Origin of the sequence: Azospirillum sp. TSH20, assembly GCF_003115935.1 — a bacterium.
GTDB lineage: Bacteria > Pseudomonadota > Alphaproteobacteria > Azospirillales > Azospirillaceae > Azospirillum.
Genome location: NZ_LGQU01000110.1, coordinates 1 through 55,779 on the forward strand (window position 1 = coordinate 1; position 55,779 = coordinate 55,779).

56 protein-coding genes are annotated in these 55,779 nt (G+C 67.8%); 42 read left to right on the forward strand and 14 right to left on the reverse strand.

Going from position 1 to position 55,779, the window contains the following annotated elements:
• A partial coding sequence (locus TSH20_RS26585) for an MFS transporter (protein ID WP_247874539.1) occupies positions 1–718 on the reverse strand: 718 nt, incomplete at its 3' end.
• 820 nt (positions 719–1,538) lie between these two features.
• Between TSH20_RS26585 and TSH20_RS26590 the strand changes: the two genes are divergently transcribed.
• From TSH20_RS26590 to TSH20_RS26600, 3 genes are read left to right on the forward strand one after another with little or no spacing between them, the layout of a single operon-like run.
• Positions 1,539–1,832 (forward strand): FeoA family protein, encoded by a 294-nt coding sequence (locus TSH20_RS26590; protein WP_109157456.1) that lies wholly within the window; start codon positions 1,539–1,541, stop codon positions 1,830–1,832.
• A gap of 36 nt (positions 1,833–1,868) precedes the next feature.
• Positions 1,869–3,779 (forward strand): ferrous iron transport protein B, encoded by a 1,911-nt coding sequence (gene feoB, locus TSH20_RS26595; RefSeq protein ID WP_109157455.1) that lies wholly within the window; start codon positions 1,869–1,871, stop codon positions 3,777–3,779.
• Positions 3,780–3,782: 3 nt separating this feature from the next.
• Positions 3,783–3,995: a hypothetical protein gene (locus TSH20_RS26600; protein ID WP_109157454.1), complete on the forward strand. Its 213-nt coding sequence runs from the start codon at positions 3,783–3,785 to the stop codon at positions 3,993–3,995.
• 4 nt (positions 3,996–3,999) lie between these two features.
• Here TSH20_RS26600 and mntR read toward each other — a convergent pair whose 3' ends face one another.
• Positions 4,000–4,461 (reverse strand): manganese-binding transcriptional regulator MntR, encoded by a 462-nt coding sequence (gene mntR / locus TSH20_RS26605; protein WP_109157453.1) that lies wholly within the window; start codon positions 4,459–4,461, stop codon positions 4,000–4,002.
• Between the two features lie 113 nt (positions 4,462–4,574).
• On the opposite strand from mntR, the gene TSH20_RS26610 reads away from it, so the two are divergent.
• Both TSH20_RS26610 and TSH20_RS26615 read left to right on the forward strand, forming a co-directional pair.
• Positions 4,575–5,933 carry an Nramp family divalent metal transporter gene (locus tag TSH20_RS26610; protein WP_109157452.1) on the forward strand — a complete coding sequence of 453 codons (1,359 nt, stop codon included), beginning with the start codon at positions 4,575–4,577 and terminating at the stop codon, positions 5,931–5,933.
• Positions 5,934–6,011: 78 nt separating this feature from the next.
• The gene (locus tag TSH20_RS26615) at positions 6,012–6,449 is read left to right on the forward strand and encodes a hypothetical protein (protein ID WP_109157451.1); all 438 of its coding nucleotides are present in this window, start codon (positions 6,012–6,014) and stop codon (positions 6,447–6,449) included.
• A gap of 93 nt (positions 6,450–6,542) precedes the next feature.
• Here the strand turns inward: TSH20_RS26615 and TSH20_RS26620 are convergent, their stop codons facing one another.
• Positions 6,543–7,037 carry a nuclear transport factor 2 family protein gene (locus TSH20_RS26620; protein WP_109157450.1) on the reverse strand — a complete coding sequence of 165 codons (495 nt, stop codon included), beginning with the start codon at positions 7,035–7,037 and terminating at the stop codon, positions 6,543–6,545.
• Between the two features lie 266 nt (positions 7,038–7,303).
• Between TSH20_RS26620 and TSH20_RS26625 the strand changes: the two genes are divergently transcribed.
• Positions 7,304–7,681, forward strand: a complete 378-nt coding sequence (locus TSH20_RS26625; protein WP_109157449.1) for a hypothetical protein — start codon at positions 7,304–7,306, stop codon at positions 7,679–7,681.
• A 43-nt stretch (positions 7,682–7,724) separates the two neighbouring features.
• Here the strand turns inward: TSH20_RS26625 and TSH20_RS26630 are convergent, their stop codons facing one another.
• From TSH20_RS26630 to rpoZ, 3 genes are all read right to left on the reverse strand, one after another.
• Complete coding sequence (locus TSH20_RS26630) at positions 7,725–8,261, reverse strand: HD domain-containing protein (RefSeq protein ID WP_109157448.1); 537 nt, start codon at positions 8,259–8,261, stop codon at positions 7,725–7,727.
• 170 nt (positions 8,262–8,431) lie between these two features.
• A complete protein-coding gene (fdhD, locus tag TSH20_RS26635) occupies positions 8,432–9,298 on the reverse strand; it encodes a formate dehydrogenase accessory sulfurtransferase FdhD (protein ID WP_109157447.1) in 867 nt (288 codons plus the stop codon).
• 146 nt (positions 9,299–9,444) lie between these two features.
• Positions 9,445–9,900 (reverse strand): DNA-directed RNA polymerase subunit omega, encoded by a 456-nt coding sequence (gene rpoZ, locus TSH20_RS26640; protein ID WP_109157446.1) that lies wholly within the window; start codon positions 9,898–9,900, stop codon positions 9,445–9,447.
• Between the two features lie 261 nt (positions 9,901–10,161).
• Between rpoZ and TSH20_RS26645 the strand changes: the two genes are divergently transcribed.
• From TSH20_RS26645 to TSH20_RS26655, 3 genes are read left to right on the forward strand one after another with little or no spacing between them, the layout of a single operon-like run.
• Entirely contained in the window at positions 10,162–13,917 is a 3,756-nt protein-coding gene (locus TSH20_RS26645) for a PAS domain-containing protein (RefSeq protein ID WP_109157445.1), read from the forward strand.
• Positions 13,910–14,296, forward strand: a complete 387-nt coding sequence (locus tag TSH20_RS26650) for a response regulator (protein WP_109157444.1) — start codon at positions 13,910–13,912, stop codon at positions 14,294–14,296. The genes TSH20_RS26645 and TSH20_RS26650 overlap by 8 nt, the downstream gene beginning before the upstream one ends.
• A 7-nt stretch (positions 14,297–14,303) precedes the next feature.
• Complete coding sequence (locus TSH20_RS26655; protein WP_109157443.1) at positions 14,304–14,903, forward strand: DUF533 domain-containing protein; 600 nt, start codon at positions 14,304–14,306, stop codon at positions 14,901–14,903.
• 12 nt (positions 14,904–14,915) lie between these two features.
• On the opposite strand, the gene TSH20_RS26660 is transcribed toward TSH20_RS26655, so the two are convergent.
• Complete coding sequence (locus tag TSH20_RS26660; protein ID WP_247871649.1) at positions 14,916–15,347, reverse strand: CBS domain-containing protein; 432 nt, start codon at positions 15,345–15,347, stop codon at positions 14,916–14,918.
• An 80-nt stretch (positions 15,348–15,427) separates the two neighbouring features.
• Positions 15,428–17,194 (reverse strand): SLC13 family permease, encoded by a 1,767-nt coding sequence (locus TSH20_RS26665; RefSeq protein WP_109157442.1) that lies wholly within the window; start codon positions 17,192–17,194, stop codon positions 15,428–15,430.
• Positions 17,195–17,479: 285 nt separating this feature from the next.
• Here TSH20_RS26665 and TSH20_RS26670 point away from each other — a divergent pair, with 285 nt between their 5' ends.
• A complete protein-coding gene (locus tag TSH20_RS26670; RefSeq protein WP_109157441.1) occupies positions 17,480–17,797 on the forward strand; it encodes a hypothetical protein in 318 nt (105 codons plus the stop codon).
• Positions 17,798–17,927: 130 nt separating this feature from the next.
• On the opposite strand, the gene TSH20_RS26675 is transcribed toward TSH20_RS26670, so the two are convergent.
• Positions 17,928–18,821: a LysR family transcriptional regulator gene (locus TSH20_RS26675; protein ID WP_109157440.1), complete on the reverse strand. Its 894-nt coding sequence runs from the start codon at positions 18,819–18,821 to the stop codon at positions 17,928–17,930.
• 183 nt (positions 18,822–19,004) lie between these two features.
• Here TSH20_RS26675 and TSH20_RS26680 point away from each other — a divergent pair, with 183 nt between their 5' ends.
• The 4 genes from TSH20_RS26680 to TSH20_RS26695 all read left to right on the forward strand — a co-directional run bounded on the left by TSH20_RS26680 (position 19,005) and on the right by TSH20_RS26695 (position 21,625).
• Positions 19,005–19,217 (forward strand): 4-oxalocrotonate tautomerase family protein, encoded by a 213-nt coding sequence (locus tag TSH20_RS26680; RefSeq protein ID WP_109157439.1) that lies wholly within the window; start codon positions 19,005–19,007, stop codon positions 19,215–19,217.
• A 47-nt stretch (positions 19,218–19,264) separates the two neighbouring features.
• Positions 19,265–20,005: an SDR family oxidoreductase gene (locus tag TSH20_RS26685; RefSeq protein WP_109157438.1), complete on the forward strand. Its 741-nt coding sequence runs from the start codon at positions 19,265–19,267 to the stop codon at positions 20,003–20,005.
• A gap of 13 nt (positions 20,006–20,018) precedes the next feature.
• Positions 20,019–20,924: an SDR family oxidoreductase gene (locus tag TSH20_RS26690; protein WP_109157437.1), complete on the forward strand. Its 906-nt coding sequence runs from the start codon at positions 20,019–20,021 to the stop codon at positions 20,922–20,924.
• A gap of 293 nt (positions 20,925–21,217) precedes the next feature.
• A complete protein-coding gene (locus TSH20_RS26695; RefSeq protein ID WP_109157436.1) occupies positions 21,218–21,625 on the forward strand; it encodes a hypothetical protein in 408 nt (135 codons plus the stop codon).
• Positions 21,626–21,695: 70 nt separating this feature from the next.
• Here TSH20_RS26695 and TSH20_RS35100 read toward each other — a convergent pair whose 3' ends face one another.
• Positions 21,696–21,863, reverse strand: coding sequence for a hypothetical protein (locus TSH20_RS35100; protein ID WP_158282066.1), 168 nt, complete (start codon positions 21,861–21,863; stop codon positions 21,696–21,698).
• 286 nt (positions 21,864–22,149) lie between these two features.
• Between TSH20_RS35100 and TSH20_RS26705 the strand changes: the two genes are divergently transcribed.
• From TSH20_RS26705 to TSH20_RS26755, 11 genes are all read left to right on the forward strand, one after another.
• Positions 22,150–22,845, forward strand: coding sequence for a flagellar hook capping FlgD N-terminal domain-containing protein (locus tag TSH20_RS26705; protein ID WP_247871648.1), 696 nt, complete (start codon positions 22,150–22,152; stop codon positions 22,843–22,845).
• Between the two features lie 35 nt (positions 22,846–22,880).
• Complete coding sequence (gene flgE, locus TSH20_RS26710) at positions 22,881–24,191, forward strand: flagellar hook protein FlgE (RefSeq protein ID WP_109157434.1); 1,311 nt, start codon at positions 22,881–22,883, stop codon at positions 24,189–24,191.
• A 4-nt stretch (positions 24,192–24,195) separates the two neighbouring features.
• Positions 24,196–24,453 carry a hypothetical protein gene (locus TSH20_RS26715; protein WP_109157433.1) on the forward strand — a complete coding sequence of 86 codons (258 nt, stop codon included), beginning with the start codon at positions 24,196–24,198 and terminating at the stop codon, positions 24,451–24,453.
• A 221-nt stretch (positions 24,454–24,674) separates the two neighbouring features.
• The gene (locus TSH20_RS26720; protein ID WP_109493002.1) at positions 24,675–25,223 is read left to right on the forward strand and encodes a hypothetical protein; all 549 of its coding nucleotides are present in this window, start codon (positions 24,675–24,677) and stop codon (positions 25,221–25,223) included.
• A gap of 29 nt (positions 25,224–25,252) precedes the next feature.
• On the forward strand, positions 25,253–26,995 hold the full coding sequence (gene flgK, locus TSH20_RS26725) for a flagellar hook-associated protein FlgK (protein ID WP_109156885.1): 1,743 nt from the start codon (positions 25,253–25,255) through the stop codon (positions 26,993–26,995).
• A gap of 11 nt (positions 26,996–27,006) precedes the next feature.
• Entirely contained in the window at positions 27,007–27,912 is a 906-nt protein-coding gene (locus TSH20_RS26730; protein WP_109156884.1) for a flagellin, read from the forward strand.
• A 121-nt stretch (positions 27,913–28,033) separates the two neighbouring features.
• On the forward strand, positions 28,034–28,858 hold the full coding sequence (locus TSH20_RS26735; protein WP_109156883.1) for a flagellin: 825 nt from the start codon (positions 28,034–28,036) through the stop codon (positions 28,856–28,858).
• A 177-nt stretch (positions 28,859–29,035) separates the two neighbouring features.
• Positions 29,036–30,718: a flagellar filament capping protein FliD gene (gene fliD / locus TSH20_RS26740; protein ID WP_109156882.1), complete on the forward strand. Its 1,683-nt coding sequence runs from the start codon at positions 29,036–29,038 to the stop codon at positions 30,716–30,718.
• Positions 30,719–30,756: 38 nt separating this feature from the next.
• The gene (locus TSH20_RS26745; protein WP_109156881.1) at positions 30,757–31,236 is read left to right on the forward strand and encodes a flagellar protein FliS; all 480 of its coding nucleotides are present in this window, start codon (positions 30,757–30,759) and stop codon (positions 31,234–31,236) included.
• 34 nt (positions 31,237–31,270) lie between these two features.
• The gene (locus TSH20_RS26750; protein ID WP_247874544.1) at positions 31,271–31,891 is read left to right on the forward strand and encodes an RNA polymerase sigma factor; all 621 of its coding nucleotides are present in this window, start codon (positions 31,271–31,273) and stop codon (positions 31,889–31,891) included.
• Complete coding sequence (locus TSH20_RS26755; protein WP_109156879.1) at positions 31,881–32,159, forward strand: hypothetical protein; 279 nt, start codon at positions 31,881–31,883, stop codon at positions 32,157–32,159. The genes TSH20_RS26750 and TSH20_RS26755 overlap by 11 nt, the downstream gene beginning before the upstream one ends.
• 5 nt (positions 32,160–32,164) lie before the next feature.
• Here TSH20_RS26755 and TSH20_RS26760 read toward each other — a convergent pair whose 3' ends face one another.
• On the reverse strand, positions 32,165–34,486 hold the full coding sequence (locus tag TSH20_RS26760; RefSeq protein ID WP_247871487.1) for a tetratricopeptide repeat protein: 2,322 nt from the start codon (positions 34,484–34,486) through the stop codon (positions 32,165–32,167).
• A gap of 213 nt (positions 34,487–34,699) precedes the next feature.
• On the opposite strand from TSH20_RS26760, the gene TSH20_RS26765 reads away from it, so the two are divergent.
• From TSH20_RS26765 to TSH20_RS26815, 9 genes are all read left to right on the forward strand, one after another.
• Positions 34,700–35,875 (forward strand): M20 aminoacylase family protein, encoded by a 1,176-nt coding sequence (locus TSH20_RS26765; protein WP_109156878.1) that lies wholly within the window; start codon positions 34,700–34,702, stop codon positions 35,873–35,875.
• 168 nt (positions 35,876–36,043) lie between these two features.
• A complete protein-coding gene (locus TSH20_RS26770; protein ID WP_109156877.1) occupies positions 36,044–37,378 on the forward strand; it encodes an FAD-binding oxidoreductase in 1,335 nt (444 codons plus the stop codon).
• Between the two features lie 17 nt (positions 37,379–37,395).
• Complete coding sequence (locus TSH20_RS26775; protein WP_109156876.1) at positions 37,396–37,893, forward strand: L-2-amino-thiazoline-4-carboxylic acid hydrolase; 498 nt, start codon at positions 37,396–37,398, stop codon at positions 37,891–37,893.
• A gap of 54 nt (positions 37,894–37,947) precedes the next feature.
• Positions 37,948–39,057, forward strand: a complete 1,110-nt coding sequence (locus tag TSH20_RS26780; protein ID WP_109156875.1) for an ABC transporter substrate-binding protein — start codon at positions 37,948–37,950, stop codon at positions 39,055–39,057.
• 214 nt (positions 39,058–39,271) lie between these two features.
• Entirely contained in the window at positions 39,272–40,186 is a 915-nt protein-coding gene (locus TSH20_RS26795) for a branched-chain amino acid ABC transporter permease (protein ID WP_085082531.1), read from the forward strand.
• Positions 40,173–41,225, forward strand: a complete 1,053-nt coding sequence (locus tag TSH20_RS26800) for a branched-chain amino acid ABC transporter permease (protein WP_199232053.1) — start codon at positions 40,173–40,175, stop codon at positions 41,223–41,225. The genes TSH20_RS26795 and TSH20_RS26800 overlap by 14 nt, the downstream gene beginning before the upstream one ends.
• Positions 41,222–41,992, forward strand: coding sequence for an ABC transporter ATP-binding protein (locus tag TSH20_RS26805; protein ID WP_109156874.1), 771 nt, complete (start codon positions 41,222–41,224; stop codon positions 41,990–41,992). The genes TSH20_RS26800 and TSH20_RS26805 overlap by 4 nt, the downstream gene beginning before the upstream one ends.
• A gap of 11 nt (positions 41,993–42,003) precedes the next feature.
• Complete coding sequence (locus TSH20_RS26810; RefSeq protein ID WP_199232052.1) at positions 42,004–42,714, forward strand: ABC transporter ATP-binding protein; 711 nt, start codon at positions 42,004–42,006, stop codon at positions 42,712–42,714.
• 26 nt (positions 42,715–42,740) lie between these two features.
• On the forward strand, positions 42,741–43,232 hold the full coding sequence (locus TSH20_RS26815; RefSeq protein WP_109156872.1) for an L-2-amino-thiazoline-4-carboxylic acid hydrolase: 492 nt from the start codon (positions 42,741–42,743) through the stop codon (positions 43,230–43,232).
• 75 nt (positions 43,233–43,307) lie between these two features.
• Here TSH20_RS26815 and TSH20_RS26820 read toward each other — a convergent pair whose 3' ends face one another.
• Together TSH20_RS26820 and TSH20_RS26825 are read right to left on the reverse strand one after the other, a co-directional pair.
• On the reverse strand, positions 43,308–44,177 hold the full coding sequence (locus tag TSH20_RS26820) for a ferritin family protein (protein ID WP_158282067.1): 870 nt from the start codon (positions 44,175–44,177) through the stop codon (positions 43,308–43,310).
• Positions 44,178–44,466: 289 nt separating this feature from the next.
• Positions 44,467–45,255, reverse strand: a complete 789-nt coding sequence (locus TSH20_RS26825; RefSeq protein ID WP_109156870.1) for an IclR family transcriptional regulator — start codon at positions 45,253–45,255, stop codon at positions 44,467–44,469.
• Positions 45,256–45,398: 143 nt separating this feature from the next.
• On the opposite strand from TSH20_RS26825, the gene TSH20_RS26830 reads away from it, so the two are divergent.
• The 8 genes from TSH20_RS26830 (at position 45,399) to TSH20_RS26870 (ending at position 54,444) form a co-directional block, all read left to right on the forward strand.
• Positions 45,399–46,973: an ABC transporter substrate-binding protein gene (locus tag TSH20_RS26830; RefSeq protein WP_109156869.1), complete on the forward strand. Its 1,575-nt coding sequence runs from the start codon at positions 45,399–45,401 to the stop codon at positions 46,971–46,973.
• 211 nt (positions 46,974–47,184) lie between these two features.
• Positions 47,185–48,126, forward strand: a complete 942-nt coding sequence (locus TSH20_RS26835) for an ABC transporter permease (RefSeq protein ID WP_109156868.1) — start codon at positions 47,185–47,187, stop codon at positions 48,124–48,126.
• Positions 48,127–48,140: 14 nt separating this feature from the next.
• Complete coding sequence (locus TSH20_RS26840) at positions 48,141–49,049, forward strand: ABC transporter permease (RefSeq protein ID WP_109156867.1); 909 nt, start codon at positions 48,141–48,143, stop codon at positions 49,047–49,049.
• Between the two features lies 1 nt (position 49,050).
• A complete protein-coding gene (locus tag TSH20_RS26845; protein WP_109156866.1) occupies positions 49,051–50,655 on the forward strand; it encodes a D-aminoacylase in 1,605 nt (534 codons plus the stop codon).
• Between the two features lie 38 nt (positions 50,656–50,693).
• Entirely contained in the window at positions 50,694–51,077 is a 384-nt protein-coding gene (locus TSH20_RS26850) for a RidA family protein (protein ID WP_109156865.1), read from the forward strand.
• Positions 51,078–51,157: 80 nt separating this feature from the next.
• Positions 51,158–52,216 carry an alanine racemase gene (locus tag TSH20_RS26855; protein WP_109156864.1) on the forward strand — a complete coding sequence of 353 codons (1,059 nt, stop codon included), beginning with the start codon at positions 51,158–51,160 and terminating at the stop codon, positions 52,214–52,216.
• A gap of 207 nt (positions 52,217–52,423) precedes the next feature.
• A complete protein-coding gene (locus TSH20_RS26865) occupies positions 52,424–53,428 on the forward strand; it encodes an ABC transporter ATP-binding protein (RefSeq protein ID WP_109156863.1) in 1,005 nt (334 codons plus the stop codon).
• Between the two features lie 11 nt (positions 53,429–53,439).
• Entirely contained in the window at positions 53,440–54,444 is a 1,005-nt protein-coding gene (locus TSH20_RS26870) for an oligopeptide/dipeptide ABC transporter ATP-binding protein (RefSeq protein WP_109156888.1), read from the forward strand.
• 17 nt (positions 54,445–54,461) lie between these two features.
• On the opposite strand, the gene TSH20_RS26875 is transcribed toward TSH20_RS26870, so the two are convergent.
• Positions 54,462–55,763 (reverse strand): CaiB/BaiF CoA-transferase family protein, encoded by a 1,302-nt coding sequence (locus TSH20_RS26875; protein WP_109156862.1) that lies wholly within the window; start codon positions 55,761–55,763, stop codon positions 54,462–54,464.
• Positions 55,764–55,779 lie beyond the last annotated feature (16 nt).

The window sequence follows — 55,779 nt, forward strand, 5'->3', positions numbered from 1 at the left end:
GCGCCATGCCGCGCGCCCGCCGGTCCGCCGGGGTATGGCGGGCGACGAAGCCCTGCGCGCCGATGAACATCACCGCATAGCCGAGCGCGCAGGCACTGCGCCACAGCAGCAGTTCCGCCAGCGACCCGGCCATCGCCGTCCCGGCAAACCCCGCCACCGCCGGCAAGGTGCCGAGCAGCAGCGTGCGGCGGCAGCCGAACCGGTCGGCCCAGGCGCCGGCAAAGGGCGTGAAGACGGCGACCAGGAGCATGAACAGACCGATCGGCAGGCCCATCATCAGGGTCTCCGACAGGCCGGGAACAGGCGTGTAGAGTTCACGCGCGTAAAGCGGCAGGAAGGATCGCGACAATTCCTCAGCCAGCATGAACAGGAACAGGGCGGCGCGGATGGCACCCACCGCAGATGCCGGTTCCGCATCCCGTCGGCACGGCCGGGCGGCGAGCAGGAGCAATCCTTCGAACGCCAGAAGAAGGCAGACGACCAACAGCACGGCCCCGTCATAGAAGAAGCCGTGCACCGCCTCAGAGGGCAGCAGACCCGCGAGCCGCGGCAGGGTCCCGGCACCACATGCCAGCATCGCTGCCGCCACCACCGTCAGCGCCCGCAAGGGCGTGGCGCCGGCCGCGCGCAACAGTGATGGCAGCAGCAGCCCGGCAGCCGCAAACGCCGCTGAAATCACAGCTGCAACGGCCGCCACATGGTTGCGTGCGGCAGTCATCACAACCTGTGCGGCAGGAGAAGAAGGCTCCAGCCCAACAGTTCCGTAAAATTTTTCACAAATCAAAAAAGAAAACAGACAAATTCCAGTTATCGTCAGAACAGGCAGAGTCACAGGCGGACATGCGACCGAATTTGGTTGCATCATTGGCTCCAGACACACAACCGCTGCGAAGAAGTGCTTCGGAGGCTAAATCCTAACTCCAAAGAATTGGTAAACCGAAATTGCATCGGAAATAAAAGTTTTCGCTTGGCGGCTGCATACGTCAGTATGTAGTCGGTTGGCGGTACTGATATAAAAAATGCTTGGGAAAATACGGCGATTTATTTTCAAATGACCGGGTATTGTATGGTTTTCTACGGCTTTTTGACCCTGCTAGAGGCGGAGCGGTCATCCTTAACCTAAAAATTTGCGATCCCGGACAAACCAATACACACCTTGGTTGCAGTGCAGCAAAGCTTGGGCGTTGCTATTTCGAATTGGTCTACCTGTCAGATCTTCATATGACATGCGAGTTGGAGGGAGGCGAAACGTCAAAAGCCAGCACTCTGCCCGGCGGGAAAATAAAGAAAATTGTTCTCCATCGGGATCGGGCAGTCTCCTCCCCGCCCGGCAAGCGGGCTCCGCGGCGCTTCGTCACATCGCAAATGAAAATTATTCGCATCAATATGGTGTCGGCGGCCATAGCCGCTGATCCGCACGTCCTCCGCGGCGTGCTGCCGATAGGTGTTTTCCGATGACTCCGCCGTTGCCCGCCTCCATTCGCGATGCCACTCCCTCCCCCGCTACCCGTCTGGTTCCCGACCAAGCACCCGGCCGGATGCCCAGTGGCTCCGCCGACCCTCCGGCCAGCGGCGACAGCTGCCGTCTCGGCGCGTTGCGCAAGGGTCAGCGCGCGGTGGTGACCGGCCTCGACGAGGCCGCCGTCGTCACCCCGCTGCCGCCCGGCGAACTGGAACGCCGCATGATCGAGATGGGCCTGATCGAAGGCGCCCGCGTGGAAATCCTGCATGAGGGATTCCCCGGCGCCGATCCGCTTGCCGTGCGCATCGACGACCACACCCTGGCCCTGCGCCGGGCGGAGGCGCACGCCGTTCTGGTGACGCTCGCCTGAGCCGTCGCCTCCTCTTCCAGCGGAAGGGTTTCCGCGATGTCCGATACCGTTCTCTCCAATCCTGCGCTTCTGGCCGTGCCGCCGCGCATCGCGCTGGTCGGCAATCCCAACTGCGGCAAGACCGCCCTGTTCAACGCCCTGACCGGCGCCCGCCAGAAGGTGGCGAACTATCCCGGCGTGACGGTCGAGCGCAAGGTCGGCGAATTCCTCAGCCCTGCCGGCACCCGCGTGCAGATCGTCGATCTGCCCGGAACCTACAGCCTGCGCGCCCGCTCCCCCGACGAGGAGGTGACGCGCGACGTGGTGCTCGGCCGCTTCCAGCACGAGGCCCCACCCGACGCGATGGTCTGCGTCGCCGACGCCACCAACCTGCGCCTGCATCTGCGGCTGGTGCTGGAGCTTAAGAAGCTCGGCCGGCCGATCATCCTCGCGCTCAACATGATGGACGTGGCGGAGGCGCGCGGCTGCCGTGTCGATGCAGCGGCCCTGTCGGCGGCGCTGGGCGTCCCGGTGGTGCCGACGGTGGCGGTCAAACGCAGCGGGGTGAGCGGGCTGCTCGACCAGATCGACCGCAGCATGATGGCGATGACGACCGATCTCGCCGCCGCGCCCTGCGGCTGGAGCGAACCCTCGGCGCGGGAATTGCGCGCCTATCACCAGGAAGTCGAGAGCATCCTGGCCGCCGCCCTTCAGGATGCCGGAAAGCCGTCGCTCGCCACCCGACGTATCGACGCGGCCCTGCTGCATCCGGCGGTCGGCCTGCCCTTCCTGTTGCTGGTGCTGTTCCTGATGTTCCAGGCGGTGTTCGCCTGGGCCGCCGTGCCGATGGACATGATCGACGGCGCGTTGGGCTGGGTGCAGGCCACCGCCGGTGCCGCCCTGCCGGACGGCATGCTGAAAAGCCTGATCACCGACGGCATCATCGCCGGGGTGGGCAGCGTGCTGATCTTCCTGCCGCAGATCCTGGTGCTGTTCTTCTTCATCCTGATGCTGGAATCCACCGGCTACATGGCACGGGCTGCCTTCCTTCTCGACCGGCTGATGGGCGGGGTCGGGCTGCATGGCCGGGCCTTCATCCCGCTGCTGTCCAGCTTCGCCTGCGCGGTTCCCGGCATCATGGCCGCCCGCACCATCGAGAACCGCGCCGACCGGCTGGCGACCATCATGATCGCCCCACTGATGACCTGCTCGGCCCGCCTGCCGGTCTACACGCTCATCATCGCCGCGTTCGTCCCCAACCGGACGGTGGCCGGCGGCATGATCGGGCTGCAGGGGCTGGTGATGTTCACCCTCTATGCCGCCGGCATCCTGTCGGCGCTGGCGGTCGCCTTCGTGCTGAAGCGCACGATCTTCAAGGGCGCCCGCGAGCCGCTGCTGATGGAGCTGCCATCCTACCGGCTGCCCAGCCCGCGCGACATCCTGCTGGGCCTGTTGGAGCGGACGCGCATCTTCCTGGCCCGCGCCGGCACGGTGATCTTCGCCATCATGATCCTGCTGTGGTTCCTCGGCAGCTTCCCGGCGGCGCCGGACGGAGCGATCGGGCCGGCCATCGATTACAGCTTCGCCGGGATGCTCGGCCATGCGCTGGCCCCGCTGCTCGCCCCCATCGGCTTCACCTGGCAGATCGCCATCGCCCTGGTGCCGGGCATGGCGGCGCGCGAGGTGGCGGTGGCCGCCCTCGGCACCGTCTATGCGCTGAGCGAGACGGGAGACGCGCTGTCCGGTTCGCTGGCCGGCGTGCTGGCGGCGGATTGGAGCCTGCCGACCGCCCTGTCCCTGCTCGCGTGGTTCGTCTTCGCCCCGCAATGCGTCTCCACCCTGTCGGTGGTGAAGCGGGAGACCAACAGCTGGTTCTGGATGCTGGTGATGATCGGCTACATGACGGCGCTGGCCTATGGTGCGGCCTTCGTCACCTTCCGGCTCTCCACGGCCCTGCTGGGAGGCTGAGTCATGATGGAAAGCCTCATCGTTGGGCTGATCGTCGCCGCCGCCTTCGTCTGGGTGACCTGGACCATCCTGCTGCCGGCATCCTTGCGCAACCGTCTGCGCCGTCTGGCCGGGCGGCCGGTCCCCTCACAGGCGGGCGGCTGCGGCGGAGGATGCTGTGGCTGCGACGCGGCCCTACCCCGTAAGCGCCCCGGCAACTCCTGCGGAACGCACTGACGGGTCAACCGCCCTTCGCCAGCGCCCGGCGGAAGGCGTCCAGCGTCTCGGCGCTGACATGGTGCTCGATGCCCTCGGCATCGATCCGCGCGGTGTCGGCGCTGACGCCGAGGGAACGGAGGAAGGCCACCACCGTCTGGTGACGCTCCCGGCTTTCCTCGGCGATCCGCCGGCCGGCGTCGGTCAGGAACACGGCGCGGTACGGCTTGCGGTAGACCAGCCCGTCGGCCGCCAGCCGGTCCAGCATGCGGGCGACGGTCGGTTGCGCCACCCCCAGCCGCGCAGCGATGTCGACCTGCCGCGCCTCCTGCCCGCTTTCGATCAAATCGGCGATCAACTCCACATAATCCTCGGCCAGCGCGGAGCGCTGCGCCTCCCGCGTCTTGCGGAAGCCCTCGGCATGGAGTTCGGCATCGGGCAGCGCCGTCTCGGCGGGCGCGGATGCATCGCCTCCCCTGACTGTCACGCTTCGCCCCCCGGAAAAGTTTGGTTCCGGAAAGTATAGCATCTTGCATACTCGATGTCCCGGTACATACTTGATTGATACCAGTTTGCAATGCGGCCGGGAGCCACACGCCGATGTCGGAAGCCGAAGCCGCCGTGCCGCCCCCCAGCGCCTGGAGATACTCCAGCCAGGACGGGGACGGCCGGCCAAGCCTGCCGGAGGTCCATGCCTCCATCGCGGTGCCGCAGGGAGGCCTGTGGCTGCGCCGGCTGCTGGCCTTCGCCGGGCCGGGCTACATGGTGTCGGTCGGCTACATGGACCCCGGCAACTGGGCGACCGATCTCGCCGGCGGGTCGCAGTTCGGCTATACGCTGCTGTCGGTCATCATGCTGTCCAACCTGATGGCGATCCTGCTGCAGTCGCTGGCGGCGCGGCTGGGCATCGTCACCGGGCGCGATCTGGCGCAGGCCTGCCGCGACCATTACCCGCGTCCGATCAACCTGACGCTGTGGGTGGCGTGCGAGGCGGCGATCATCGCCTGCGACCTTGCCGAGGTGATCGGCACCGCCATCGCGCTGAACCTGCTGTTCGGCATCCCGCTGATCGGCGGCGCCCTGATCACCGCGCTCGACGCCTTCCTGGTGCTTCTGCTGATGCAGCGGGGCTTCCGCTATCTGGAGGCCTTCGTGGTGGCCCTGCTGACGGTCATCGCCGGCTGCTTCCTGGTGCAGATCATCGCAGCCGCCCCGCCGGTCGCCGCCGTGCTGCACGGCTTCGTGCCCACGACGGAGGTGGTGACCAACCCCGGCATGCTCTATGTCGCCATCGGCATCCTGGGCGCCACCGTGATGCCGCACAACCTGTACCTCCACTCCTCCATCGTGCAGACCCGCGCCTATCCGCGGACGGAGGAGGGGCGGCGCGACGCCATCACCTGGGCCACGGTCGACAGCACCATCGCGCTGATGCTGGCCCTGTTCGTCAACGCCGCCATCCTGATCCTGGCCGCCAGCGTCTTCCACGGCAGCGGCCATACCGAAGTGGCGGAGATCGGCGAGGCGTTCGAGCTGCTGTCGCCGCTGCTCGGTCTCGGCATCGCTTCCACCCTCTTCGCCGTGGCGCTGCTGGCGTCGGGCCTCAACTCCACCGTGACGGCGACGCTGGCCGGGCAGATCGTGATGGAGGGGTTCCTGCGGCTGCGCCTGCCGCACTGGGCCCGCCGGCTGCTGACCCGCGGGCTGGCCATCATCCCGGTGGTGGTGGTGACGGCGCTCTATGGCGAAAGCGGCACGGCGCAGCTGCTGGTGTTCAGCCAGGTCGTGCTGTCGATGCAGCTTCCCTTCGCCGTCATCCCGCTGGTCCGCTTCGTCACCGACCGCGGCAAGATGGGCCGCTTCGCCGTTCCGGGCTGGGTCGCCGGTCTGTCCTGGATCGTCGCCGGGGTCATCGTCGTGCTGAACCTGAAGCTGCTTTACGACACGGTTCTCGGCTGATCGCCGTTGTGCATCTGAAAGGACGCTTTATCTGAGGGAAGGTAGCATTTGTTTGCGCGCTGTCGCGGAGGACCAGAGATGGCCAACAGCCGGCATCCGACGATTTGGGCCTTGCGCGGCGGATGCCTCGCCGTCGTCGCCCTTCTGGCGAGTTCCTGCGCCAACCCGCAGGCGGAGCTGGCATTGCGCGCACCCGTTGCGATGGTCGGCATGAGCAAGGCCAGCCTGCTGTCCTGTGCCGGGGTGCCGGAACGGTCGGCCGTCGCCGGCGATGCGGAGTATCTGGTCTATACCCGCCGGCAGACGCTGGTCGACCGCGATGTGGATTGGGAGCCCAGCCCCTGGCTCGGCCCGCGCGGCCCGATGCTGTGGGAGCCCGACGTGACCACCTGGTCCCGCACCTACAGCTGCGAAGCCACCTTCGAACTGCATGGCGGGCAGGTCACCGCCGTCCGCTACAACGACCGGCGCGATCCCACGCTCTGCTACCAGATCGTCGGAAATTGCATGCGCTAGAGGCCGGCTGGCGGCGAACGGCCTGCCGACGGCGTCCTGGAGCGTCGCCCTGCCGCCTCCCACCACGAAGGAAGGAGGCGGCAGACGGCCCCGTCAGGCGGCCGGAAGCGGGGATGCCTGGCGGGCCAGCAGCTTCCAGCGTCCGTCGGTTTTCTTCCAGACTTGCAGCACCCGGATATGGGCGGTGTTGGTCTTGCCGTCCGGCAGGTTGTTGACCGAATCGAAGGTGTGACGGGCAACGGCGACATCGCCGATCACCTGGATCGAATGGTCGCTGAGGTCGAGCGCCTTGAACGCGCTCTTGCCGTCCAGGCTGGCGACGAAGGCCGCCTTATCCTCCAGCCGGCTGTTCGAATGTCCATAGGTCAGCTGGTCCATCGTCATCGCCCGCAGGGTGGCGCCGTCGCCGGCCATCATGGCGTCGCGGAGCGCGTTCACCGCCTTCTCCACCTGCTGCGGGTCGTCGTCGGCACGTGCGTCGGTCAGCGGCGCGATGACGGCGGCCGCGGCCAGCCCGGCGGCGGCGGATGCGAGCAGACGGCGGCGCGAGCGGATATGGCCGGATTTGAAGACGTTCTTCTTGAGCATCGTGACCCTCCCAACCGATTGCGGTTATGCCCGCCCAGGAGATGGCGGACCATGAAAGTGGTATACTAGTATTCACGCTTGCGCCACAAACCATTGGAGCATGCGCCGGTTGGCCGCAGGAGGATGGACGCGGAAATCCGGTTGGCATGCGCCCATTGGCATGAGCCTATGTGACTTTCCGGAGATCATCTTGTGATTGGCTGCACCGGGCGGGCGGGGCGGCTATGCTCCCCGCCGCGGTGAAGGATCGAGAGCGGGGAAGAGGCATGACGACCAGACGGCGAAAGCTGCCACGCAAGCGCAAGGGCCGGCAGGCGACCGCGGTTCGCGGTGCGGCGGCGGAGCCGATCAACACGGGCCGGCCGTCCCAAGGTGGTTTGACGACCGCCGTGAGAGGGACTGCGGCGACGGCGGCCAAGACGGCCAAGGCTCGCGGCCGGGTGCGCTACGTGCCCACCGCCGATGCCGCCGCCGGCCGCTTCCTAAGCCCGGAGCAGCAATTTCTGCTGAAGAAGCGGCGCGAGGCGGAGCAGCGCGAGGCCAAGGACCGCCGCACCGCGCTTGCCATCATCCTGGTGCTGGTCCTGCTGGCGGCCGGGGCGGTCGCCGGTCTGGTCTGGCTGTGGCGCTCGTCGGCGCTCTGACCTGACCGCCGCCTGACCTGAACACCGTCTGCCCTGGATGCCGTCAGCGCGTCGCCCCGGCAAGCGCGGCGGCGTAGCGTTCCGCCAGCAGCGGGCTGGCGGCGGCGCAGGCTTCGGCGACGAGGCGGGAGCCTTCGACATAGGCCTGGGCCCGCTCGACGCTCCACGACAGCGGGCGTTCGACCGCCAGCGCCTGCAGGATCGAGATCTGCTCGGCCAGCTTGATGCGCTTGGCGCCCTCCGGCGCGGCGGCGAGCCGGGCGGCCTGGATCGCCTTGCGCTCGAAAATCGCCTTGCCGACATCCTCCGGCGCGTCGCTGACCGCCGCGACGAGGTCGGCGACCTCCCGGCCGAACCGCTCGGCCAGATCGGCGACGGTGGTCAGCCCGTCCTCGACGGCATCATGCAGCCAGGCCGCGGCGACCTCGGCCGGGCTGCCACCGGCCTGCGCCACCAGTTCCGCCGTTTCCGACAGGTGCGACACGAAGGGCGTGCGCGCCCGGTCGGGCCGATAGGTGCCTTCGTGCAGGCTCGCCGCGTGACGCAGTGCCGCGACGATCACTTCCTTGTCCATGGACATGTGCTCTCCTCCGTGCCGCTGTCAGGCAGGCAGGCGATGCCTGCGGCGGGAGGGCAACAACGGCCGGTCCCGTGCGCTTGGCAGCGGATGCGGAGATGGTCCGCCCGCGCAAGGCCGATGTCCAGACTCCCAGCCGGCGGCAGATCGCCGCGGCTCCGCCCGGGTGGAGATCACGCCGGCGTCAGCACCCGCGAGGGTGCCGCATAGACGGTGAAGCGGCCGTCACGCACATAGGCGACCACCCCCACGCCCACCGCCTCGGCGAAGCCGACGCACAGCGATGTCGGGGCGGAGATGGCGGCGATCAGCGGGATGCCGGCCGCCGCCGTCTTGTGGACCATCTCGAAGGAGCATCGGCTCGACACCACGACGAAGCCGCCGGCCGGATCGACACCGCTGCGGGCCAGCGCGCCGATCAGCTTGTCGAGCGCATTGTGCCGCCCGACATCCTCACGCACGGCGACCAGTTGCCCGTCCGGACGGGCAAAGCCGGCGGCATGGACGGCCCCGGTCTCCCGGTTCAGCCGCTGACCTGACGGCAAGGCCGCCATGGCGCGGCGGATGGCGTCGGGCGCGATGCGGGCGGTGGAGCGGACGGGGTCGAGCGGCCGCAGCGCCTCCGCGAAGCTGTCGGTTCCGCAACGGCCACAGCCGGAGCCGCCCATCAGGTTGCGCTTTCGCCGCAGCAATGCGGCCAGCCGTTCCACCGGCAGTTCAATGCGGATGCGCACGCCGTCCGTCACCTCGTCGATGGCGGTGACGGCCAGTTCCTCGGCACTGCCGACGATTCCTTCGCTCAGCGAGAAGCCGGTGGCGAAATCCTCAAGGTCGGTCGGGGTCGCCAGCATGACGGAGAAGAGGTCGCCGGCATAGACCAGCCCGACCGGCACCTCGTCGATGACCGTCTCCTCCCGCTCGGCCATCGCGGTTCCGGTGCAGACGGTCGCAGGCACCAGCCTGACGCCCTCACGGGAAAGCGGGCGCGACAGGGCTGGCGGGACGGGCGACGGGGCCACCCAGGCGGTTGCTTGATCCATGATGTGGGCAGAACCTGACTGCGGTGGAAGGGCGGGTGAGGACGAGCGCCGGCCGATCCGTTCGCCGCAGCGCGCAGGTATAACACCGGAGCCGGACCATCGGTCCCGGCGCTGTCCCTGCGCTCCCGAATTACGGGCCAATATATTTAAGGACCAACATCCCCGTCGGCATCGTCGCCGACCACGTCGTCCTCCGTCATGCCGAAGGCCGCACCCGGCTTCCGGTCCATCTCCGAAGCCATATCGTCGTCCTCGGTGATGTCCTCCTCGGCGTCGCTCATGCTGTCCTCGTCGGCGAGCGAGGTGTCGCTGGTGTGCATCCAGCTGTTCTCGTCCGCCATCAGCTCGACGATCTCCTCCTCGGGTTCATCGGTCTCGACCACCTTCTGGTGCCCGCGGATCAGATTTTCGCGCAGGTCGGGCAGCGACAGCGTCTTGTCCGCGATCTCGCGAAGGGCGACGACCGGGTTCTTGTCGTTGTCGCGGTCGATCGACAGCGGCGCACCGCCGGCGATCTGGCGGGCACGCTGCGCCGCCATCATCACCAGATCGAAACGATTGGGGATGAGAAGGACGCAATCCTCGACGGTGACACGAGCCATTCCTCAGATACTCCAGGTGGGGGCAAGGCTTCTCTGGGGCGGCCGGCAGCCATACCACCCCCGCGACCAGTCAACAGCGCCGCCGGTCATTCGTACCCCCCGCTCACTGGTCATACCGCATCGGAGGAATGGCGACCTGCCCCATCGGGGCGTGGCCCTCCTGCGATCTTGCGGGTCTACAGCGGTAATCCGCCACGCCGGAGCGGACGAATCCCGCTGCCGGCTGTTCAAGTGCCGTCGCTCCCCGCCCGTACATGGTTCATGCCCCCCGCCAGACCCTCCGCCCGGCCCTCCGCCCGGATCGCCCAATCCGACAGCCACCTCGCCGAACGTCTCGCCCGCAGGGAGAGGCAGCAGGACCTGCTGGCCCGCTTCGGCATCGCCGCCCTGAAAAGCGCCGACATCGACACCCTGCTGCAACAGGCGACTGCGCTCTGCGCCGAAGGGCTGGAGGCCGAACTGTGCAAGGCCCTGGAATGGCTGGAGGATCCGGACGGCGCCGAACGCCTGCTGGTCCGCGCCGGCGTCGGCTGGAACCCCGGCGTGGTCGGGCATCGGTCGCTCGGCACCGACCTCGCCTGCCCCGCCGGCTACGCGCTGAAGACCGGCGAGCCGGTGATCTCCAACGATCTCAGCCTTGAGTCCCGCTTCCGCTGCCCCGACCTTCTGGCCGAACATGGGGTCAAGCGCGCCATCAACGTCATCATCCGTGGCGAGGGCGAGCCCTTCGGCGTGCTGGAGGTCGACAGCCGGCGCGACGGCCGCTTCGACGCCGCCGACGCCGCCTTCCTCCAGGGGGTCGCCACCCTGCTCGGTGCCGCCATCGACCGCGCCCGCGACGCCGCCGAGCGAGGCCGCACCGAGATGCTTCTGCGCGAGAACGAAGTCCAGTTCCGCAGCCTCGCCGACCTGATCCCGCAGCTGACCTGGATGGCCGACGCCAACGGCGCCGTCTACTGGTACAACCGGCGCTGGTACGAGTTCACCGGGGCCGAGACGGGCGAGACGGAAGGTTGGAACTGGCGGAGCGTCCATCATCCCGACCATGTCGAGCGCGCGTCGGACGGCTTCTTCCGCGCAATCGGGGCGGGGGAACCGTGGGAGGACACCTTCCCCCTGCGCGGCAAGGACGGCCAATACCGCTGGTTCCTGTCCCGCGCCGTGCCGGTGCGCGACCGCGACGGGCGCATCCTGCGCTGGCTCGGCACCAACACCGACGTCACCGAACAGCGCCGGGCCGAATCCCGCGTGATGGAGGCGGAGCGCCGCCTCCAACTGGCGCTCCGCGCCGCGCGGATCGGTGCCTGGTCCTGGAACCTGGAGGACGACCGCATCGAGGCCGATCCCCGGCTGCGCGAGATCTTCGACTTCACGGCGGACGAGCCGATCCGCGGGCAGGACGTGACCGGCCGCGTCCATCCCGACGACCAGCCGCGGATCGGCCAGATCATCGACACCGCCCGGCGGCGGCGCGGCGAATATGACGCCGAATTCCGCATCCTGCTGCCGTCGGGCGAGGTCCGCTGGGCGGTGGCGCGCGGCGTGGTGACCGACGGCACGCCGGAACGCAGCCTGACCCTGATCGGCGTCACCTGGGACACCACCGACGCCAAGCGGGCGGAGGAAAAGCTGCGCCTCAGCGAGGCCCGCTTCCGCTCACTGGTCGAGGCGACCGCCGCCATCGTCTGGAGCACCTCCGGCGCCGGCCGCTTCGAGACCCCGCAGCCGAGCTGGAGCAGCTTCACCGGCCAGACCTTCGATGAGCTGAAGGGCACCGGCTGGGTCGAGGCCATCCATCCCGACGACCGCCCCCACACCTCGGAGGCCTGGCGCGCCGCGCGGGCGGGGAAAACCGTCTACAAGGCCGAACACCGCCTGCGCCGCTACGACGGCGTCTATCGCGACATGCTGGTCCGCGCCGTGCCGCTGCTGGACGCCGGCGGCACCGTCCAGGAATGGGTCGGCGTCCACACCGACATCACCACCCGCCGCCGGGCCGAGGAGGCGCTGCGCGAGACGGAGGAACGCTACCGGCTGGCGGCCCAGGCGACCAACGACGCCATCTGGGACTGGAACCTGTCGTCCGACCGCATCCATTGGAACGAGGCGGTGCGCACCCTCTTTGGTTATGGCGAGGACGTGTCGGAAACCTCGGCCTCCTGGTGGATGGACCACATCCACCCCGACGACCAGGACCATGTGGTGACCGGCATCCATGCGGTGATCGACGGCGGCGGCACGCGCTGGAACGACGAATACCGCTTCCGCCGCGCCGACGGCAGCTATGCCAGCATCCTCGACCGCGGCTTCGTCCTGCGCAGCCCGATCGGCCAGCCCCAGCGCATGATCGGCGCCATGCAGGACATCAGCGTGCGCAAGCGGGCGGAGGAGGAGCTGGAAGCCGCCCGCCTCGCCGCCGAGGAGGCCAACCGGGCCAAGAGCCTGTTCATCGCCAACATGAGCCACGAGCTGCGCACCCCGCTCAGCGCCGTCATCGGCTACACCGAAATGCTGGAGGAGGAACTGGCCGACCTCGGCGTCGACAGCATGCTGCCCGACCTGGAGAAGATCGAGGCGAACGCCCGCCATCTGCTGACCCTCATCAACGGCGTCCTCGACATCTCGAAGATCGAGGCCGGCAAGATGGAGGTGCATGGCGAGGATGCCGATGTCGCCGACCTGACGCGCGAGGTCGCCGCGACGGTGGAGGCGCTGGTGTCGAAGAAGGGCAACCGGCTGGCGGTGGAGGTGGCGGACGACGTGGGGCGCATGCACACCGACGTCGTGAAGGTGCGCCAGTGCCTGTTCAACCTGCTGAGCAACGCCGCGAAGTTCACCGAGAACGGCACCGTCACCCTGTCGGTAGAACGGGCGCCCCCCAGCCCGCAGGGCGCGGGTGAAGTCTCGCCGGTCGACATGGTCGTCTTCCGCGTCACCGACACCGGCATCGGCATGACGGCGGAACAAGTCCGCCGGCTGTTCGAACGCTTCATGCAGGCAGACAGCTCCACCACCCGCCGTTTCGGCGGGACCGGGCTGGGTCTGGCGATCACCAAGGCCTTCGCCGACATGCTGGGCGGGGAGGTCGCGATCGACACCGCGCCGGCCAAGGGAACCAGCTTCACCCTGCGCCTGCCGGCCGACCTGCGGCATGGCCGGCTGCCCGGCTCCGCCGAGTCCGACCCGGTCCGCATCGACGAGGTGCCGCCGGCGCAGGCCGCACGCGAGACCATCCTCATCATCGACGACGAACAGGCGATGCGCGAACTGCTCGCCCGTTTCCTGCACCGCGAGGGCTACGGCGTGGCGCTGGCCGCCGACGGGCAGACCGGCCTGTCGATCGCCCGGCAAATCCGCCCGCGCGCCATCCTGCTGGACGTGATGATGCCGCGCACCGACGGCTGGTCGGTGCTGTCGGTGCTGAAGGCCGAGCCCGACCTTGCCGACATTCCCGTCATCATCATCTCGTCCCGCCGGGAAAAGGGGCTGGCCCTGTCGCTGGGGGCCGCCGACTATTTCACCAAGCCGGTGGACTGGCAGCGCCTGCACCGGGTTCTGAGCGGCCTCAGCGGGCAGGCTCCCGGCACGGCGCTGGTCCTGATGGAAGCCGACGAGACCCGTTCCCTGCTGGGCGCCGAACTGGGCCGCGACGGCTGGCAGGTCGCCGAGGCCGAGACGGAGGAGGAGGCCTTCCGCCAACTCGCCGCCGCCACGCCGACCGTGATCCTGCTCGACCCCTTCACGCCCGATCTGGACGGCTTCGATTTCCTCAAGGCGCTGTGCCGCGACCCGGACTGGTGCCGCATCCCCGTCATCGTCGTCGCCGCCCAGGAGATCGGGCGCGACGAGACTGAGGAACTGCGCGGCCGGGTCCGCGACATCATCCCGATGGCAGAGGATGGATCGGACGGGATGATTGAAGAGTTGAAGGAAGCGATCGCACGCCTGCGGCCCCCTCCCCCCGAAGCGGGCAAGGGAGCGGGACAGGCGGACGGAACGGGAGGTACCGATGGCTAAGCTGCTGCTGGTCGAGGATCACGAGGAAATCTGGGACTTCCTGTCACGCCGTCTGAAGCGGCGCGGGTTCGACGTCGTTCTCGCCTTCGATGGCCGCCAGGGGGTGGACATGGCGCGCGACGAGCGGCCGGACGTCATCCTGCTCGACATGAACCTGCCGGTCATCGACGGCTGGACCGCCGCCCGCGAGCTGAAGGCAGGCCAGGAAACCTCTGGAATCCCGATCATCGCCCTGACCGCCCACGCCATGTCCGGCGACCGCGAGAAGACGCTGCAGGCGGGCTGCGACGATTATCACCCGAAGCCCATCGATTTCTCGCGCCTGCTGACCCAGATCGACACCGCCATGCAGCGCGGACCGCAACCGGCCGGGGAGTAGCCGCAGGATGACCCAAGCCAAGCCAAGCCTGCCCAAGCCGAGCCTGCTGACGCGGCTGTTCGGCGGCGCGCCGAATGCGCCCGCGCCGGCTGCGGCCCCCGTATCCGTCGTACCGCCGGAAACCGGCGGGGCGAAGCCGCGCCTGGGACACGAGCCGGTGCTGCACACCATGCTGGCCCGCCAGATTCTGGACGCCCATCTGCGCAACCGCCACCAGCTTCTCGACCGCGCGCCGACGGACTTCCGCAGCTTCGACGCGGAGGAAACCGATCTGCTGGTCCGCGCCATGGCCGCCGCCGCCCACGCCGACGGCGAACTGGACGCGACGGAGCGCGGCCGGATCCGCAGCAGGCTCAACACCAGCAGCCTTGACGAAGTGGACCGCGACCGCCTGCAACAGCAGGTCGAGCAGCCGCAATGCCTGGAGGAACTGATCCGCCGGATCGACGGCCCGCGGATGGCCGCGCGCTTCTATGCCGTGTCACTGGCGACGGTGGACAAGCACGCGCCGATCAACCGCTCCTACCTGCGCTATCTCGCCCAGCGCCTGGGCCTTCCCGCCGATCTGGTGGTCCGGCTGAACCGGCAGATGGGACTGCGGCTGTAGGGCCGCCGTCCCTCACACGTCCTGCCCGCTGGCGCTGAGTTCGCCCAGCGCATCGCGGATCGTGCCGGTGTCCAGCAGCAGCCGGCGCGAAATGTCGCTCAGCGTCAGCCAGCCGACCACCTGCCCGCCCTCATCCAGAACCGGCAGGCGCCGCACGTGATAGGCGCCCATGATGTCCATGGCCGTGGCCAGCGTGTCGGTGTCGCGGCAGGTGAACAGCGCGCTCGACATCACATCGCGCACCCGCACCCGCGTGTTGTCGCCGCCCTCCGCCACCACGCGGAACAGGATGTCGCGGTCGGTCAGGATCCCCACGAGATCGTCGGCCGAGCCGACCGGCAGGGCGCCGACGTCCAGTTCCCCCATCAGCGTCGCGGCGTCCTGCACGGTGGCGTCCGGCGAGATGAACTCCAGCGCTTTCGCCATGATCTCGGAAACCTGCACGGTCGTCTTCCTCGTTGTTCCGGTTTGGGGAACGGAGCCCCCGTCCTGGTGTTCCTCGTTCTCTTGATCCCTGCCATCGCTCAGCCGCTCAGCGGCCAGAACGTGACGATCAGCCAAGTGCCCAGCGTCAGGATGATCAGCGACAGCGGCACGCCCAGCCGCGGATAATCGCCGAACCGGTAGCCGCCAGGCCCCATCACCAGCGTGTTGCACTGGTGGCCGATCGGCGTCAGGAAATCGCTGCCGGCGCCGACCGCCACCGCCATCAGGAACGGATCGGGACTCAGCCCCAGTTGCTGCGCCACCCCGGCCCCGATGGGCGCCATCACCAGCACCGTCGCGGCATTGTTCAGGAAGGGCGTCACCGCCATCGCAGCCGCCATGATCAGCGTCACGCAGGCGACCGCCGGCAGCCCGCGCGCCGCATCGGCCAGCAGGGTGGAGATCACCTGCGTCGCGCCGGTGCTCTCCAGCGTGCCGCTGACCGGGATCAAGGCGGCGAGCAGGATGATGATCGGCCACTCCACCGCGTGATAGGCATCCTCGACGCTCAGCACGCCGGTGACGACCATCGCCGCCGCAGCCGCCAGGAAGGTCACCGCCAGCGGCGCCAGATGAAATCCGAGCACCAGCATCGTGATGACGAGGATCCCGACCGGCACCCAGACCGGCCGGCGCTGGCCGATCTGCAGACGGCGTTCCGCCAGCGGGATCAGGCCGGCATCGGCCAGCGCATCGGGATAGCGCTCCGCCGGCACCTGCAGCAGCAGCAGGTCGCCCTCCCGGAACATGACATGGTGCAGGCGCCGGGCGATCCGCTTGCCGGTCCGGCTGACCGCCAGCAGGCTGACGCCGAAGCGGCGCCGCAAATCCAGGTTCCGGTCGGAATGACCGGCCAGCGGCGAGTCCGGCGTCACCACCGCCTCAACCGCCAGCAGTTCGCCCTCCACCCCCTCAAGGATGCCCAGCGGCTCCAGCGACGCCCCCTGGACAAGGCGCTGCAGGGCCGGGGCGTCGCCCTCCAGCACCAGCACGTCGTCGGCCAGCAGGGTCCAATGCCGGTCCGGCACATAGCGGCGGAAACGCTCGCGGATCAGGCCGATCACCTGCGCCTCGCCCTCCGCCAGCGCCTCGACGTCGGCGACGGTGCGGCCGACGAAGGATGATCCGGCCGGCAGCCTCATCTCGCTGGCGTAATTCTCGACGGCGAAGGTCTCCTCGGCCGAACGCGCGCCGCTGCGGTCCTGGGGCAGCAGGCGCCAGCCGACCATCAGGAACAGCAGCCCGACCACCGTGATGCCCAGCCCGACCGGCAGATAGTCGAACATCGAGAAGGGCTGTCCGACGATTTCCGTCCGCACGCGGGAGACGATGATGTTGGGGGAGGTGCCGACCAGCGTCATCAGCCCGCCCATCAGCGAGGCGAAGGCCATCGGCATCAGCACCCGGTGCGCGCCCGTCCGGTGCCGCCGCGCCAGCTGCATGGTGATCGGCAGGAAGATGGCGAGCGCGCCGATGTTCTTCATCAGCGCCGACATGAAGGCCACCGATCCGCACAGGAAGGCGATCTGCCGCGTCGGCGTGCTGAGCTTCGCCGCTACCGGCCGCACCAGCGCGTCGATCACGCCGGACCGGGCGATGCCGGCGCTGACGATCAGCGCGGAGGCGATGATGATGACGATGTCGTCGGCAAAGCCGGAAAACGCCTCCTTCGCCGGGACCAGCCCCAGGAACACGCCGGCCAGCAGGGCCAGCACCGCAACCACATCGAAACGCAGCCTGTTCCAGATCAGCATCGCCACCACGATGCCCACCAGCGCGAAGGCCATGAACTGCTGAAGGGTCATCGGGTGTCCATGTGTTGATGTCGCCCGCTTGTAACCCCGCGGCATCCCGCTGGTTCCCGCAGCGTCCGCGCTTGGGTTTTGAAGCGGTGATCTACGTCCTCCCCAACCGCCAGTTTCACCACGGTTCCACAGAAGACCTCATTTCCCGGACCGAATGCCGGGAACCCGGGCTGCCTTATCGAGTTGTACTGGACAGGTCTTGCGGGCGGTCGCCGCAGCCAGCTTTTCAAATCGGTCTTCCTGAGGACTTCAGGATTTCCCGGAACATTTGGACGGAGTGAACACATGCGACGCATTCTCATCCTTGCTGCCGCCGCCGTGCCCCTGATGCTTGCGGGCTGTGCTTCCGAAAACAGCAGCAGCTATGGAACCTCCGGCAGCACGGGCGCCAGCCAACAGACGGTCTCGCCGAATGAGCCCGGCATGGGCCAGAGCCAGACCCGCAAGTCGCTGAACGATTCCAGCCGGGCCGGATCCGGGGCCAGCGGCATGGCCTATGACAACAACGAGACGGTTTCGCCGAACGAGCCCGGCATGGGCCAGAGCCAGACCCGCAAGTCGCTGCCGAACACCGCCGGGAACTCCTCCTCCTCGTCCTGGTAAGGACGGACAGCGAAAGTCCTTGTAAGGACGGACAGCGAACGTCCTGGTAAGGGCGGGCTTCCCCAGCACGAAAAGCGCCCCCGCACCGCTGCGGGGGCTTTTTTCTTGCCCGCAGGGCGGCCAGTCCGTTCTAGCCACGCGGATCGTCGAACACCTCCGACAACCAGTCGATGAAAACTCTTATCCGCGAAGACAGATGGCGGTTCTGCGGATAGACCACCGACACCGGCATCGGTGGGGGCGGGAAGGCTTCCAAGACCGGGACCAGTTGCCCGGCGGCGATCTGGTGCTCAACGCGATAGCGCGGGACCTGTATCAACCCCAAGCCCGCAACCGCCGACGCCGTGTAGATCTCCGCCCCGCGGACGACGACGTCGTAAGGCAGCCGGACCTCCCAGTCCCGTTCCCGCGTCTTGAACTCCATCGGATAGGATTGCCCGGTCGCCGAGGCGGCATAGCCGACCATCCGGTGGCCGTCGAGATCGTCCGGCGTCGACGGGGTGCCATGACGGTCGAGATAGGCGGGACTGGCCAGGGTCAGTTGCTCGAACACCGTGATGCGGCGCCCGATCAGGGAAGAGTCGGACAGATCGCCCGCCCGCACGACACAATCGACGCCCTCGGTGATGAGGTCCACCATCCGGTCGCCTTCGCTGAGGTTCAGTGAAATTCCCGGATAGCGCGCGATGAACGCAGGCAGCGCCGGCAGGATGAAGAACCGCGCGATGGTTCCCTGCATGTCCACGCGGAGCGGCCCCCTGGGCTCGGCGTTCCTGAAGACGCTCTGCATCTCGTCGAGATCGGCGAGGAGCCGAAGGCAGCGCTCATGGTAGAGCGAGCCGTCGAGCGTCGTCCGGACAGTCCGTGTCGTCCGTTCCAGCAGCCGGACGCCGAGATCCGCTTCAAGGCGCTGAATCGCATGGGTGGCGGTCGGACGCGGAACCTGCAGGTCCCGTGCGGCCTGAGCGAAGCTCCCACGTTCGACGATCCTGACGAACAGACGCATGACATCGATGCGATCCATGACTGGCCCAAGCGATTGTTAGCTCCGGTGAAATGGTGATGTCTAATTTGCCGGTCTACCCCGGATTTTCAAAACGGACGATTTTCGTTCCCGAGAGCAGCGGCTGAACAGGGCGCAAATGCCGAACCGGCATCCGGCCCGACCGGCAGCTCATCAATCGATCATCCGACTGGAGCGAAGACCATGCCGTTCGTCAATTTCAAGGTTCCCGAGGCCGCGCTGAGCCGTGCGCAGAAGGAAGAGATCGTCCATCGCACCACGGCGATGCTTGTCGAGTATTTCTCGGAGGCTGCCCGCCCGCACACCATGGTCCTGATCGAAGAGGTCAAGGACGGCGGCTATGCCCGTGCCGACGAGGTGTTCGTCATTCCGGACGCCTATCGGGCGAAGGATTGAAAGCGGCCGGACACCACCACGCGCACCAGGATAGAGGGAGCAGGACAATGACGTCATCAACGAACCGGGTGGCGATCGTCACCGGAGCATCCCGCGGCATCGGAGCCGCCATTGCCCGGCGGCTGGCGAGTGACGGCCTTGCGGTCGTCGTCAACTATGCCGGCAGCGCCGGCGCCGCCGGCACGCTGGTCGAAGAGATCGAGGCGGCCGGTGGCCGGGCCATTCCGGTCCAGGCCGACGTCAGCGACCCGGCGGCGGTGAAGCGGATGTTCGATGCCGCCGAGGCGGCCTATGGCGGCGTGGACGTGCTGGTGAACAATGCCGGCATCATGACGCTGGCGCCCATCGCGCAGATGGACGACGCCGCCTTCGACCGGATCATCGCGATCAACCTCAAGGGGACGTTCAACGGGCTGCGCGAGGCGGCGAACCGGCTGCGTGACGGCGGCCGGATCGTGAATTTCTCCACGAGTGTCGTGGGTCTCTATCAGCCGAGCTACGGGGTCTATGCGGCCACGAAGGCGGCGGTCGAAGCCCTGACGCACATCCTGGCGAAGGAGCTGGGTCCGCGGGGGATCACCGTCAACGCGGTCGCACCCGGCCCGATCGCCACCGAGCTTTTCTTCCAGGGCAAGGATCAGGCCACGCTTGATCGCATCCGGCAGATGATCCCGCTCGGCCGTCTGGGCGAGGTCGACGACATCGCCCGCGTGGTTTCCCTGCTCGTCGGACCGGATGGCGGGTGGATCAACGGTCAGACCCTGCGGGCGAACGGCGGCGTGGTCTGAGGGAGCGGACGGCATGACACAGGTCATTCTCATCACCGGCGCATCGAGCGGCTTCGGCCGCCTGATGGCCAACGCCCTGGCCGCGTCGGGGCATATCGTCTACGCGTCGATGCGCGGGCTGAGCGGCAGGAATGCGGATCAGGCCGCCGAGGTCGCGGCCTATGCGCGGGACCGCAAGGTGGATTTGCGGACGGTCGAACTCGACGTGCAGTCCGACGCATCGGCGCGATCGGCCGTCGAGACCATCATCGCGGAGCATGGCCGGCTCGACGTCCTGATCCACAATGCCGGGCATATGGTGTGGGGGCCGAGCGAGGCATTCACACCCGAACAGCTCGCCGCGCTTTACGACGTGAACGTGCTCGGCACCCAGCGCGTCAACCGGGCCGCCCTGCCGCACATGCGCAAGGCACGGCGGGGATTGGTGGTGTGGATCGGCAGCAGCAGTGCCGCCGGCGGTGTCCCGCCGATGCTCGGCCCCTACTTCGCGGCCAAGGCCGGCATGGACGCCCTGGCGGTCTGCTACGCGCGCGAACTGGCCCCATTCGGCATCGAGACATCGATCATCGTTCCCGGCGCCTTCACCAGGGGAACAAACCACTTCGCCCATGCGGGCGCCCCCGACGATAAGGCCCTTGCGGCGGACTACGAGGCGGGTCTGCCCTCGGGTTTCGCGGACGGGATGCTGAAGGCGCTCGCCGCGACCGTGCCGGAAACCGCGGATCCCAAGCAGGTCGCCGACACCGTCGTCGGTGTGGTGAATGCGCCGTTCGGCAAGAGGCCGTTCCGCGTGGTGGTTGATCCGGCCAACGACGGTTCGGCGGTCGCCTACGCGGTGATCGACCGGGTGCGTGCGGAATTCCTGCATCGCGTCGGCTTCGCCGATCTGATGCACCCCAATGACTTCGGCGCCTCCTGAAATGTTGTCGGCCAGGGCCAGCCGGTCGATCCGATCCGTATCGACCGGCTGGCCCTGGAGCACGGCGACGACGCCGATGAAAGAACGGACGGCGGCCCACTATTCCAAATACGGGTCATTGACGCATCCTGCGACTTCGACCCCGGGCAGTATCTCAGTCGAGATCCGATATTTTAAAATATCCGCCCGCCTGATCCAAAGGTTATGGACGGTTTTTCCATGGACAGCATTTGAGTGCTCTGACATCGTTCGAATACGAACCTTCACGGGGACGGTGATTGGAGACAAGAGCAATGAAAACCTCATCCACAAGTTTCAGGGCGGCCTGCCTGTTCGCACTTGCCGGTATCGGCATGGGGATTGGAATGGCCGCATCGCAGGACCACAGCCTGATGCCGGCCCATGCCCACCTCAACCTGCTGGGCTGGGTGTCGCTCTTCCTGTTCGGCGTCTATTACCGGCTGCATCCGGCGTTGGAGACCAGCCGTCTGGCGATGACGCAGATCGTCGTCTGGTGCGTCGGCACGGCCTTCCTGACCGTCGCCGTCGCCGCCCTGCATCTCGGCTATACCGCGTTCGAGCCGGTCGCCGCGGTCAGCGCGCTGTTGCTGCTGGGCGCGCTCGGGCTCTTCACCCTGCTGGTTTTCCGCTCCGGCAAGCAGACGCAGGCCGCAACGCCGGCGCTGACGGCCGCGGAGTAATCCGCACCGCCAGTGCCTTCTTGGGGCGAGCGATCTGAGGGCGGGCCAGTCGGGGACGAGCAAGCCGGCGTTAGACCGGATGTCCCGGATTGGGAGCCTTCTCGAAGCGCTCGCCCTCGGCGGCCTTCTTGTTTTCCTCGGTCGTGCGCGGCACCGCGCCGCCGCCTTCGCCGGGTGCGGCCGGATCTCGATCCGTGCGCCGGTCCTGTTCCTGATTCCGCTCTTTCGTGCCGGACATGGACGGCTCCCTGGGACAGTTGAGGATACAATCCCCAACCGGCAAAGCGTGATGCCGGTTCCGGCCCTCCACCGCAGATGGCCGCCATGGCCCGCCGGGGCCCTTTTCCTGTCCACCGCATTTTTTTGAAAAAATCCGCGCCAGCTTTCGCCGGCCGTTCCGTGGATAGCCACAGAACGAACGGGGCGGCGCCAGCCCGCCGCCCATCCCGAAGAGCCATCGGCCTGAACCGCCGCGAAATCCCGCCCGGATTCCGCGAACGGGCCGCGATTGGGTGGAGAAGGCGATGCTGGTCGATTCTGTCAGCTCTACATCCGCGACGACCACGACGAGCAGTTCGGCGTCGAGCAGTTCGTCCGCCTCGCTGGTCGACAATTACCAGTCCTTCCTGACCCTGCTGCTGAAGCAGCTGGAGGTGCAGGACCCGACCAACCCGGTGGACGCCAGCACCTATACCACCCAGCTGGTCCAGCTCGCCTCGCTGGAACAGCAGATGTCGATCGGCGACAAGCTCGACACGCTGACCAGCACGGTGTCCGACCTCAGCAGCTCGCTCTCCACCGCGCTCGGGTCCGGCAGCAGCGCCGTCAACTACTACGGCCACACCGTCGAGGCCGAAGGCTCCACCACGCCGTTGCAGGACGGCGAGGCGACCTGGGAATACGACCTCGAGTCCGCCGCGTCCTCGGTCAAGCTGACCATCACCGATTCCGACGGCAACACCGTCTACAGCGACGTCAGCTCCTCCACCGCCGCCGGCACGCACGAAGTGACCTGGGACGGCATCGGCACCGACGGCAAGAGCTACAGCAGCGGCACCTACACCCTGTCGGTGACCGCGCTCGACGCCAGCGGCAATGCCATCGACACCACCACCCGCTTCAAGGGCACCGTGACCGCGGTCGACAGCTCCAGCGGTACGGCGGTGCTGACTGTCGGCGGCGTCAGCCTGTCGGCCGACAAGGTGCTGACACTCTCCTGACCCTCTCCCGGACAATTCGAAAGACAGGTGCCGCCATGAGCCTCACCAGCGCGATGTACAGCGCCACGTCCGGGCTGACCGCCCAGAGCAAGGCGCTCGCCAGCATCTCCAGCAATATCGCCAATTCCAGCACCACCGGCTTCAAGGGCACGGTGACGGAGTTCACCTCCTACATCAACAAGACCACCACGGTGGACGAGCAGGTCGGCGGCGTCATCGCGTCCAACACCCGCAGCGTCAGCCGCCAGGGCGAAATCCAGTCGTCGGCGACCACCACCAACATGGCCGTCAACGGCGACGGATTCTTCGTGGTGTCGGACGAGACAACGGACGGCGGCACCTATTTCACCCGCAACGGCTCCTTCTCCACCGATTCCAACGGCAATCTGGTCAATTCGGAGGGCTATTACCTCTACGGGTGGGCGGTCGGCGACGACGGCACCGTCAAGGCCGGCAACAAGACCTCGACCGACAGCCTGGAGGCGATCAACCTCACCAGCATCAAGGGCACGCCCAAGGCGACCTCGACGCTGGACATCGAGGCCAATCTGCCCTCCGACGCCGAGACCGGCGACAGCTTCACCACCGACGTCGAGCTGTTCGACGCGCTGGGCAACAGCCATTCGGTGACGATGACCTGGAGCAAGACGGCCGATAACACATGGTCGCTCAGCGCATCGGACCCGACCAGCTCCGCCGACGGCACCACCACCACCGGCACGATCTCCGGCTTCCCGATCTCCATCACCTTCAACAGCGACGGCTCGCTGGCCGGCGCCACCCAGACCGACAGCAGCGGCACCACGACCAGCGTCGATCCGTCGGCCATCAGCTTTTCGGTCGGCGGCTGGACCACCGGCGCCAGCGATAGCAGCGTGTCGATGAATCTCGGCAGCGCCGACAGCACGACCGGGCTGACGCAGTATGCGTCGGGCGAGGACACCGCCGCCATCGGCGACTGGACGGCCACCGGAGACGGCTATGAACCCGGCACGCTGACCGGCACCACCATCGACAGCAGCGGTGTGGTCCGCGCCACCTTCGACAATGGCGAGACGCGGGCGATCTACCAGATTCCCATCGCGACCTTCGCCAACGCCGACGGGTTGGAGAGCGAGAGCGGAACCACCTTCACCCAGACCTACGAATCCGGCAATTACCAGCTGCGCACTGCCGGCGACGGCGCCGCCGGCGAGATCGAGGCGAGTTCGCTGGAAAGCTCCACGGTGGAACTGACCGACGAGTTCAGCCGCATGATCGTCGCCCAGCAGGCCTATTCCGCCGCATCCAAGGTGATGACGACGGCGCAGGACATGCTGGACACGCTGATTTCGATGAAGCGGTGACGCCATGACCGCCGCACCGGACGACGGGTTCGCCCGCGCCGAAGCCCTGCTGCTGGACCATCGGCGGCTGGTGGTGCAGGCGCGGGCCTTGCTGGCGCGCCCGACCACGCGGGCCGAACGGCTGGCGATGGCCGACGACCTGATCGCACTGATCGACGGCCTCGATTTGGAGAAGCGCGCACTTGGAGCGCGGATCCACCGCGGACGGGTCGCGAATGCTGCGATGAGCGCCTATGGGCGGGCGATGGCGGCACGGCGGTGAGCCGTTGGGCGGATGGGCGTCGGCTTCGAATACCCCCACCCTGACCCTCCCCCGCTGGGCGGGGGAGGGAACTGCCGCCGTTTCGCATAAGGCACCCTCTCCCGCAAAGCGGGGGAGGGTCGGGGAGGGGGCAATCGAAGCCGACACTCCCCCAAAAATTCCCCGCCAGCTTTCCCCCCATCCGCCGTGGAACCAGACATCCAACACCCGGAGCTATCGCCATGGCGCTCAAGCAGACCCTGCGCAAGCCGGCCCCGCCGAAGCCCGTCCTGACCAAGGCGCAGGCGCCCACCCACCCCGCCGAACCCGCCTCCCCCACCATCGTCCTCCGCGTCGACGCGGTGGAGGTGCTGGAGGCCTTCGTCGCCGAACTGGACCGCAGCGCGGCGCGTGCCGAGGCTGCCGTGCGCGAGGGACGGCCGCGCGACGCGCTGCTGGCGGCCGGCGACATGCAGACTCTGCTGCGGACCTGGAAGGACCGTTTGGACGATGCGCTGGCGCAGACCCGCAGCAAGCGCGTCGCCCCCACCGTGCGCGGCGCCGCGAAGGCCGCCGCCGACCGCGTGCTGCCGTCGCTGGCCGCCCGCATGCGGGAGATCGAGGCGCAGATCATGGTGCACCGCGCCCGCCAGAACGCCATCGGCGCCGCCCTGCGCGCCGCGTCAACCGCGCCGGCCGGCGTCTATGGCGTCGCCTATGGCGCTGCGGGGCGCTACGGCGCACGCGTGGCGACGCGCACCACCGGCCATGTCGTCGGCCTGACGGCCTGACGGCAGGCAACACAGGGGAGGAAACCGCCATGTCGCTTCGCGTCGCCGGTTCAATCGCCACGTCGGCGCTGCGCACGTCCGAGGTCGGGATCGCCGTCGCCTCCTCCAACGTCGCCAATGCCGACACCGACGGCTACACCCGCAAGACCGCCTCCAATGTCACGCGCAGCACCGGCACCAACATCTCCAGCGTCGACGTCACCGCCGTCAGCAGCAACGTCGACCGCTATCTGCTGAAGACCCTGGTCGCGGCGCAATCGGACCTCGGCTACGCCGACACCCGCAACAGCTATCTCGACCAGATGCAGTCCACCTTCGGCAGCGTCAGCGACGACGACAGCGGCGGCACCGACATCGGTTCGATGATCGACGCGCTGGCCGACACGCTGGGCACGCTCGCCACCTCCCCCGAAAGCGAGAGCGCCAAGGCCGCCACCGTGCAGGACCTCTCGGATCTGGCGGAGTCGCTGCGCAGCACCTCCTCATCCATCCAATCGCTGCGCGCCCAGGCGGACGACGGGATCGCCAGCACGGTCGACAGCATCAACGAGACGCTGAACAGCATCGATTCCCTGAACGACCAGATCGTCAAGGGCAAGGCGCTGGGCCAGAACGTCACCGACCTGGAAGACCAGCGCAACACCGCGCTGAAGAGCCTGGCGACCAACATCGACTTGACCTATCAGGTCGACGACAGCGGGCTGATGCGCATCTCCACCGCGTCGGGCAAGTCGCTGCTCGACAGCAAGGTGCATGAACTGTCCTACACGCCGGCCGCCTCGGTCAGCGCCAGAACGGTCTACAGCGCCAGCGGCAGCAGTGGATTTGCCGGCATCATGCTGAACGGCACCGACGTCACCGGCTCCTCGCTGGGTGGAACGCTGGGTGCCCTGGTGCAGTTGCGCGACACCGACCTGCCAGCACAGCAGGCGAGCCTGGACGAACTGGCGACCACCCTGATGGATACGCTGAACGCCATCCAGAACCAGGGCACCTCCTACCCCGCCCCGCAAAGCCTGACCGGCACCGAGACCGTCTCGGCCAGCGACGCGCTGAAGGTGACCGGCGGAACGCTGCGCGTCGCCGTCACCGACAGCAGCGGCACGGCGGCGGAGGTCCTCGACATCGACCTGGCGACCATGTCGACGCTGCAGGATGTGGTCGACGCCATCAACACGATGAGCAATGCGTCCGCCTCGATCTCCGCCGACGGCAAGCTGGTGATATCCGCCACCGATTCCAGCAACGGCATCGCGCTCGGCGGCGATAACGGCGCCTTCTCCGATACCTACGGCATGAACGACCTGCTGACCGGCACCGGCGCCTCCGACATCAAGGTCACGACCCGCATCGCCAGCGACAGCAGCCTGCTCGCGACCGGCGCCCTGTCCTCCACCAGCGGGCTGACCGCCGGCGACACGGTGCTGACCAGCGGCGGGGGATCGGTGGCGCAGGCGCTGTCGGCGGCCTTTTCCACCAGCTACGACCTCGATGCCGCCGGTGGTTTGAGCGCCCGCAGCACGACCTTCGCCGGCTATGCCGGCGCGGTGATCCAGGGGGCGGCGACGCTCGCCGACACGGCGTCCGCCGCCTACGACAGCCAGAACAGCTACACCAGCAGCCTCGAATCGACCTTCTCGTCGCGGAGCGGCGTGAATGTCGACGAGGAGACCGCCGCGATCTCCACCCTGCAATCCGCCTACGAGGCCGCAGCCGCGGTCATGAAGACGCTGCAGGAGATGTTCAGCACGGCGCTCGACATGGTCCAGTAGAGGAGACCGCGATGGAACGGGTCGCGACCTACAACCATCAGAACACGCTCGTCCAATACATGATGAAGGCCGAGGCCAAGGTGGCCGCGGAACAGGTCCGCTCGGCGTCGGGGCTGAACTCCACCGACTACAAGGGCATCGCGTCGGACAGCGGCCGGCTGGTCAACCTCGAAAGCCATTACCGCCGGCTCGAACAGTATATCGACGAGGGCGAGGTCGTGAACGGCCGCATCCAGTCGATGTACGACGCCGTCGGCGGCATGTCGGACCTGACCTCCCGCCTCAGCGCGCTGATCACCGGCCTACAGGGCGACAACGCGGCCGGCGTCGAAGGCGTGGTGGCGGAATCGGCCCAGCTGATGCAGGAATTCGGCGGGCTGCTGAACACCCAGCAGGACGGCCGCTATCTTTTCGCCGGCGGACGCACCGACCAGCAGGCGGTCGACCTCGACAGCTACACCGCCGCGACCTACCCGTCGAGCGCCGACACCGGCTATTACCAGGGAGATTCCACCGTCGCCCACTTCCAGGCAGCCGACGACTTCGTGCTGTCCTATGGCGTCACCGCCGATCAGCCGGCTTTTGAAAAGGCCCTGCGCGCCTTCAGCCTGATCGCCAACATGTCGACCGACCCTGTGGACGACGATCTTCTGGCCGAGGCGACGCAGCTCGCCTCCGACGCCACCGACGGCCTGTCGATCGTGCAGGCCAAGCTGGGTGCCGCCAGCTCCTCGCTGGAGAACACCATCGACCGCCATGTCGACGAACAGCTGGTGCTGCAAACCCAGGTGGAGGACATCCGCAGCGTCGATCTGGCGGAATCCACCACCAGACTGTCGCAGCTCCAGGCCTCGCTGGAGGCGACCATGAGCCTGATGAAGATCCTCGAAGAGGACAACCTGTCCAAATACCTGTGACCGCAGGAGCGGCGAAAAAAAGCGCCAACCCGATCGAAAAATCCCGCCAGCTTTCGCCGCTTGCCCCGTGAGTCCCAGTGAGGGTCGCCGAAACGGCCCGGTTCGATCAGGAGACCACATCATGCCCGTCATCTCGACCAACACGGCTTCCAATTCGGCCCTTCGCTACCTGAACATCAACTCGACCAACCAGTCGGATTCGGTCTCGAAGATCGCCAGCGGTTCGCGCATCACCAAGGCGTCGGACGACGCCGCCGGCCTCGCCGTCGGCACCTCGCTGCAGTCGGACATCACGGTGCTGAACCAGGCGGCCACCAACGCCTCGCATGGGTCGTCGATCCTGCAGACCGCCGACGGCGGCATGTCCAGCATTTCCGACATCGTGCAGCGCATGCGCTCGCTGGCCACGCAATCGCTGTCCGGCTCGGTCACCGACAACGAGCGTTCCTATCTCGACGCCGAGTTCCAGCAGCTGCAGGACGAAATCGACGGCATCGCGTCGGGCACCCGCTTCAACGACGAATCGCTGCTCGATGGTTCGACCAACTGGGCGTCGGGAGTGAACTTCCGCGTCGGCACCACCTCGAACGACAACATCACCGTGCAGATCGCCGGCGTCACCACGACAGGGCTGGGCATCAACGCGCTTGATGTCGGCACATCGGCCACCGCGGCCGCAGCGCTGACGGCGCTGGACACCGCGGTGACCACCCTGTCGGACGCCCGCGCCGACGTCGGAGCACTGATCTCGCGCTTCGAATTCCGCAGCGACATGATCGACACGACCATCGAGAACACCGAGGCCGCGCAGTCCGCCATCATGGACGTCGACGTGGCCGAGGAGCAGTCGAAACTGTCGTCGGAAAAAGTCCTGACCCAGGCCGCCATCGCGGTGCTGTCCCAAGCGAACTCGATGCCGGAGAATTTGCTCTCCCTTCTCCGCTGACGGTTCGTAGGGCCGCTGGCGGGGGCGCGCGTCCCGCACAGCCTCACACACTCGTGGGGCGCGTCGCCGGCGGCCGTTTTCCTCTCGTCATCAGCGCCATGGAATTCACGGTCATGACCTCTTCACGACCGTGCCATCCGCCGCCCGCCGGGCGGCTGGAGCCGGGAGAGTTCTGCAATGACAACGGTCAGCTCCACCACGTCCAGCACGGCCGCGAGCACCGGCTATTCCGCCCTGTCTTCCAGCGATTCGGGCACCGGCATCGATTATGCCACCCTGATCGAGGCGAAGGTCAATGAGAGGCTGGCGAAGGCCGACCGGATCGACACCAAGATCACGGCGAACGAGGCGAAGATCACCGCCTACACCGACCTGCAGGACAAACTGCAGGCGGTCAACGACGCCATCGACGGGCTGCGCAACCGCAGCGTTTCCACCGGCGCGTCCTCCAACCTGTTCGGGCAGCGGACCGCATATGTCGGCGACGACGACGTGTTCAGCGCCACGGTGGACGACGATACGGAGGTCGGCACCTATTCGGTCGTGGTGCAGCAGCTCGCCACCAAGCACAAGATCGCGGCGGACGCCGTCGGCAGCAAGACCGATGCGCTGGGCTATTCCGGCAGCTTTACGCTCCAGGCGGCCGACGGCAGCGCCGTCACCATCGCGATGGAGAGCGACGACAGCCTGACCGACCTGCGCGACGCCATCAACGCCAACAAATCCACCAGCGGCGTCACCGCCAGCATCGTGCAGGTCAGCGACAGCAGCTATCAGCTGATCCTGACCTCCAACAACACGGGCGAGGCCATTTCGCTGACCGACGGCGGCGACGGCGTCCTGTCGTCGCTCGGCCTGACCGACAGCGACGGCACCATCAAGAACGAGCTGGTCGCGGTGCAGGATGCGATCGTCGAGATCGACGGCGTCACCATCACCCGCGCTTCCAACACCATCGACGACGCCATCGAAGGCGTGACGCTGAACCTCTACAGCGCCAGCCCCGACACGGCGATCTCGATGGAGGTGTCGACCGATCTGTCCTCGATCAAGTCGGCGATCACCAGCTTCGTCGACGCCTACAACGAATACCGCGACTTCGTGCTGACGCAGCAGGCGACGACCAGCGACGGCACGGCGTCCAGCGACGCGACGCTGTTTTCCGACAGCCTGCTGCGGCAGATCGTCAGGTCGGTGAACAGCGCCCTCAACACGTCGATCACCACCGATGACGGCACGGTGCTGTCGATGGCTTCTCTCGGCATCAGTTTCAACAGTTCCAACGAGCTGGAACTGGACGAGGACACGCTGAACAGCATCCTCAGCAGCAACATCGACTCGGTCCAGCAGTTGCTCGGCCTCAACATGACGAGTTCGTCCAGCCAGATGTCGTTGCTGCGCTACACCAACAGTGCTTCGGCTTTGTCCTTCACGCTGGACATCGTGCGCGGCGACGACGGGAACCTGACCTCTGCATCGGTCGACGGCGACAGCAGCCTGTTCACCGTCAGCGGCAACCGCATCATCGGTGCGACCGGCACCGCCTATGAAGGCATCGTTCTGGTCTATTCCGGCAACAGCGGCAGCGTCGACATCGATTTCTCGCAAGGGCTGGCCGACAAGCTGTTCGGCGTCATCGACGATGCGTCGGCGGAGTACGACAGCGACCTCGCGACTGCCATCGACGATCTGGAAACCCGCGACAGCGAGCTGGAAAGCCGGTCCTCCGACATCAAGACCAAGGCCGAGACCTACCGCAGCACCCTGACCGCCTATTACGCGAAGCTGGAGGCGGCGGCCGAGACGGCGGCCCTTCTGCTGAAACAGCTGACCTACAGCGACAGCAGCAGCGACAGCTGACAGCGGTCACGGTCCTTCAATGATGAGGATTTGGCGCCATGCGTAATTCCGCCTATTCGAAAGCCCTGAATGCCTACGCCGTCGCCAACAGCGCGGTGCCGCCGCTGGTCGCCGTGGTGCGGCTGTACGAGCGGGCGATGACCCATCTGTATGCCGCCCGCGACGCCGCCGCGGACCGCCGGTTCGAAGCGCACCACACTGCGATCCGAAATGCGGTCATGGTGTTCGCAGGCCTTGATTCCATTCTGGTTTTCGACAAAAATAAGGATGTCGCGCTGACGCTTCGGCGGTTCTACCACCGGCTGATCGTGCAGGCGGGCGCCGCCGCCAGCCGGAAGGATCCGGTTGCGGCCTGTGACTCGCTCATCCGCCAGACGTCCTTCATGCTGAAGGCCTGGCAGGCCATCGCCGCAGAACGCGGCGGGCCATCCACTGTCGTCGGTGCGCCGGCCAAAGGGTCGCATGCATCCGTCGTCGGGAGAACGATGGATCATGCAAATGGCGGACTCTCGGCTTGACCTTCTGCGGGAGGAGTCCAGCGTCGGGCGCTCCATGTCCGGGGACCTGAGCCGGGGTCCCGCCTCCGGCGTCATCATGCCTGCGGACGAGGACGGCGACGAAGCGCTGATGGCGCAAATCCGCGCCGGCAGCCAGACGGCTTATCGGCGGCTGGTGCATCGCCACCTGAAACGCACCTATGCCCTGGCCCGCCGCCTGACCGGCAACGAGGCGGAGGCCGAGGATGTCGTGCAGGACGCCTTCCTCCAGGTCTGGCAGCGCCGCACCCAATGGAGCGACGACGGCGGCGCCCGGTTCACGACGTGGCTTTACCGCGTGGTGGTGAACCGCTGCATCGACCACAAGCGCCGGCCGGTCGGCCAGGATCTGGAAACCGTGGCGGAGCCGTCGGACAGCGCCCCCGACGCGGTCAGCACCATCCACCGCCGGCAGGTCGCCGCGCGCCTTTTGGATGCCCAGAACAGGCTGACCCCGCAGCAGCGCGCCGCCGTGACGCTGTTTTATTACGAGAATTTAAGCAACGCCGACATCGCCGCCGTTATGCAAATCAGCGTCGGTGCTGTAGAGTCGCTTTTGAAACGCGCGCGCCAGCAACTCCGGCTGCTGCTGCGCGCCAGTGCGCAGGCGGCCAGGGATTCCTTCGATGACGGATGAGGAGTTTCGCGATCGGCTCGATCGCTACGGAGGCGACCTCTCCCTCTGGCCAGCCGATGCGGCCAGGGACGCGCGGCGCCTTCTTCTGCGTTCGGTCAAGGCGCAGGCGATGCTGGATGAAATGGTGACGATGGAACTGGCGCTCGGGCAATCGGAAGACCGCCCGCCCCCGGACCTTGCCGACCGCATCTTCGCCGCCGCCTTCCGCCTGCCGCCGTCCAACCGGAGCTTCGACGAGGATGGCGATCAGCCGCCGCGGCTGATGTAGGCCGGTCAGCCCCCCGCCACCCGCCGCAATTCCGTCGCGATCCGCTCCAGCGCCTGTTCAAGCCCCTGCCCGCCCAGCGGCTGGAACAGGCGCATCGAGGGGTACCAGGGCCGCCCGGCGGTGCCGAGCTGCGTCCAATCCCGGTGACCGAAGCGCCAGACCGGCACTCCCAGCGCACCGGCCAGCTCCGCCACCGAATTGGCCGGCGCGATGACGAGGTCGAGCGCCGACACCAGCGCCGCCGTCTCCTCGAAATCGTCGCGCAGGTCCAGCCCTGTCCAGCCATAGATCGGCTGCCCGAACCGCCGTTCCGCCGCCAGGATTTCACGCTGGCAGTCGTCATACTGCAGGTTCACGAAGGTGACGCCGGGCACCGCGAAGAGTGGTCCCCAGGCATCCAGCGGCAGATAGGCGCTGCGGCGGTCGGCGGTCATCACCTGGCTGCGCCAGCTGATGCCGACCCGCAGATCGTCGCCCGCGCCATCCAGCCGCTCGCGCCAGTCGGCGACGCGGCTGCCGTCGGCGAACAGCCAGCAGGACCGTGCCGGAAAATTCGACAGCCGCTCGCGCAGCAGGCGCGGGACCGAGCCGGCCGGGATGTGATAGTCGCAATCGACCGTCTCCGCCTCCATCAGCCCGCAGGGCGGCTGTTCGGCACGCACCGTCGCCTTCGGGAAGGAGCGGGCGAACAGCGGCACCAGCCGGCGTTCGCATTCGATCACCACCCGCCCGGCCATCCTGATCAGGTCGGGATAGCAGGAGGCGAACAGGAACTCGTCCCCCACCCCCTGCTCGCGCCAGACGAACAGGCGCTTGCCGTCCAGCGGCTCGCCCGTCCATTCGGGGATGGTGAAGCGCCGCTCCGGCCGCACGCGCCCGGCCTTGAAGCGGAAGGCGTAGTCGGCCCAGCCGGCGCTCAGTGCGCCGCGTTCCAGCGACAGCAGGCCGCGGTTGAAGCGGGCCAGCGCATGGCCGGGCGCCGCGGCGACGGCGCGCTCGAACCAGCGGCCGGCGTCGGCCCGCCCCTGGCGTTGCTCCGCCAGCCCCAGGGTGCAGAGCGGGTCGGCCAGCGACGGCGCCAGCGCCAGCGCCCTGCGGCAGGCGACGTCGGCCTCGACCGGGCTCTGGGCACCGTTCAGCGCATAGGCCAGCACGGCATGCAGCGGCGCATGGCCGGGCATCAGCCGGATGGCACGGCGCACCTGCACCACCGCCGGCCCAAAGGCTTCGCGGTCCGACAGGTCGGCGCCGAGATTCCCCAGCGCATCGGCGAAGGCGGGGTGCAGCGCCAGCGCGCGTTTCCAGCAATGCTCGGCTTCCCCCCGCCGCCCCTGGGCCTTGCAGGCGTTGCCCAGATTGTTCCATGCCTCCGCCCGGCCGGGCTCGCGGGCGATGGCGCGACGCTGCCACCGCTCCGCACCGCCATGGTCCCCGAGCGCCGAGTCCGCCAATCCCAGGTTGACGAGCGCCGGAACATGGCACGGGTCGAGCACCAGCGCGGTGCGGAACCGCGACCGCGCCTCCTGATGGCGGCCCTGCGCATGCAGCAGCAGGCCCAGATTGTTGCGGGTCTCGGCATGGCCGGGCTCGCGGCGCAGAGCCTCGACATAGGCGCCTTCAGCCTCGCCGAACCGGCCCAGCCCCTGAAGCGTGGCGCCCAGATTGGCCCAGACCGATCCGTTGTCGGCGCCCAACCCGATGGCGTCCCGATAAGCGGCGGCAGCCTCCGCCATCGCACCCCAACGGCGCAGCGCGTTGGCCAGCACGACGCGGGTGGCGCCATCCTGCGGCCGCAGCTTTGCCGCCATACGGTAGCAGCCGATGGCAGGTCCGGCCTGCCGCAGGTCCTCCAGCGCGCGGCCCATGCCGAGCCGCGGTTCGGCCGCGTTCGGCACCAGACGCGCCGCAGCGCGGTAGCAGCGCAATGCCACGACCGGCCGCCCCTGCCGCCCGGCGATGGAGCCCAGCAGGCACAGCGCGGCGGCATCGTCGGGATTGACGGCGAGAGCCCGGCGGGCGCTGGCGAGTGCGGCCGCCACGCGCCCCTCCTCCATCAACGCCTGTCCGAGCGCCAGATGGTAGGAGCCGACCAGCGCATTGGACCGCGCCGCGGTGTCGAACAGCCGGGTGGCGTCGGTCCTGCGCCCGTCCTGATAGGCGATGTGGCCCAGCAGATGGGCGGCATCGCCATGGGTCGGGTCGATTCGCAGGATCTCGCGGCAAAACCGCTCCGCCCGTTCGCTCTGTCCGGCATTGTGATGCTGGACCGCAAGACGCAGCAATCCGTCGGTACGCCGTGTCGCGTTCCCGTCCATGGTCGTCGCCATTCCGTCAATGAACCCGTCGGCGGCATCGGGCCGCGCTTGTTCGTTGTACGGCGGCGGCAGGGAACTCCTGCGCCGGACGGCGCCGGGCGGTCCCCACCATCACGCGGGGTCACGGAAGGGCTTCGGGCGTTCCGGCCGAAATAGACCGTTTCGGTTCCGGTATAAGTTGGGCAGGATTGAAACAGGATTTTGCCCGAACAAGAGGAACAGGCGATGGACGGGATGGCGACGGGAATGGACAGGCTGACGGCGGACATGACGGAATGGCGGCGCGATCTGCACGCCCATCCGGAAACCGCCTTCGAGGAACAGCGGACCAGCGACTTCGTGGCGGAAAAGCTGGCCTCCTTCGGGCTGGAGGTCCATCGCGGCCTCGCCAAGACCGGGGTGGTCGGGATCCTGCGCAACGGCGAGGGTCCGATGGTCGGCTTCCGCGCCGACATGGATGCGCTGCACATCCATGAGGAAACCAACCTGCCCCACAGCTCGCGCAATCCGGGGCGCATGCACGCCTGCGGGCATGACGGCCATACGGCGATGCTGCTGGGCGCGGCCCGCCACCTGACCGAGAATCCCAACCTCTTCCAGGGCACCATCGTCTTCATCTTCCAGCCGGCCGAGGAGAATGAGGGCGGCGGACGCGTGATGGTCGAAGAAGGGCTGTTCGACCGTTTCCCGGTGGAAAAGGTCTTCGGCATGCACAATTGGCCGGGGCTGGAGGTCGGCCGCATCGCGCTGCGCCCCGGCCCGCTGATGGCCGCCTACGACATCTTCGAGCTGACCCTGACCGGCAAGGGCACCCACGCCGGCATGCCGCACATGGGAACGGACACGATCATGGTGGGAAGCCAGATCGTGGGGGCTTGGCAGACCATCGCCGCCCGCAGCGTCCATCCCATCGATTCGGCCGTCGTCAGCGTCACCCAATTCCACGCCGGCGACACGTGGAATGTCCTGCCGGCCACCGCCGTACTCCGTGGCACGGTGCGGACCTTCCGGCCGGAGGTTCAGGATTTGGTTCAGCGCCGCATGGGCGAGGTCGCGACCGCCATCGCCGGCGGGTTCGGCGTCGAGGCCAGCCTGCGCTACGAACGGCGCTATCCCCCCACCACCAACAGCGTCAAGGAAACCGAACTGGCGCGGCAAGCGGCGGCGCGGGTGGTCGGAGAAGACGCCCTTGATCTGGACCCGATGCCCAGCATGGGGGCGGAGGATTTCTCCTTCATGCTGCAGAAGCGGCCGGGCTGCTACATCTGGGTCGGTGCCGGGCCTTCTGACCAGGGGCGCAATCTGCACAGCCCGCATTATGACTTCAACGACGCGGTGTTGCCGATCGGCGCAAGCTATTGGGTGCGGCTGGCCGAGACCGTGCTGCCGAAGGCCGGGTGATCTGCTTCTTGTGCAATTCCCATGAATTTCCCAGCACGACACATGGCATAAGAATGTTTTTGCGAGAAAATCTTGGGAATTGCGCACGTGTGCCTTTTGTCTCATAGTTTGTCTGGAAACGAAGGGACCTGAACCAGCAACGGATCGGTCCTGACGGATTTTGACCGAATGGGGCAAGCGGACGTGGCAGACCAGGCGCAGGACATTCCAGGTCGGGGCGGGATTTGGCGACGCCCCGACTCGCTATGGGAGGCCACCGCCCCGCCGCCTCCGGACCTGCCGGTGTTGCAGGGCAACGTGCAGGCCGATGTGCTGGTGATCGGCGGCGGCTTCACCGGCCTGTCGGCCGCCCTGCACGCGGCGGAGGCCGGCAAGCACGCGGTGGTGCTGGAGGCGTCCGAACTCGGCCGGGGCGCTTCGGGACGCAACAACGGGCAGGTCATCCCGACCCTGACCCGCCCCGATCCCGCCGACCTCGTCGCCCGTTTCGGCGGCGAAGCCGGGGAGCGCTTCGTCGGCCTGATCCGTGACAGCGCCTCCACCCTGTTCGATCTGGTGCGCCGTCTCGGCATCGACTGCGCGGCGGAGCAGACCGGCTGGGTTCAGCCGGTGCATTCGCCGGGCCGCATCAAGATCGCCGAGCGCCGGGCCGCCCAATGGGGCCGGTACGGCGCCGACGTGGAGTTGCTGGACCGCGCCGCGGTCTCCGCCCTTCTCGGCACCGATGCCTATTACGGCGGCTGGATGAACCGGACCGGCGGGCACATCAACCCGCTGGCGCTGGTGCGCGGGCTTGCCGCCAAGGCCGTCGAGGCCGGGGCGGCGGTCTACGTCAACTCCCCGGCATTGTCGGTGGAACGGCGCGGCGACATGTGGGTCGCCCGCACGCCGCAGGGATTGGTGACCGCCGACGCGCTGGTGCTGGGCACCAACGGCTATGCCGCCGCCGTCTTCCATGAGATCCGGACGGAGGTGGTGCCGGTGCTGTCCTGGCAGATGGCGACCGCGCCGTTGGGCGACAATGTCCGCAAAACCATCCTGCCGGGCCGTCAGGCGATGTCGGACACCCATGGCGATCTGCGCTTCATGCGCTACACCGCCGACAACCGGCTGGTGACCGGCGGCGCGCTGCTGATCCCGGTGAACGGGGCGGAACGGCTGAAGCGCATCGTCGGCGACCGTCTGGCCGGGATGTTCCCGGCGCTGAGCGGCGTCAGCTTCGATTACGTGTGGAATGGGCGAATCGCCATGACCACCGATTACTTTCCCCGCGTCCACCGGCTGGGGCCGAACGGCTTCGCCTGGGCCGGGTGCAACGGGCGCGGTGTGGCGCTGTCGATCTCGCTCGGTCGGGAACTGGCGCGGGCGGCGATCGGCCAGGATCCGAAGGACCTCGCCCTGCCCTTCACCCCGCCGACTCCCCTGCCCTTCAATGCCCTGCTGCAACGCGTCGGTCCGCTGAAGATCCTGCAATACCGCTGGAACGACGCCCGCGAAATCTAATCAAGGAGACGGCCGGCATGTCGGATACCCCCGATTACCCCACCCTTCTGCGCAACGCCTATGCGATGCGCGCGGCGTCATACGCCCATATGTTCGACGTGCTGCGCGAGCGGTTCGGCACCGAAGCGGCGCTGGAGGTCGGCCAGGAAGCCACCCGCCGCCTCGGCGAGGCGATGGGCGCGAAGTATGCCGGCCATGGTCCGGACGACCTGACCGGCCTCTGCCATGCCTTCCTCGACGGCATTCCCAACCGCGACAGCATGTTCGCGCCCGAGATCAAGCGGTGCGACGGCGAGGCGCTGGAAATCCACTTCCACCGCTGCCCGCTGAAGGAGGCCTGGCAGGCCCAGGGCCGCTCCGACACCGATCTGGAACTGCTCTGCAAGATGGCCGGCGCCATCGACGGCGGGCTGTTCGAAGCGGCAGGCTTCGTCTTCAAGGGCGAGACCTGGAAGCCGGGGGACGAGGGCTGCTGCCGGCTGAAGGTCCTGCCGGGCGCCAAAGCCGCCGAATAATTCCACGCGCTGCAAAGCATAAGAAGCCAAACGGAAGAAGAGGGTGTCTCCGCCATGAAACTCCGCCTCCTCACGCTCACGACGCTTGCCGCTGCCGGGATCGCCGGTTCGGCTTTCGCCGCCGACACGGTCAAGCTCGGCTACCAGCTGCCGCTGACCGGCGACACCGCGCAGTACGGCCAGGATTTCCGCAAGGCCGCCGAGATCGCGCTGACCGAGTTCAACGCCGCCGGCAAGCCGTTCAAGGTCGAGATCGTTTTCGAGGACAGCCGGTCCGACGCCAAGGAAGGCACCAACATCGCCCGCAAGTTCGTGGACGACAAGGAGATCGTCGGCGTTCTTGGCGACTTCACCTCGGGCGTGTCGATGGCCGCGGCGCAGGTCTACAAGGAGGCCGGCATGCCTCAGCTGTCGCAGACCGCCTCGCACCCCGACTACACCAAGATCTCCAAGTACCAGTTCCGCAACATCGCCACCCAGGCGCAGGAAGGCCCCTACAACGCCAAATGGATGGCGTCCAAGGGCCTCAAGAACGTCGCGGTGATCGCCGAGCAGACCGATTGGGGCCAGTCGGTGGTCAGCGGCTTCTCCGACGCGGTGAAGGCCGACGGCGGCAAGGTCGTCTTTTCGGAGTTCTTCAACCGCGGCCTGAAGGATTACCGCTCGCTGATCAGCAAGCTGGAGCGTGCGAAGCCCGACGCGATCTACACCGGCTTCTTCTATGAAGACGGGGCGCAGTTCCTGAAGCAGCTGCACCAGCTCGGCGTCAAGACGCCGGTCTATTCTACCTCGGCTGCCTACAGCCCGAAGCTGATCGAACTGGCCGGCGAGGCGGCGGAGGGCATGCACCTGACCTCCAACTTCCTGCCGACCGACCCGTCGCCGAACGTCCAGCATTTCGTCGAGGAATGGAAGAAGCGCTCGGACGGCGCCGTCCCCGGCCAGTTCCCGGCCCAGGCCTATGACGCGGTGCGCATCATGCTGGCGGCGGTGGAAAAGGCCTCGCCCAACCCGACCCGCGAGAAGGTGCGCGACGCGCTGGCCCAGACCAAGGACTTCCCCGGCGTGACCGGCAAGACCAGCTTCAGCGCCGACCGCGAGGCCGAAAAGGAGCTGGTGAAGGTCGAGGTCAAGGGCGGCGCCTTCGTTCCGGTCGCCGACTGAGGGCACCTGTGTTTCCCTCTCCCGCCCCGGGAGAGGGAAGGGGCCCATGCGGAGCATGGGAAGGGTGAGGGGTGATCCAAGGAGCCATGCGGTTCGGGATTCTTGGGCTCCCCCTCACCCTCCCCACTTCGTGGGTCCCCTCCCTCTCCCGGGGCGGGAGAGGGAACCATAAGGCCCCAACCACGCTTCCCTCTTCCCCAGCGACAGAGCCCGCATGTTCGATCCCTATTACCTCCAGCAGCTCGCCATCGGCCTGTCGCTGGGCATGACCTATGCGCTGATGGCGATCGGCTTCACGCTGATCTTCGGCGTGTTGAACGTCGTCAACTTCGCCCATGGCGAGATCTACACGCTCGGCGCTTTCGCCGGGCTGGTCCTGATCTCGGCCACGGCGCCGCCCATCGTGGCGGTGATCCTGGGCGCGCTGGCGATCGGGGCGCTGGCCGGCTTCTCGCTGGAGCGGCTGGCCTTCAAGCCGTTCCGCCGCTTCACCGACGAGGCGTCGCTGAAGTCGCGGGCGATGCGGGAATCGACGCTGCTCTCCTCGCTGGCGGTGTCCATCGTGGTGCGCGAGGCGCTGGAGATCGTCTTCGGATCGCAGATGCGCTCCATCCCCTTCGAGTATCTGATCAACACGCCGGTGCGCGTCGGCCCGGTGATCCTGGTGACCGGCGACTTCATCATCTTCGGTGTCGCCGCCGCCATGCTGATCGGCCTGCAGTATCTGCTGACGCGCACCCGCGTCGGGCTGGCCATCCGCGCGGTGTCCAACAACCCGCTCGGTGCGAAGTATGTGGGCATCGACACCGACCGCACCATCATCACCACCTTCGTCGTCGGGTCGATGATGGGTGCGGCGGCCGGCATCCTGATGGGGCTCTATTACGGCGCGGTTTTCCCCGCCATGGGCTTCACCCCCGGCATCAAGGCCTTCGTCGCCATGGTGATGGGCGGGCTGTCCTCCATCCCCGGTGCCGTGATCTGCGCGCTGATCCTCGGCATTTCGGAAAGCATGGCGACGACCTTCGTCTCGTCGGGCTGGTCGGACATGGTGGCCTACGGCTTCCTGATCCTGACCCTGATCTTCTTCCCCAACGGCTTGTTCGGAGCGCGCCGTGAACGCGTTTGAGACTGTGGCCCCCGCCGATGGCCTGACCCGGCGCCGGGGCCTGCTGGTTCCGGCGCTGATCCTGCTGCTGGTCTTCGCTGCCCTGCCGGCGCTGCTGGCCGGCTTCGACCGGGGCTATTTCTACCAGATCGCCAATCTGGCGCTGATCTTCGTCCTGCTCTCGGCCTCCATGCATCTGGTGACGGGGGTGGCGGGGCTGCTGCATCTGGGGCACGCCGCCTTCTACGGCGTCGGCGCCTATACGGCGGCGCTGCTGACCTCGAAACTGGGGCTGGGCTTCACCGTCACGCTGCCGCTGTCCGGTCTGGTGGCGGCGCTGGTCGCCTTCCTGGTGGCGCTGCCGACGATGCGGCTGGTCAGCATCTATTTCGCCGTGGCGACGCTCGCCATCGGGCAGATGCTGTATCTGGTCATGCTGAACTGGGTGGATTTCACCAAGGGACCGAACGGCATCATCGTCACCAAGGGGTTCGAGCTGTTCGGGTTCAGCCTGTCCGGACGTCTCGCCACCTACTACACCGTGGCGGCGGTGGTGACGCTGTCGGTCGTCGCGATCAGCCGGCTCAGCCATTCCTACTACGGCAACGCGCTGCGCTCGATCCGCGAGGACGACCAGTGCGCCGACGCCATGGGCGTGCGCACCGTGCGGCTGAAGATGGAGGCCTTCACCCTGTCGGCCTTCTTCGCCGGGGTGGCGGGCAGCCTGTGGGCGCACATGACCGGCTACATCTCGCCGGGCGACTTCAAATTCTCGGAATCGATCCTGATCCTGGCGATGGTGGTGGTCGGCGGCCTCGGCAGCCTGCCGGGGGCGATCATCGGCGCACTGCTGCTGATCCTGCTGCCGGAGGGCCTGCGGGCCTTGGGCGATTTCCGCAACATCATGGTCGGGCTGGTGATGTTCCTCTCCATCCTGCTGCTGCCGAAGGGGCTGCTGGGTGAGGTTTCCGCCCTGCGGCTGGTGCGCCGGCAGCTGGGTGCGGCGTGGCGCAACAGCGGCGACGGTGAACGGAAGGGCGAAGGGATCGGCTGGCGATGACCCATCTTCTTGAAATCCGCAACGTCAGCCGCCGGTTCGGCGGCGTGCAGGCGGTCGGCGACGTGACCGCCCATGTCGACGAGGGCGAACTGGTCGGCCTGATCGGACCGAACGGTGCCGGCAAGACCACGCTGTTCAACCTGATTTCCGGCTTCACCCCGCTGTCCGGCGGAACCGTCGCCTTCGCCGGCAGGACCATCAGCGGCTTGAAGCCCAACCAGGTGGCGCGGCTGGGCATCAGCCGCACATTCCAGAACCTGCGCATCTTCCCCAACATGTCGGTCTTCGACAACGTGTCGGTCGGCGCAGTGGGCGCGCTGCCGCAGGGGGCGTTCGGCGCCCTGTTCGGCCCCTTTTCCAGGGGCGGCAGAGCCCACTCCGCCGAGATCAGCCACCGCACCTGGGAGGCGCTGGAGGCGGTCGGCCTGACCCATGTCGCGGCGGAGCTGGCGGCCAACCTGCCCTACGGCCAGCGCAAATATCTGGAGATCGCCCGCGCGCTCGCCATGCGGCCGCGCTTCCTGATCCTGGACGAGCCGGCCGCCGGGCTGAACGACACCGAAACGCGCGATCTGGCAGCTTTCATCAAACGGCTGCACGGACAGGGTCTGACCATCATGCTGGTCGAACACGACATGACGCTGGTCATGGGCATCTGCCAGCGCATCCTTGTGCTGGCCTCCGGCCGCAAGATCGCCGACGGCACGCCCGACGCGATCCGCAACGATGCGGCCGTCCTCGAAGCCTATCTTGGGGTGGATGAATGACCGCGCCGCCAATGACAGCCCCACTGCTCTCGATCGCGGACCTGCATGTCGCCATGGGGCCGCAGGAGATCCTGCACGGCGTCCGCCTGGAGGTGCCGGAGGGCGCCATCGTCGCCGTGCTCGGCTCCAACGGCGTCGGCAAGACCACGCTGATGCGCACCGTGTCCGGCATCTACCGCGCCCGCCAAGGCAGCATCACCTTCCGCGGCCAGCCGATCACCAACATGCCGGCCCACCGCATCGTCCAACTCGGCCTGTCCCAGGCGCCGGAAGGGCGGCAGATCTTCTCCAACATGAATGTCCGCGAGAATCTGGTGCTCGGCGGCGGCGACGTCGGGCTGGGCGAGCTGGACCGCGTGCTGGCGATGTTCCCGATCTTGAGCGAGCGGCTGCGCCAGAATGCCGGTTCGCTGTCCGGCGGCGAACAACAGATGCTGTGCATCGCCCGCGCCCTGATGCGAAAGCCGACGCTGCTTCTGCTCGACGAGCCCTCTCTTGGGCTGGCGCCGAAGATCGTCGCGCAGATCTTCGACCTGATCGGCCGCATCCGGGCGGAGGGGGTGTCGATCCTGCTGGTCGAGCAGAACGCCCGCGCCGCCCTGCGCATCGCCGACCACGCCGCGGTTCTGGAGGATGGCCGCATCGTGCTGGCCGGTCCGGCCGCCCAGCTGCGGGACGACCCGCGCATCGCCGAGGCCTACCTCGGCGGCCATGCCCATTGACGCCACCTCAGAGAAGGAAGCCTGTCATGACCGAAACCAAGGGGACCCAAACCCTGGGCATTCTGGAACGCCGCCGCATCGAGGCGGAAATCCTGAAGCCGGTCTATGAGGAGATGGTCGCCCGGCTGGGCGAGGCCACGGCACAGGAGATCCTGGGCGCCGCGATCACCAAGGCCGCCCTGGCCGCCGCCCAATCCTTCGCCGCGACCGAGCCGGAGGGGACCAGCCTGAAAAGCTTCGCCGATCTGCAGCCGCTGTGGACCAAGGACGACGCCCTGCGGCTGGAGGTGAAGCGGCAGGACGAAACCCATTTCGACTACAACGTCACGCGCTGCCGCTACGCCGAGATGTACCGGGAGATGGGACTGGGGTCGATCGGGCACCTGCTGTCCTGCAACCGCGACGCCGCCTTCTGCACCGGCTACGATCCCCGCATCACGATGGAGCGGACGCAGACCATCATGCAGGGCGCCGACCATTGCGACTTCCGCTACCGCTTCGAGCCGAAGAGCGAATAGTCACCCGACGGACCGGGGGCGCCGGTGCCAGGATCCACCTGACACCAGCCGCCGGCGCGCGACTTCGGCGTTCCTTCAGGCCCTGTCCGGATTCGCCAGCAGAGACCGGGTAAGTGCAAGGCGGCCCAACGACTGCTCGGCCAATTTCTGGGCTTCGTTGAGCAGGGTCTCCTCGGTGGCATGCTCGGCTGCGGCGAGATAGGTGTCGAGGATCTCCTCGGCGTCCTGGATCGACAGGCGCACGGCCTTCTCCGCGGTCAGCGAGCCCGGACGAAGCAGTCCGGCAGCCCGAGCGCCCTCGGCGGCATCGCTTCCCGGAACATTGGGCGCGGCCCCACCGGCGTGACCGCGGGCCTTGTCGGCCAGCCGGCGCAGCACGGCCGCCGCCTCCACGGCACCGGAGGCCCCGACGGCGGCCGCGGCCGCATCGTTGACCTCGGCCGATGCGACCTCCATGGCTGCGGACAGTGCGAACAGCTCCTCAAGCGTGCGCGGATTGCGACGTCTGGGTTGCCGGGAGGCGTGGAAGGCTTCGCGGCGCCACCGGCGCAACAGGCTTACGTGCTCCAACTCTTCACGCGCCATCGACTCGGCGCGGCGGCGGACCTCTTCGTTCAGTGCCGACGCGGCGACGTAGGTGTAGAACGCAAAGGCCCGCTCCTCATTGCGCACGGCAACCGCCAGGGCCTCGTAGGGGCCGAACACTTGGGCGCCCTCCGCCTGATCGAAGGTCTCCGGCATCCGCCAGGAAAACCGCACCGGCTGCGGTGCGCGCAGCCCATCGCGCTGAGCCCAGCGGGACAACTGGTCCTCATGGGTCTTTTCCAATTCGGCCAGACGCCCGAAGAGGGTGGCGAGTTCCGTTTTCCCCTGCCGAGCGACCGTCGCGGCAAGCTGCTCGTAGCGCAGAGCCGCCTCGTGCTCCATCCCGACGGCGACATCCATGAGTTCCTCCGCGGTGCCGATTGGCCGGAGAGGGAAGTCAGAATTGATCGGAGCGTCCATTGCGGCCTCGCGTTCAGAAGGTTTGGCGGGCGCCTCAAGGGTGATGAAACAGCCCGGGAATCATCGGGATGCGCAGATCACCATCCAAGGGGGCTCCCCTGCCAATACAGTCTAGAACATTTTCGTCACCAGCACGCGGCCGAACGACAAATTCCACACCGGGGATCACGGAGTCACGGCAAGCCGAACGATACCGTCCGAGCGGACAAGGGTCTCGGCGGACGACCGGTCACGGACGCCCGGGCGACAGCCTCTCCGCGCTGGCCTTCAGCGTGTCGATCATCACCTGCTGCGCCTCCTCCGTCGTGTCGGCCGGGACGACGAAGCAGATGGTGGCGATGCAGCGGCCGGCCGGATCGCGGACCGGCGCGGCGAGGCAGGTGGTGAAGCGGTCGACCAGCGCCGTGGTGCGGACATAGCCCTGGGTGCGGGCGCGGCCGATGTCCTCCAGGAACTCGTCCTCGGCGATGCGGCGGCCGTCGGGCAGGACGAAATCGTCGGACGGGATGAAGCGCCGGATCTCGTCCGCATCCATGTGGTCGACCAGCAGCCGGCCGGACGCCGTCCAGGGGATCGGCACCTTGATGCCGATCTCGGAGCTGATGCGGAACATGCGCCGGCCCGGTTCATTCAGCACGACCAGATATTTGTCGCCGTCCAGCGTGCAGAACTGCGCCGTCTCCCCCACCGTCTCGGCGATGTGGGCGACCTCCACCCGCGCCTTGCGGATCAGGTCGACGCTGTCGAGGTAATCGCTGCCGTAATAATGCATCGCCGGCCCGAAATAGACCGTGCCGTCGCCGTCGCGCAGTTCCAGCCAGCGCGCCTCGACCAGCGTGTTGACCAACTCGTACATGGTGGAGCGCGGGGTGCCGGTGTCGCGCGCGATGTCGGCGATGCGCGTCGGGGCGCGCCGGCTGTGCAGATGGTCCATCAGCGCGATGACTCGGTCGATGCCGCGGGCGCGGCCCGTCGACTTCTCTTCTGTCTGCTTTTCCAACACGCCGCCGCTCTTCATCCGATCCGCGCTCCCTGCCGTCCCACAACCGATTACCACGCGGATTTTCAGCTTGCCAGTGGTGTTTGTCCGATATACCGTTTGCTTGTCTGGAATACAAGACCGATGTCCGATATTTCGGACGAACGGTCGGGGAGGCAGAAATGACAGGGATCACGCGACGTCTGTTCAACACCGCCCTCGGCACGACACTGGCCGCCGGCGGGCTTTCCTCCGGAATCCTCGGAACCTGGACCACGCCGGCGCAGGCCCAGCAGGGCGGCGCATCGGTCGTCACCGTCGCCACCATCGGCGAGCCGCCGACGCTGGACCCGGTCGGCACCACGTCCGACCTCGTCAGCATCATCACCCAGCATATGTTCGAGACGCTGTTCACCTTTGACGGCGAGTGGAAGCTGGCCCCGCTGGTGGCGTCGGCCCTGCCGCAGGTGTCGGCGGACGGCAAGACCTACACGATCCCGCTGCGCAGCGGCGTCACCTTCCATGACGGCAGCACCGTCACGGCCGACGACGTGGTCGCCTCGCTCGACCACTGGACCAAGGCCTCGCCGCGCGGCAAGACCGTCGCCCCGCTGGTGGAGAGCATCGCCGCCAAGGGCTCGGACGCCGTCGTCATCGCGCTGAAGGAGCCGTTCGCCCCGCTGACTGCGCTGCTCGCTATGAACAACGGCGCCGCCGCCATCGTGCCGAAATCGGTGATCGACGGGCCGGGCGCGCTGAAGTCGCTGATCGGCACCGGCCCCTACAAGCTGCTGGAGCACAAGCCCGACCAGTATATCCGGCTGGTCCGCCATGACGGCTACGCCTCCCCCGCCGGCGCTCCCAGCGGCTATGCCGGCAGCCGCAAGGCCGTCATCGGCGAGGTGCGCTTCGTCCCGGTGCCGAACGCCGCCACCCGGGTGTCGGGCGTGCTGGCCGGCCAGTACCAGTTCGCCGACAGCCTGCCGGCCGAAACCCTGCCGCGCATCAAGGACGCGGCCGGCGTCAAGCCGGTGATCGTGAAGCCCTTCGGCTTCCCGCTGATGATCATGAACACCAAGACCGGTGTCATGGCGAACCAGAAGATCCGTCAGGCGGTGCTGGCGGCGCTGGAGCCGAACGACATGCTGCTGGCCGGCTTCGGCGACCCCGCCTTCGTCCAGGCGGAGGGGTCGATCTACGCCCAGGGCACGCCCTATTACGACGCGGCCAGCGCCAAGCCCTACAGCGACCATGCCGCCGGCAAGGCGGCGGACCTGCTGAAGGCCGCCGGTTACAAGGGCGAGCCGATCCGCATCATGACCTCGGTGCAGTACGAGTTCCTGTACAAGATGAGCATGGTGGCGCAGGCCCAGCTCGAAATGGCCGGCTTCAAGGTCGATCTGCAGGTGCTGGACTGGGCGACACTGCTGCAGCGCCGCGGCGACGAAAAGGCGTGGGACGCCTTCTTCACCTATCACACCTTCGTTCCGGAACCGTCGCTGATCACCGTGCTGAACCCCAGCTATCCCGGCTGGTGGGACAGCCCGGCCAAGCGGGAGGCGCTGGCCGCCTTCAACCGCGAGATGGACCCGGCCGCCCGCAAGGCGAAGTGGGTGACCTTGCAGACGTTGTTCTACAGCGAGGTGCCGAGCATCAAGGTCGGCGATTTCTACAACCTCGCCGCCAGCAGCGACAAGCTGACCGGCTACACGCCGACGCCCTGGCCCTTCTTCTGGAACACCGACCTGAAGGGTTGAGAGGGTGGAGTTACGACACCTCCCCGTTATACCCCCTCTCCCCCCGGGGAGAGGGCCGGGGTGAGGGGGATGCATAGGGTGGATCGGGGGACGATCAGAGCGTCGCAATTCTTGTAAATTCACGACGCGCGCCCCCCTCACCCTAACCCTCTCCCCAGGGGGGAGAGGGGATCGTTTCTTTGGGATATCTCCACGGTCCGGGACCGCAACCATGCTCGTTTACATCGTCCGCCGGTTTGCCGGCATGATGGTCGTCATGCTGCTCGTCGCCATGGTGGTCTTCGTGATCGCCCGCGTGGTGCCGGGCGATCCCGCCGCCGTCATGCTGGGATCCGCCGCCACGCCGGAGGACATCGCGGCGTTGCGCGGTCGGCTCGGGCTCGACGAACCGCTGCTGACGCAGTTCCTGCTCTATCTCGGGCAGATCATCCGCTTCGACCTGGGCGAGTCCATCTTCCTCAATCGTCCGGTGGCGCAGGCGCTGGCCGAACGGTCGGAGCTGACCGGGCTGCTGACCATGATGTCGGTGGGAATCGCCATGCTGATCGGCGTGCCGGTCGGCATCCTGTCGGCGGCCAAGCGCGGCGGGCTGATCGACCAGATCGCGGTCGGGCTCGCCATGCTGGCGGCCAGCATTCCCAGCTTCTGGATCGGGCTGACCCTGATCAAGTATCTGGCGGTCGACCATGCCTGGTTCCCGGTTGCCGGCTATGGTCCTCCCGAAGCCGATCTGCTGGAGCGCATGCGTCATCTGGTGTTGCCGGCCATCGCGCTCGGCATCCCGAACTCGGCGCTGATCCTGCGCTTCACCCGAACCAGCATGCTGGACGTGATGAGCCATGATTACGTCCGCACCGCGCGGGCCAAGGGTCTGCCGCCGCTGGTCGTCGTGCTGAAGCATGCGCTGCGCAACGCGATGATCCCGATCCTGACGGTGATCGGCCTGACCACCGCGGTGATGATCGCCGGCGCCATCGTGACGGAAACCGTGTTCGGCCTGCCCGGCGTCGGCAACCTGATCGTCTCCGCCGTTCTGCGCCGCGACTATCCGGTGATCCAGGGCGCCCTGCTGGTGGTGTCCGCCATCTATGTGCTGATCAACCTGACGGTCGACCTGCTCTATGCCGTGGTCGATCCGCGGGTCCGTTATTGAGAGGGAGGGTTTCCATGGCAAGCGTCCCCGCCGGTCACGGCAGCGTCCCCCTTCCCTCCTCCGCCAAGGCCAGGAACAGCCGGTCGCCGGCCGCCCTGCTGATGCGCCAGCTGTTCCGCCGCCGGCTGGTGGTGCTGTCCTTCCTGATCATGCTGGCAATCCTGGCAGTGGCGCTGCTGGCGCCGTGGATCACCCCCTTCAACCCGATGAAGATGGACATCCTCGGCCGGCTGAAGCCGCCGACCGCCGCCCACTGGTTCGGCACCGACGAGTATGGCCGCGACGTGCTGTCCCGCGTGATGCTGGGCGCCCGGCTGTCGCTGCTGGTCGGCCTGCTGGTGGTGGTGGTGGCGACGCTGCTCGGCACGCTGCTTGGGCTGGCCGCCGGCTATATCCGCCCGCTGGACGGCCTGCTGATGCGGCTGACCGACGCGCTGATGGCCTTCCCGGACATCCTGCTCGCCATCGCCTTCATGGCGGCGCTGGGGCCGTCGCTCTACAATGTCGTGCTGGCGCTCGGCATCGTCTACACGCCGCGCGTCGCCCGCGTGGTGCGCGCCGCCTGCCTCGTGGTGCGCGAGATGCCCTTCATCGAGGCGGCAACGGCTCTCGGCGCCTCGACCCCGCGCATCGTCTTCCTGCACATCCTGCCCAACCTGATGTCGCCCATCCTGGTGCAGGCCACCTTCATCTTCGCCTACGCCATCCTGACGGAGGCGGCCTTGTCCTTCCTCGGCGTCGGCGTGCCGCCGACCACCCCGACATGGGGCAACATGATCGCCAGCGCCCAGCAGTATTTCCAGCAGGCCGACTGGCTGATCCTGTTCCCCGGCTGCGCCATCGTCCTGACCGTGCTGTCGCTGCAGATCGTCGGCGACGGGCTGCGCGACGCGCTCGACCCCCGGCTCCAGAAGGCGAAATGAGATGAGTGCCACCTTCCTCATCAAAGGCGCCCGCGTCATCGACGGCACCGGCGCCCCCTGGTTCCCGGCCGACGTGCTGGTGGAACGCGGACGCATCGCCGCCGTCGGCCCGATGCTGGACGCGCCGGACGCCGAGCCGCTGGAGGCGGCGGGCCGCTTCCTCGCCCCCGGCTTCATCGACGCCCATTGCCACGACGATCTGATCCAGCTGCGCCAGCCCGGCCGGCCGGAGAAGGTGGCGCAGGGCGTCACCACCGTGGTGGTCGGCAACTGCTCCTTCGGCCTCTACCCGCAGAACCCGGACAGCAGCGGCCCTCTGCGCGAGCATTTCGGCAATCTGCTGGGCACAGTGTCCGATCAGGAGACCTTCGCCGATTTCACCGGCTACCGCGCCGCGCTCGACGGTCGCGGCACCGCGATCAACCTCGTCTCGCTGGTCGGTCATGCGGCCCTGCGCCTCGCCGTCATGGGCTGGCAGAACCGCGCCGCCACCGCCGAGGAACGCGAGGCGATGGCGGCCCTGCTGGCGGAGCAGCTTCGCCAGGGCGCGCACGGCCTGTCGCTCGGCCTCGTCTATCCGCCCAGCGCCTGGGCCGACCGCGCCGAGCTGGTGCGGCTGGCGGAGGTGGTGGCGGAGCATGGCGCGCTGCTGACCGCCCATGTGCGTTCCTACGAGGGCGGGCTGATCGCCTCGGTGGACGAGTTCCTCGATCTGCTGAAGGCCGGCGGGGCGAGCGGCCTGCTCTCCCACCTGCAAGCCGCCGGAAAGCCCTATTGGGGCAGCCTGCCGCGCGCGGTGGAGCGGCTGGAGATCGCCCGCAAGGGCGGCACCGACGTCAGTTTCGACATGTACCCCTACCCGGCCGGCTCCAGCACCATCCTGCAGCTTCTGCCGCCGTCGGCGCTGGCCGGCGGGGTGGAGGCCCTGCTGGCGCGCATGGCCGATGCCGACGGGCTGGCCGCTCTGCGCTGCGCGGTGGAGGACGGCGAGGCGCCGAACGATGCCGGCTGGGAATCCAAGATCCGCCTGATCGGCTGGGAGAATGTCCGCATCGGCGGCGTTTCGGCGGACGACCTGCGCGACTTGGAAGGGCTGTCGCTGACCGAGATTGCCGGGGTGGCGAAGGAGCAGCCCTTCGACACGCTGGTCCGCCTGATCCGCGCCGACCGTGGCCGCACCAACATCGTCATGTTCCAGCTGGCCGAGGCCGATCTGGAGACCGCGCTGTCGCACCCGCTGCACATGCTGGGCTCCGACGGGCTGCCGCGCGAGACCGGCAAGCCGCATCCCCGCGCCTTCGGCAGCTTCCCGCGCTATCTCGGCCGCGCGATCAGGGGCGAAGGCGGGCTGGGGCTGGAGGATGCCGTGCGCCACATGACAGCCGTCCCGGCGCAGCGTTTCGGCCTGTCCGACCGCGGGCTGATCCGGCCGGGCATGATGGCCGACCTGACCCTGTTCACCGCCGACGTGGCGGATCGCGCGACCTTCCAGGATCCGACGCGCCCGCCCCACGGCATCACCGACGTGCTCGTCGCCGGACAGTTCGTCCAGCGCGACGGCGGGCACACCGGCGCGCGTCCGGGCAAGGCCCTGGCCCGCGCCTGATCCGTCAAGAACACAGTTTCAAAACCAGTGAGGACCCGATGAGCAACCGCAAGCCGATCTTCGCCGAAAAGGGTGCGAAGCCCGCCGGCCAGTACAGCCACGCCATCGTCGCGAACGGCTTCGTCTATGTGTCGGGCCAGGGGCCGCACCATCCGGAGACCGGCGCGCTGCCCGAGGATTTCGCCGGCGAAGTGCGCCAGACCCTGCGCAACCTGGAGATCATCCTGAAGGCCGCCGGTACCGACCTCGCCCATGTGGTGAAGGTCAACAGCTACCTCAGCGACCTCGGCCGCTTTCAGGAATACAACGCGCTCTATTCGGAGTTCTTCCCCAACGAGCCGCCGGCCCGCACCACCATCGGCTGCCAGCTGAACAACATCCAGGTCGAAATCGACTGCATCGCCGTCCTGCCGACGGCGTAAGATCCTAAGTACATGGCCGATCCCGCCGCTTCACCGCCGGGATCGGCCTCTTTCCCAAATCTGCGTTCCGGAGCGGTCCCATGCGCGTCGACGAACTCGACACCCCCGTCCCCGTCATCGACCTTGACCGGGTCGAGCATAACCTGACCAAGATGCAGGCCTATTGCGACCGGCACGGGTTGGCGCTGCGCCCGCACATCAAGACCCACAAGCTTCCCCAATTCGCGCTCCGCCAGATCGAGCTGGGCGCCGTCGGCATCACCTGCCAGAAGATCAGCGAAGCCATGGTGATGGCCGAAGCCGGCTGCAAAGACATCCTGCTGACCTACCCCATCGTCGGCGCCGCCAAGGTGAAGCCGCTGGCGGAGCTGGCCGGCAAGACCAAGCTGACGGTGGCGCTGGACAACGCCGTCGCCCTCGACACCGTGGCCGCCGCCGCTGCCGAGGCCGGCGTCGAAATCGGCATCCTGGTGGAGTTCGACAGCGGCGACGGCCGTTGCGGCGTGCAGACCCCCGACGAGGTGCTGACGCTGGCCCGCCGCGCCGCCGGCAACGGGCTGACCCGCTTCCGCGGCCTGATGACCTACCCGCGTGGTCCCCGCACCGTGCCCTTCGTCACCGAGACCCGCGCCCTGCTGGACGGCGCCGGCATCGCGGTGGAGACGGTGTCGGTCGGCGGCACCCCCGGCTGCTGGGACACCCATGAGCTTCCCGGCGTGACCGAGTTGCGCGTCGGCACCTACATCTACCACGACCGCGCCACCGTCGGCGCCGGGGTGGCGACGCTGGACGAGTGCGCCGTGCATGTCCACGCCACCGTGGTCAGCCGCCCCACCGCCGACCGCGCCGTTCTGGACTGCGGCAGCAAGACGCTGTCGAGCGACCGCGTCGCCCCATCGGTCGGCGAAGGCTATGGCCTGATCCTCGACTACCCCGACGCGGTGATCGTCCGCGTGAACGAGGAGCATGCGGTGGTCGACCTCAGCAAATGCACGGAGCGGCCGGAGATCGGCGACCGCGTGATGATCCTGCCCAACCATGTCTGCGTGGTGACCAACCTGCACGACCGCATGGCGATCACCCGCAACGGCGAGGTCGTCGGCGACTGGCCGGTGCCGGCGCGCGGCTGCACCCGCTGACCTGCCCCTCCGGGCAATCGCGTTCAGCTCCCTCTCCCGCCCCGGGAGAGGGAAGGGGCCCATGCGGAGCATGGGAAGGGTGAGGGGTCGGGCACGAAGCCATGCGGTTCGGGATTCTCGAACCACCCCTCACCCTCCCCACTTCGTGGGTCCCCTCCCTCTCCCGGGGCGGGAGAGGGCGATTATCGGCAAATCCAGGATCCCGTCATGGACGCTGACCTCACGCTCGACATCCGCAACCTGCAAACCCACTTCACCGCCGATCCCGGCGTGTCGAAGGCGGTGGATGGCGTGTCCTTCGCCGTGCGCCGCAACGAGACGCTGGCCGTCGTCGGCGAATCCGGCAGCGGCAAATCGGTGACCAGCCTGTCGGCGATGCGGCTGATCCCGTCGCCGCCGGGCATCATCGCCGGCGGCGAGATCCTGTTCCGCGGCCGCGACGGCCAGGTGCGCGACCTCGCCCGCCTCAGCGAGCGCGCCATGCGCAGCGTCCGCGGCAACGAAATCGGCATGATCTTCCAGGAGCCGATGACCTCGCTGAATCCGGTCTACACCGTCGGCGACCAGATCGGCGAGGCGCTGCGCTACCACCAGGGTCTCGACCGCCGGGCGGCGCGGGCGGAGGCGCTGGCCATGCTGAAGAAGGTCGGCATCCCGGCGGCCGAGCGTCGGCTGGACGAGTATCCGCACCAGATGTCGGGCGGCATGCGCCAGCGCGTGATGATCGCCATGGCGCTGGCCTGCCGCCCCACCCTGCTGATCGCCGACGAGCCGACCACGGCGCTCGACGTGACCATCCAGGCGCAGATCCTCGACCTGATGCGGCGGCTTCAGGAGGAGACCGGCACCTCGATCCTGTTCATCACCCACAATCTGGGCGTGGTGGCAGAGGTGGCGCACCGGGTGGTGGTGATGTATGCCGGCCGCATCGTCGAGGAAGGCGATGTGCGCTCCCTGCTGAAATCGCCGAAGCACCCCTACACCCGCGGGCTTCTGGCCTGTATGCCGCATCTGGGCCAGCGCCGCGGCGACGGCGGCCGGCTGCACGCCATCCCCGGCAGCGTGCCCAGCCCGGTGAACCGCCCGTTGGGGTGCACCTTCGCCCCGCGCTGCCCGCTGGCCGAGCCGGCCTGCACCGCCGCCGAACCCGTGCTGGAGCCGGTCGGCCCCGACCATTCCGCCCGCTGCCGCCGCTGGAGAGACGTGCAATGAGCGCCGTTGCCATGACTTCCGATGTTTCGACCGAACAGCCCCTTCTGAGCGTCCGCAATCTGGAAAAGCGCTTTCCCGTGCGCGGCGGGCTGCTGCAACGGCCGGTCGGCTGGGTCAAGGCGGTGGACGATCTGTCCTTCGACCTGAACCGCGGCGAGGTGCTGGGGCTGGTCGGCGAATCCGGATCGGGCAAGACCACCGCCGGGCGCAGCATCCTGCGGCTGATCGAGCCGACCGGCGGCTCCATCCGCTTCGACGGACAGGAGATCACCGGTCTGCCGACGGCCGAGATGCGGGCGCAGCGCCGCCGCATGCAGATCGTCTTCCAGGACCCCTATGCCAGCCTCGACCCGCGCCAGCGCGTGCGCGACGTTATCGGCGAAGCTCTGGTGATCCACGACATCGGCAGCCGCGCCGACCGCCGCGACCGCGTGGCCGCGCTTTTGGAGAAGGTCGGCCTGACCGCCGACGCCATGGACCGCTTCCCGCACGAATTCTCCGGCGGCCAGCGCCAGCGCATCGGCATCGCCCGCGCCCTGGCGGTGGAGCCCGACTTCATCGTGGCGGACGAGCCGGTGTCGGCGCTCGACGTCTCGGTCCAGGCGCAGGTGGTCAATCTGCTGGGCGACCTGCAGCGCGAGCTGGGGCTGGCGGTGCTGTTCATCGCCCATGATTTGGCGGTGGTGCGCTACATCAGCGACCGGGTGGCGGTGATGTATCTCGGCCGCCTGATGGAGATCGCGCCGAGCGACTCCCTCTACGAGCGCCCGCGCCATCCCTACACCATGGCCCTGCTGTCGGCCGCCCCCGACCCCGATCCCGACGCGCCGAAGTCACGCATGCTGCTGGACGGCGACGTGCCGAGCCCGATGAACCCGCCGTCCGGCTGCGTCTTCCGCACCCGCTGCCCCTTCGCCCTGCCAGCCTGTGCTGAGCCGGAGGCCCGGGCACTGCGGCAGGTGGCGCCGGGGCATTCGGTGTCGTGCATCCGGGATGATGTGACGGCGGCGGGGTGATCGGGGCCCCTCTGGCCTTATCCGCCCAGCACGCCGGACGACCGCAACTGCTCGACCCGGTCGGGACTGTAGCCCAGCATCTCCTCCAGAACCTCCGCGGTCTGCTGTCCCAGCCGGGGCGGCGGGCGGCGGTAGGTCGCGGGGGAGTTCGACAGCCGGGCCGGGTAGCCCACCACCGGCACCTTGCGCCCGTCCTCCAGCGTCATCTCCCGCACCAGCCCGCGTTCGGCCAGATGGGGCTCGGCGAAGACCTGATCGATCCGGTTGATCGGCCCGCCGGGCACGCCGGCCTCCGCCATGGCGGCAAGCAGCGCCGCCTGATCCCATTTGGCGATGGCGTCGGCCAGCAGCCCCTCCAGCTCGTCGCGCAGGGCGAGCCGGCTGGCATTGTCGGCGAAACGCGGGCTCGCCGCCACCTCCTCCAACCCCAGCAGCCGGCACAGCGCCCGGAATTGGCCGTCATTGCCGGTGGCGACGATCACATGTCCGTCGCGGGCCTTGAAGGTGCGGTATGGCACGACGTTCGGGTGCTTGTTGCCCATCAGTCCGGGAACCATCCCCCCGACCAGCCAGTTCATCGCCTGATTGGCGAGGACCGACACCTGGGTGTCGAGCAACGCGCAGTCGATGTGCTGGCCCTGCCCGGTGCGGTCGCGATGACGCAGCGCGGCCAGGATCGAGATCGTGGCGTAAAGCCCGGTGAAGACGTCCGACACGGCGACGCCGACCTTCAGCGGCTCGCTGCCCGGCTCTCCCTCGGTCTGGCCGGTGATGCTCATCAGCCCGCTCATTCCCTGGATCAGGAAATCATAGCCGGGACGCGGAGCCAGCGGCCCGGTCTGGCCGAAGCCGGTGATGGAGCAATAGACCAGACGCGGGTTGATGCCTGACAAGGCGGCATAATCCAGCCCATAGCGGGCAAGGCCGCCGACCTTGAAATTCTCGATCACCACGTCGCAGTCCGCGGCAAGCCGGCGGATGATGTCGGCCCCGTCCGGTTTGGCGATGTCGATGGCGATCGACCGCTTGTTGCGGTTGCAGGACAGGTAATAGGCGCTCAGCCGCTCCACGTCGCCATCCGCCCCGTCCGCCGCCCCATCCGCCGAAAGAAACGGCGGTCCCCAGGCGCGGGTGTCGTCGCCATGGCCGGGATGCTCCACCTTGATGACGTCGGCGCCGAGGTCGCCCAGCGCCTGCGACGCCCAGGGACCCGCCAGCACCCGGCTGAGGTCGAGGACGCGGATGCCGGCCAGCGCCCCGCCGCCTTCTGCTCCGGCTCCGGCGCCACCATGCGACTCCTCGTGGTTTTCTGTGCTCATGATCGTCCCGGCTTGA

Bases quoted from the DNA above. Each gene is read 5' to 3' on its own strand.
- TSH20_RS26610 (WP_109157452.1), top strand. From the start codon at position 4,575: ATGTCGGAAGCCGAAGCCGCCGTGCCGCCCCCCAGCGCCTGGAGATAC.
- TSH20_RS26670 (WP_109157441.1), top strand. From the start codon at position 17,480: ATGCGACGCATTCTCATCCTTGCTGCCGCCGCCGTGCCCCTGATGCTT.
- TSH20_RS26755 (WP_109156879.1), top strand. From the start codon at position 31,881: ATGACGGATGAGGAGTTTCGCGATCGGCTCGATCGCTACGGAGGCGAC.
- TSH20_RS26765 (WP_109156878.1), top strand. From the start codon at position 34,700: ATGGACGGGATGGCGACGGGAATGGACAGGCTGACGGCGGACATGACG.
- fliD (WP_109156882.1), top strand. From the start codon at position 29,036: ATGACAACGGTCAGCTCCACCACGTCCAGCACGGCCGCGAGCACCGGC.
- TSH20_RS26795 (WP_085082531.1), top strand. From the start codon at position 39,272: ATGTTCGATCCCTATTACCTCCAGCAGCTCGCCATCGGCCTGTCGCTG.
- TSH20_RS26705 (WP_247871648.1), top strand. From the start codon at position 22,150: ATGCTGGTCGATTCTGTCAGCTCTACATCCGCGACGACCACGACGAGC.
- TSH20_RS26855 (WP_109156864.1), top strand. From the start codon at position 51,158: ATGCGCGTCGACGAACTCGACACCCCCGTCCCCGTCATCGACCTTGAC.
- TSH20_RS26770 (WP_109156877.1), top strand. From the start codon at position 36,044: ATGGGGCAAGCGGACGTGGCAGACCAGGCGCAGGACATTCCAGGTCGG.
- TSH20_RS26695 (WP_109157436.1), top strand. From the start codon at position 21,218: ATGAAAACCTCATCCACAAGTTTCAGGGCGGCCTGCCTGTTCGCACTT.
- TSH20_RS26840 (WP_109156867.1), top strand. From the start codon at position 48,141: ATGGCAAGCGTCCCCGCCGGTCACGGCAGCGTCCCCCTTCCCTCCTCC.
- TSH20_RS26600 (WP_109157454.1), top strand. From the start codon at position 3,783: ATGATGGAAAGCCTCATCGTTGGGCTGATCGTCGCCGCCGCCTTCGTC.
- TSH20_RS26590 (WP_109157456.1), top strand. From the start codon at position 1,539: ATGCCCAGTGGCTCCGCCGACCCTCCGGCCAGCGGCGACAGCTGCCGT.
- TSH20_RS26680 (WP_109157439.1), top strand. From the start codon at position 19,005: ATGCCGTTCGTCAATTTCAAGGTTCCCGAGGCCGCGCTGAGCCGTGCG.
- TSH20_RS26615 (WP_109157451.1), top strand. From the start codon at position 6,012: ATGGCCAACAGCCGGCATCCGACGATTTGGGCCTTGCGCGGCGGATGC.
- TSH20_RS26815 (WP_109156872.1), top strand. From the start codon at position 42,741: ATGACCGAAACCAAGGGGACCCAAACCCTGGGCATTCTGGAACGCCGC.
- TSH20_RS26655 (WP_109157443.1), top strand. From the start codon at position 14,304: ATGACCCAAGCCAAGCCAAGCCTGCCCAAGCCGAGCCTGCTGACGCGG.
- TSH20_RS26675 (WP_109157440.1), bottom strand. From the start codon at position 18,821: ATGGATCGCATCGATGTCATGCGTCTGTTCGTCAGGATCGTCGAACGT.
- TSH20_RS26850 (WP_109156865.1), top strand. From the start codon at position 50,694: ATGAGCAACCGCAAGCCGATCTTCGCCGAAAAGGGTGCGAAGCCCGCC.
- TSH20_RS26645 (WP_109157445.1), top strand. From the start codon at position 10,162: ATGCCCCCCGCCAGACCCTCCGCCCGGCCCTCCGCCCGGATCGCCCAA.
- flgK (WP_109156885.1), top strand. From the start codon at position 25,253: ATGTCGCTTCGCGTCGCCGGTTCAATCGCCACGTCGGCGCTGCGCACG.
- TSH20_RS26750 (WP_247874544.1), top strand. From the start codon at position 31,271: ATGTCCGGGGACCTGAGCCGGGGTCCCGCCTCCGGCGTCATCATGCCT.
- rpoZ (WP_109157446.1), bottom strand. From the start codon at position 9,900: ATGGCTCGTGTCACCGTCGAGGATTGCGTCCTTCTCATCCCCAATCGT.
- TSH20_RS26865 (WP_109156863.1), top strand. From the start codon at position 52,424: ATGGACGCTGACCTCACGCTCGACATCCGCAACCTGCAAACCCACTTC.
- TSH20_RS26625 (WP_109157449.1), top strand. From the start codon at position 7,304: ATGACGACCAGACGGCGAAAGCTGCCACGCAAGCGCAAGGGCCGGCAG.
- TSH20_RS26745 (WP_109156881.1), top strand. From the start codon at position 30,757: ATGCGTAATTCCGCCTATTCGAAAGCCCTGAATGCCTACGCCGTCGCC.
- TSH20_RS26830 (WP_109156869.1), top strand. From the start codon at position 45,399: ATGACAGGGATCACGCGACGTCTGTTCAACACCGCCCTCGGCACGACA.
- TSH20_RS26735 (WP_109156883.1), top strand. From the start codon at position 28,034: ATGCCCGTCATCTCGACCAACACGGCTTCCAATTCGGCCCTTCGCTAC.
- TSH20_RS35100 (WP_158282066.1), bottom strand. From the start codon at position 21,863: ATGTCCGGCACGAAAGAGCGGAATCAGGAACAGGACCGGCGCACGGAT.
- fdhD (WP_109157447.1), bottom strand. From the start codon at position 9,298: ATGGATCAAGCAACCGCCTGGGTGGCCCCGTCGCCCGTCCCGCCAGCC.
- TSH20_RS26720 (WP_109493002.1), top strand. From the start codon at position 24,675: ATGGCGCTCAAGCAGACCCTGCGCAAGCCGGCCCCGCCGAAGCCCGTC.
- TSH20_RS26805 (WP_109156874.1), top strand. From the start codon at position 41,222: ATGACCCATCTTCTTGAAATCCGCAACGTCAGCCGCCGGTTCGGCGGC.
- TSH20_RS26870 (WP_109156888.1), top strand. From the start codon at position 53,440: ATGACTTCCGATGTTTCGACCGAACAGCCCCTTCTGAGCGTCCGCAAT.
- TSH20_RS26775 (WP_109156876.1), top strand. From the start codon at position 37,396: ATGTCGGATACCCCCGATTACCCCACCCTTCTGCGCAACGCCTATGCG.
- TSH20_RS26650 (WP_109157444.1), top strand. From the start codon at position 13,910: ATGGCTAAGCTGCTGCTGGTCGAGGATCACGAGGAAATCTGGGACTTC.
- TSH20_RS26835 (WP_109156868.1), top strand. From the start codon at position 47,185: ATGCTCGTTTACATCGTCCGCCGGTTTGCCGGCATGATGGTCGTCATG.
- TSH20_RS26630 (WP_109157448.1), bottom strand. From the start codon at position 8,261: ATGTCCATGGACAAGGAAGTGATCGTCGCGGCACTGCGTCACGCGGCG.
- TSH20_RS26620 (WP_109157450.1), bottom strand. From the start codon at position 7,037: ATGCTCAAGAAGAACGTCTTCAAATCCGGCCATATCCGCTCGCGCCGC.
- TSH20_RS26825 (WP_109156870.1), bottom strand. From the start codon at position 45,255: ATGAAGAGCGGCGGCGTGTTGGAAAAGCAGACAGAAGAGAAGTCGACG.
- TSH20_RS26845 (WP_109156866.1), top strand. From the start codon at position 49,051: ATGAGTGCCACCTTCCTCATCAAAGGCGCCCGCGTCATCGACGGCACC.
- TSH20_RS26820 (WP_158282067.1), bottom strand. From the start codon at position 44,177: ATGGATGTCGCCGTCGGGATGGAGCACGAGGCGGCTCTGCGCTACGAG.
- TSH20_RS26810 (WP_199232052.1), top strand. From the start codon at position 42,004: ATGACAGCCCCACTGCTCTCGATCGCGGACCTGCATGTCGCCATGGGG.
- TSH20_RS26780 (WP_109156875.1), top strand. From the start codon at position 37,948: ATGAAACTCCGCCTCCTCACGCTCACGACGCTTGCCGCTGCCGGGATC.
- TSH20_RS26875 (WP_109156862.1), bottom strand. From the start codon at position 55,763: ATGAGCACAGAAAACCACGAGGAGTCGCATGGTGGCGCCGGAGCCGGA.
- TSH20_RS26760 (WP_247871487.1), bottom strand. From the start codon at position 34,486: ATGGCGACGACCATGGACGGGAACGCGACACGGCGTACCGACGGATTG.
- TSH20_RS26665 (WP_109157442.1), bottom strand. From the start codon at position 17,194: ATGACCCTTCAGCAGTTCATGGCCTTCGCGCTGGTGGGCATCGTGGTG.
- TSH20_RS26690 (WP_109157437.1), top strand. From the start codon at position 20,019: ATGACACAGGTCATTCTCATCACCGGCGCATCGAGCGGCTTCGGCCGC.
- feoB (WP_109157455.1), top strand. From the start codon at position 1,869: ATGTCCGATACCGTTCTCTCCAATCCTGCGCTTCTGGCCGTGCCGCCG.
- flgE (WP_109157434.1), top strand. From the start codon at position 22,881: ATGAGCCTCACCAGCGCGATGTACAGCGCCACGTCCGGGCTGACCGCC.
- TSH20_RS26715 (WP_109157433.1), top strand. From the start codon at position 24,196: ATGACCGCCGCACCGGACGACGGGTTCGCCCGCGCCGAAGCCCTGCTG.
- TSH20_RS26685 (WP_109157438.1), top strand. From the start codon at position 19,265: ATGACGTCATCAACGAACCGGGTGGCGATCGTCACCGGAGCATCCCGC.
- TSH20_RS26730 (WP_109156884.1), top strand. From the start codon at position 27,007: ATGGAACGGGTCGCGACCTACAACCATCAGAACACGCTCGTCCAATAC.